General features: G+C 65.2%; 49 protein-coding genes and 1 pseudogene (1 of these 50 running past the window's edge). 24 read left to right on the top strand and 26 right to left on the bottom strand.

The genetic code is table 11. The features are described 5' to 3' along the window. Positions 1-581: 581 nt before the first annotated feature. The 3 genes from BAC01S_RS24835 to BAC01S_RS24825 are packed head-to-tail and all read right to left on the bottom strand — an operon-like array spanning position 582 to position 2443. Positions 582-1391, bottom strand: coding sequence for a glycosyltransferase family 2 protein (locus tag BAC01S_RS24835; protein WP_407667957.1), 810 nt, complete (start codon positions 1389-1391; stop codon positions 582-584). A gap of 34 nt (positions 1392-1425) precedes the next feature. Then, positions 1426-2142, bottom strand: a complete 717-nt coding sequence (fabG, locus tag BAC01S_RS24830; RefSeq protein ID WP_027797192.1) for a 3-oxoacyl-ACP reductase FabG — start codon at positions 2140-2142, stop codon at positions 1426-1428. Between the two features lie 40 nt (positions 2143-2182). Next, a complete protein-coding gene (locus BAC01S_RS24825) occupies positions 2183-2443 on the bottom strand; it encodes a phosphopantetheine-binding protein (protein ID WP_027797191.1) in 261 nt (86 codons plus the stop codon). Between the two features lie 501 nt (positions 2444-2944). On the opposite strand from BAC01S_RS24825, the gene BAC01S_RS24820 reads away from it, so the two are divergent. The 10 genes and pseudogenes from BAC01S_RS24820 (at position 2945) to BAC01S_RS24775 (ending at position 13703) form a co-directional block, all read left to right on the top strand. Continuing rightward, the gene (locus BAC01S_RS24820; protein ID WP_043203589.1) at positions 2945-3628 is read left to right on the top strand and encodes a COG4648 family protein; all 684 of its coding nucleotides are present in this window, start codon (positions 2945-2947) and stop codon (positions 3626-3628) included. A gap of 53 nt (positions 3629-3681) precedes the next feature. Next, the gene (locus tag BAC01S_RS32525; RefSeq protein WP_043203587.1) at positions 3682-5550 is read left to right on the top strand and encodes an AMP-binding protein; all 1869 of its coding nucleotides are present in this window, start codon (positions 3682-3684) and stop codon (positions 5548-5550) included. Further along, positions 5550-6482: pseudogene (locus BAC01S_RS32520) on the top strand (LpxL/LpxP family acyltransferase); the annotation flags it as partial. The gene BAC01S_RS32525 and the pseudogene BAC01S_RS32520, both read left to right, overlap by 1 nt. 113 nt (positions 6483-6595) lie before the next feature. Beyond that, entirely contained in the window at positions 6596-7279 is a 684-nt protein-coding gene (locus BAC01S_RS24805) for an outer membrane lipoprotein carrier protein LolA (RefSeq protein ID WP_027797189.1), read from the top strand. 24 nt (positions 7280-7303) lie between these two features. Then, positions 7304-9835, top strand: coding sequence for an MMPL family transporter (locus BAC01S_RS24800; RefSeq protein ID WP_027797188.1), 2532 nt, complete (start codon positions 7304-7306; stop codon positions 9833-9835). Beyond that, the gene (locus BAC01S_RS32515) at positions 9832-10749 is read left to right on the top strand and encodes a polysaccharide deacetylase family protein (protein ID WP_084168850.1); all 918 of its coding nucleotides are present in this window, start codon (positions 9832-9834) and stop codon (positions 10747-10749) included. The genes BAC01S_RS24800 and BAC01S_RS32515 overlap by 4 nt, the downstream gene beginning before the upstream one ends. A gap of 62 nt (positions 10750-10811) precedes the next feature. Continuing rightward, on the top strand, positions 10812-12035 hold the full coding sequence (locus BAC01S_RS24790) for a beta-ketoacyl-[acyl-carrier-protein] synthase family protein (protein WP_027797187.1): 1224 nt from the start codon (positions 10812-10814) through the stop codon (positions 12033-12035). Continuing rightward, positions 12032-12871 carry a beta-ketoacyl synthase chain length factor gene (locus tag BAC01S_RS24785; protein WP_027797186.1) on the top strand — a complete coding sequence of 280 codons (840 nt, stop codon included), beginning with the start codon at positions 12032-12034 and terminating at the stop codon, positions 12869-12871. Before BAC01S_RS24790 ends, BAC01S_RS24785 begins: the two co-directional genes overlap by 4 nt. Then, entirely contained in the window at positions 12868-13422 is a 555-nt protein-coding gene (locus BAC01S_RS24780; RefSeq protein WP_043203583.1) for a hotdog family protein, read from the top strand. Before BAC01S_RS24785 ends, BAC01S_RS24780 begins: the two co-directional genes overlap by 4 nt. Beyond that, positions 13419-13703 (top strand): hypothetical protein, encoded by a 285-nt coding sequence (locus BAC01S_RS24775; RefSeq protein ID WP_027797184.1) that lies wholly within the window; start codon positions 13419-13421, stop codon positions 13701-13703. The genes BAC01S_RS24780 and BAC01S_RS24775 overlap by 4 nt, the downstream gene beginning before the upstream one ends. Before the next feature lie 29 nt (positions 13704-13732). Here the strand turns inward: BAC01S_RS24775 and BAC01S_RS32510 are convergent, their stop codons facing one another. Continuing rightward, positions 13733-14011: an H-NS family nucleoid-associated regulatory protein gene (locus tag BAC01S_RS32510; RefSeq protein WP_052408839.1), complete on the bottom strand. Its 279-nt coding sequence runs from the start codon at positions 14009-14011 to the stop codon at positions 13733-13735. A 223-nt stretch (positions 14012-14234) separates the two neighbouring features. On the opposite strand from BAC01S_RS32510, the gene BAC01S_RS24765 reads away from it, so the two are divergent. From BAC01S_RS24765 to BAC01S_RS24755, 3 genes are all read left to right on the top strand, one after another. Further along, on the top strand, positions 14235-14927 hold the full coding sequence (locus BAC01S_RS24765) for a flavin reductase family protein (protein ID WP_027797183.1): 693 nt from the start codon (positions 14235-14237) through the stop codon (positions 14925-14927). Positions 14928-15028: 101 nt separating this feature from the next. Continuing rightward, positions 15029-15670, top strand: a complete 642-nt coding sequence (locus BAC01S_RS24760; RefSeq protein ID WP_027797182.1) for a DsbA family oxidoreductase — start codon at positions 15029-15031, stop codon at positions 15668-15670. 22 nt (positions 15671-15692) lie between these two features. Further along, entirely contained in the window at positions 15693-16373 is a 681-nt protein-coding gene (locus BAC01S_RS24755) for a cytochrome b/b6 domain-containing protein (protein WP_027797181.1), read from the top strand. 24 nt (positions 16374-16397) lie between these two features. Here the strand turns inward: BAC01S_RS24755 and BAC01S_RS24750 are convergent, their stop codons facing one another. Further along, positions 16398-17951 carry a methyl-accepting chemotaxis protein gene (locus BAC01S_RS24750; protein ID WP_043203606.1) on the bottom strand — a complete coding sequence of 518 codons (1554 nt, stop codon included), beginning with the start codon at positions 17949-17951 and terminating at the stop codon, positions 16398-16400. A 184-nt stretch (positions 17952-18135) separates the two neighbouring features. On the opposite strand from BAC01S_RS24750, the gene BAC01S_RS24745 reads away from it, so the two are divergent. Beyond that, positions 18136-18960, top strand: coding sequence for an isocitrate lyase/PEP mutase family protein (locus tag BAC01S_RS24745; protein ID WP_027797179.1), 825 nt, complete (start codon positions 18136-18138; stop codon positions 18958-18960). A 69-nt stretch (positions 18961-19029) separates the two neighbouring features. On the opposite strand, the gene BAC01S_RS24740 is transcribed toward BAC01S_RS24745, so the two are convergent. Next, positions 19030-19818 (bottom strand): FRG domain-containing protein, encoded by a 789-nt coding sequence (locus BAC01S_RS24740; RefSeq protein WP_027797178.1) that lies wholly within the window; start codon positions 19816-19818, stop codon positions 19030-19032. 159 nt (positions 19819-19977) lie between these two features. Here BAC01S_RS24740 and BAC01S_RS24735 point away from each other — a divergent pair, with 159 nt between their 5' ends. The 3 genes from BAC01S_RS24735 to BAC01S_RS24725 all read left to right on the top strand — a co-directional run bounded on the left by BAC01S_RS24735 (position 19978) and on the right by BAC01S_RS24725 (position 24310). Continuing rightward, positions 19978-20430: a MarR family winged helix-turn-helix transcriptional regulator gene (locus tag BAC01S_RS24735; RefSeq protein ID WP_027797177.1), complete on the top strand. Its 453-nt coding sequence runs from the start codon at positions 19978-19980 to the stop codon at positions 20428-20430. Further along, on the top strand, positions 20427-21656 hold the full coding sequence (locus BAC01S_RS24730; RefSeq protein ID WP_027797176.1) for an MFS transporter: 1230 nt from the start codon (positions 20427-20429) through the stop codon (positions 21654-21656). Before BAC01S_RS24735 ends, BAC01S_RS24730 begins: the two co-directional genes overlap by 4 nt. Before the next feature lie 542 nt (positions 21657-22198). Next, entirely contained in the window at positions 22199-24310 is a 2112-nt protein-coding gene (locus BAC01S_RS24725) for a phosphocholine-specific phospholipase C (RefSeq protein ID WP_027797175.1), read from the top strand. A 103-nt stretch (positions 24311-24413) separates the two neighbouring features. Here BAC01S_RS24725 and BAC01S_RS24720 read toward each other — a convergent pair whose 3' ends face one another. From BAC01S_RS24720 to BAC01S_RS24705, 4 genes are all read right to left on the bottom strand, one after another. Then, positions 24414-25352, bottom strand: a complete 939-nt coding sequence (locus BAC01S_RS24720) for an OmpA family protein (RefSeq protein ID WP_027797174.1) — start codon at positions 25350-25352, stop codon at positions 24414-24416. Between the two features lie 4 nt (positions 25353-25356). Then, entirely contained in the window at positions 25357-26346 is a 990-nt protein-coding gene (tagF, locus tag BAC01S_RS24715) for a type VI secretion system-associated protein TagF (RefSeq protein ID WP_027797173.1), read from the bottom strand. Next, a complete protein-coding gene (gene tssM / locus BAC01S_RS24710) occupies positions 26343-30227 on the bottom strand; it encodes a type VI secretion system membrane subunit TssM (protein ID WP_027797172.1) in 3885 nt (1294 codons plus the stop codon). Before tssM ends, tagF begins: the two co-directional genes overlap by 4 nt. A gap of 127 nt (positions 30228-30354) precedes the next feature. Further along, the gene (locus tag BAC01S_RS24705) at positions 30355-31218 is read right to left on the bottom strand and encodes a M15 family metallopeptidase (RefSeq protein WP_027797171.1); all 864 of its coding nucleotides are present in this window, start codon (positions 31216-31218) and stop codon (positions 30355-30357) included. A gap of 133 nt (positions 31219-31351) precedes the next feature. Here BAC01S_RS24705 and BAC01S_RS24700 point away from each other — a divergent pair, with 133 nt between their 5' ends. Then, positions 31352-32209, top strand: coding sequence for a hypothetical protein (locus tag BAC01S_RS24700; protein ID WP_027797170.1), 858 nt, complete (start codon positions 31352-31354; stop codon positions 32207-32209). Between the two features lie 58 nt (positions 32210-32267). On the opposite strand, the gene BAC01S_RS24695 is transcribed toward BAC01S_RS24700, so the two are convergent. From BAC01S_RS24695 to BAC01S_RS24640, 15 genes are all read right to left on the bottom strand, one after another. Next, the gene (locus BAC01S_RS24695) at positions 32268-33476 is read right to left on the bottom strand and encodes a lytic transglycosylase domain-containing protein (protein WP_027797169.1); all 1209 of its coding nucleotides are present in this window, start codon (positions 33474-33476) and stop codon (positions 32268-32270) included. 94 nt (positions 33477-33570) lie between these two features. Next, complete coding sequence (locus BAC01S_RS34095; protein ID WP_245616671.1) at positions 33571-34041, bottom strand: hypothetical protein; 471 nt, start codon at positions 34039-34041, stop codon at positions 33571-33573. Positions 34042-34355: 314 nt separating this feature from the next. Beyond that, the gene (locus tag BAC01S_RS34090) at positions 34356-34643 is read right to left on the bottom strand and encodes a PAAR domain-containing protein (RefSeq protein WP_084168846.1); all 288 of its coding nucleotides are present in this window, start codon (positions 34641-34643) and stop codon (positions 34356-34358) included. Between the two features lie 114 nt (positions 34644-34757). Further along, the gene (locus tag BAC01S_RS34850) at positions 34758-35420 is read right to left on the bottom strand and encodes a hypothetical protein (protein ID WP_156954535.1); all 663 of its coding nucleotides are present in this window, start codon (positions 35418-35420) and stop codon (positions 34758-34760) included. Then, positions 35417-36823 (bottom strand): LysM peptidoglycan-binding domain-containing protein, encoded by a 1407-nt coding sequence (locus BAC01S_RS34085; RefSeq protein WP_084168844.1) that lies wholly within the window; start codon positions 36821-36823, stop codon positions 35417-35419. Before BAC01S_RS34085 ends, BAC01S_RS34850 begins: the two co-directional genes overlap by 4 nt. Then, entirely contained in the window at positions 36820-39579 is a 2760-nt protein-coding gene (locus BAC01S_RS32495; protein ID WP_084168842.1) for a type VI secretion system Vgr family protein, read from the bottom strand. Before BAC01S_RS32495 ends, BAC01S_RS34085 begins: the two co-directional genes overlap by 4 nt. 71 nt (positions 39580-39650) lie before the next feature. Continuing rightward, a complete protein-coding gene (gene tssA / locus BAC01S_RS24680; RefSeq protein WP_027797168.1) occupies positions 39651-40754 on the bottom strand; it encodes a type VI secretion system protein TssA in 1104 nt (367 codons plus the stop codon). Between the two features lie 33 nt (positions 40755-40787). Beyond that, a complete protein-coding gene (gene tssH / locus BAC01S_RS24675; protein ID WP_027797167.1) occupies positions 40788-43454 on the bottom strand; it encodes a type VI secretion system ATPase TssH in 2667 nt (888 codons plus the stop codon). 40 nt (positions 43455-43494) lie between these two features. After that, positions 43495-44595: a type VI secretion system baseplate subunit TssG gene (tssG, locus tag BAC01S_RS24670; RefSeq protein WP_027797166.1), complete on the bottom strand. Its 1101-nt coding sequence runs from the start codon at positions 44593-44595 to the stop codon at positions 43495-43497. Then, positions 44559-46397 carry a type VI secretion system baseplate subunit TssF gene (gene tssF / locus BAC01S_RS24665; protein ID WP_027797165.1) on the bottom strand — a complete coding sequence of 613 codons (1839 nt, stop codon included), beginning with the start codon at positions 46395-46397 and terminating at the stop codon, positions 44559-44561. Before tssF ends, tssG begins: the two co-directional genes overlap by 37 nt. 78 nt (positions 46398-46475) lie before the next feature. After that, the gene (tssE, locus tag BAC01S_RS24660; protein ID WP_027797164.1) at positions 46476-46961 is read right to left on the bottom strand and encodes a type VI secretion system baseplate subunit TssE; all 486 of its coding nucleotides are present in this window, start codon (positions 46959-46961) and stop codon (positions 46476-46478) included. 73 nt (positions 46962-47034) lie between these two features. After that, positions 47035-47538 carry an Hcp family type VI secretion system effector gene (locus tag BAC01S_RS24655; RefSeq protein ID WP_027797163.1) on the bottom strand — a complete coding sequence of 168 codons (504 nt, stop codon included), beginning with the start codon at positions 47536-47538 and terminating at the stop codon, positions 47035-47037. 72 nt (positions 47539-47610) lie between these two features. Then, positions 47611-49101, bottom strand: coding sequence for a type VI secretion system contractile sheath large subunit (gene tssC, locus BAC01S_RS24650; RefSeq protein WP_027797162.1), 1491 nt, complete (start codon positions 49099-49101; stop codon positions 47611-47613). Positions 49102-49125: 24 nt separating this feature from the next. Next, positions 49126-49641, bottom strand: a complete 516-nt coding sequence (gene tssB / locus BAC01S_RS24645; RefSeq protein ID WP_027797161.1) for a type VI secretion system contractile sheath small subunit — start codon at positions 49639-49641, stop codon at positions 49126-49128. A gap of 39 nt (positions 49642-49680) precedes the next feature. Then, entirely contained in the window at positions 49681-50364 is a 684-nt protein-coding gene (locus BAC01S_RS24640) for a tetratricopeptide repeat protein (RefSeq protein ID WP_027797160.1), read from the bottom strand. 309 nt (positions 50365-50673) lie between these two features. Here BAC01S_RS24640 and tssJ point away from each other — a divergent pair, with 309 nt between their 5' ends. From tssJ to bfr, 6 genes are all read left to right on the top strand, one after another. Beyond that, entirely contained in the window at positions 50674-51297 is a 624-nt protein-coding gene (tssJ, locus tag BAC01S_RS24635; RefSeq protein WP_043203577.1) for a type VI secretion system lipoprotein TssJ, read from the top strand. Between the two features lie 109 nt (positions 51298-51406). Then, complete coding sequence (gene tssK / locus BAC01S_RS24630; protein WP_027797158.1) at positions 51407-52753, top strand: type VI secretion system baseplate subunit TssK; 1347 nt, start codon at positions 51407-51409, stop codon at positions 52751-52753. Beyond that, complete coding sequence (gene icmH / locus BAC01S_RS24625; RefSeq protein WP_027797157.1) at positions 52750-53535, top strand: type IVB secretion system protein IcmH/DotU; 786 nt, start codon at positions 52750-52752, stop codon at positions 53533-53535. Before tssK ends, icmH begins: the two co-directional genes overlap by 4 nt. A gap of 46 nt (positions 53536-53581) precedes the next feature. Beyond that, positions 53582-54025 carry a hypothetical protein gene (locus BAC01S_RS24620; protein ID WP_027797156.1) on the top strand — a complete coding sequence of 148 codons (444 nt, stop codon included), beginning with the start codon at positions 53582-53584 and terminating at the stop codon, positions 54023-54025. A gap of 111 nt (positions 54026-54136) precedes the next feature. Then, the gene (locus tag BAC01S_RS24615) at positions 54137-55435 is read left to right on the top strand and encodes an L-fuconate dehydratase (protein WP_027797155.1); all 1299 of its coding nucleotides are present in this window, start codon (positions 54137-54139) and stop codon (positions 55433-55435) included. Between the two features lie 159 nt (positions 55436-55594). Then, positions 55595-56071 (top strand): bacterioferritin, encoded by a 477-nt coding sequence (gene bfr / locus BAC01S_RS24610; protein WP_027797154.1) that lies wholly within the window; start codon positions 55595-55597, stop codon positions 56069-56071. 19 nt (positions 56072-56090) lie between these two features. Here bfr and BAC01S_RS24605 read toward each other — a convergent pair whose 3' ends face one another. Next, on the bottom strand, positions 56091-56168 hold the end of the coding sequence (locus tag BAC01S_RS24605) for a hypothetical protein (protein WP_027797153.1). The gene runs 324 nt beyond the window's last position; the window shows 78 of its 402 coding nt (coding positions 325-402); the start codon falls outside the window, past its right edge — the gene reads right to left on this strand; the stop codon is at positions 56091-56093.

Below are 56168 nucleotides of genomic sequence, written 5' to 3'. Positions count from 1 at the left end.
GGTATGAGTTGGGTAACTGCGGGTAACTGCGTCTTTTAATTAGCAATACTACTTATATGGATTACACCAGGCTGCCGCATGACGTTGCCCTGGCGATTGCCGTGCGAAGCGTGTTGTGTTGCCCGTTTGTGCTGCTTGCTGCGTCGAGAGGCCGGCAAACCGCGTGAACCGGCGTGCGTGATGGATCAGAGGGTGCCGAATCCGGTTCGAGATCCGTGGTTCGCGATTCGAACTCGATTTCGTTTTCCGAACCGTCCGGGCGATCTTAGGAAAAATCGCACGATCGTGTCAATGTAAAGTACCGCAGGAACAACAATCTGTTACCTACAGGTTTCCACTCATTTACCGGCGTGCCGGTTTCCTCTTGAAGCCCGCAGCGCGGCTTCGCCAGCGTCAGGCGCAAGGTGTTCGCTATGTGCTGGCGCAACGACTTCGGGAATTCACGAATGGGGTGTGCCCCAGGCTGCCCGGGTTTTCCCTTGTGGTGGAGTGGCGACGCTCTGGTGGAAGGTCGTGCGCAGTTCGCCGCAAAGCGCGTCGACTTCTTACGGAATGCTATGCAGTTTTCGGGTTAAACCGGATCAGAGAATACCGTCACGACCCAGCAGGCGCCGTGCGGCGAGCAGCGGCAAGCGCGCGCCGAAACCGGCGACGAGCCGCAAATGCATCCAGCTAAGCAGCAGGTTGTCGCGCGCGTAGTTGAAATGCGACACGCCGCCCTCCTGCGCACTGAAATAGCGCACCGGCGCCTCGATCTGGATCGGCCGCACCCCGGCCCAGCACAGGCGCACGGCGGCCTCGGGATCGAAGTCGAAACGGCGCATCCACGGCTGCCGCCGCATGATCGCCTTGAGAGGCGCGATGGGATAGACACGAAAGCCGTAGAGCGAATCGCCGATGCCTGCCCACAGCGTCTCGACGTCCGCAAAGAGGTTCGAAAGGCGCCGCCCTTGCACGCGCAGTTGCGGGGCGCTCGCGTCGAATTTCGGCATGCCCAGCACCATCGCGTCGGGCGACGCTTGCGAGGCCGCCATGAAGCGCGGAATCAATCCGGTCGGGTGTTGCCCGTCGGAGTCCATGGTCAGCACGTGCGTGAAACCCTGCGCGGCCGCCGCCTCGATTCCCGCGAGCACCGCCCCGCCCTTGCCGCGATTGACCGGCAGCACGATCACATGCAGCCCCGGATCCTGCGCGGCCATCGCCTGCAGACGTCCGGCGCTGCCGTCGGTGCTCCCGTCCACGACCACCCACACCGGGCTCCACTGAGCGCGCGCCGCGCGCACGGTTTCGTCGACCTTCACGCCCGGGTTGTAGCTCGGAATCAGGACGAGATGCGTGGTCGAGGGCGTAGGGGAAGCAGCGGGCGTGGACATGAGAACAGCCGGTTGCATGATGGAACAGGAACCCGAGGGCGCTGGCGCGCGCTCAGGCAAGTCCGCCGTTGATCGACAATACCTGCCCGGTTACGTAGGCGGCCGCATCGGAGACGAGGTACGCCACCATGGCGGCGACCTCCTCGGGCTGGCCCGCGCGCTGCGCCGGCACGAGCTGCTTGATGCGTTCGGCGGGGAACGCGTGCTCCACCATGGGCGAAGCGATGATGCCCGGCGCGATCGCGTTGACCGTGATGCCGCGCGAGGCCACTTCGAGCGAGAGCGCCTTCGTCGCGCCGATCAGCCCGGCCTTGGCTGCCGAGTAATTGACCTGCCCGCGATTGCCCATGACGCCCGCGAGCGACGCGATATTGACGATGCGGCCATGCCGCGTGCGGATCATCGGCAGCAGGAGCGGCTGCGTGACGTTGAAAAAGCCGTTGAGCGAAACGTCGATCACCTTGCGCCACTGGTTGCGCGTCATGCCGGCCAAGGGCGCGTCGTCGTGCGCGCCCGCGTTGTTGACGAGAATCTGCACCGGCGTGTGATCGATGAGCGGGGCGAGCGCGGCCTCGGCGGCGTCGGCGTCGGTCACGTCGAACGTGATGGCGTGCGCCGTGCCGCCCGCGTCGGCAATGCGTTGCGCGACCGCTTCGGCTTCGGCCGCGCGGCGATTGGCGTGAACCCACACCTCATGGCCGGCCTCGGCGAGCGCGAGGCAAATGGCCTGGCCAAGCGCTCCGCTGCCGCCTGTCACGAGTGCACGCATCGACTCTCTCCTCTCATTCGCGCTTGACGTTCGCGCACGTTCAGCGCACGCGATGCGCGGCGACATAGGCCGCCAGCGAGCCGAGCGTCGCGAAGATCTTTTCGTTATCCGGATTGTCGGAGCGCAGCTCGAAGCCGTACTTCTTCGAGATCAGCAGTGCGATTTCGAGAATGTCGATCGAGTCGAGCCCGAAGCCTTCGCCATAGAGCTGCGTTTCGGCGTTCACGTCGTCGAGCGAGACATCTTCGAGATTCAGTTCGCCGACGATCAGCGCGGCAAGCTCGTGTTCCAGTGCGTTCATCATGCGTGCGATCAAACGGTACGGGCCGTGCGCACAACCGGGGGCGGCGCCCCCGCGCAGGACAAGGACACCGCCGGCTTCCCGGCTCTTGCCCGCCGCCCCGCCCGCCTGGGTTTGGAGTCGATTTGGTAAAAGTTACGCGGATTTTAGACGATGGGTTCCGGTGCGTATACGGTACGCGCCGCCGAAAGGTTACAGACGTTAGGATGCGGGGCATCCGTATTTTGGGATACAACGGGGCCGCGACGCCTAAGCGGCCTGGGATGTAATCGGATTGTAGGGTGATGCGGCCGTCCGGCGAGCCATACAAACGGTTACAAACGATCCCCATGCCGTCTGAAAGATGCCCCGCCGCGGCCCTAAAATACGCCTGCCGCAATCCCACGAACCGTTATTCCTGTGATAAATACCGGGCGGCCACGGAGCAGGTGTACCGACGCACCGCGCCGACGCCGTCCGCAACCGACGAAGACCGCCACTCACTGCTAAAGCCTATTGATCATGCCGCGCCCGCCCACCCCACATCACCACGCACCGTACGGCGGTTTCGTCCGTGCCGCGCTGGCGATCGCCGCCGTGGCCGCGTATCAGCTGCTGGCGCACCACGCCGTCGCGACGCCCGGCGAGCACGGACTTGGGCTCGCCATGGCGCTGCTGCCGCCGCTGGCCATCGCTCTGGCCGCCGCCGTCCGCTCGCCGCAGCGCGCCGCGTGGCTACCGCTCTGGGCGCTCGCGGCCGCCGCGCTCTGGGCTGCGCGCACGCCGCTTGCTCGTCATTTCGAATGGGGCCTATACATCGAGCATGTGAGTTTCAACCTCGGGATGGCGCTGCTGTTCGGCCGCACGCTGGTCCTCGGGCGCGTTCCGCTCTGCACGCAGTTCGCGGCGATGATTCGTGGCGCGCTCTCGCCGGCGATCGCGCGCTACACGCGGCGGATCACGCTGGCGTGGACACTGTTCTTCGTGGCGACCGCGGCCGTTTCGACGCTGATGTTTGCCCTCGCGCCGATCGTTGCGTGGGCGACATTCGCCAACTATGTGGCGTTGCCGCTGGTCGGCGCGATGTTCGTTGCCGAGCATGCCTGCCGGCGCTTTGCACTGCCGCGCGAGCGGCACTCCGGCATGCTCGCGGCGATGCGCGCTTACCGGCAGTCCCGGCTAGAGCCGGTGCGGGCCACGAGGTGAGCGGCGCCGCCTCGCCGGTGTTTTTTGTTCCAGCCGAAGTTATGTCGACCGTTATGCCGACCCATCCGTTGATTTTTCACACTGCACCCCGCCAGGTGATTGCCTGGTGCGACGGTTCCCCGGTCACGGCGCGTGCGTTCCTCGCCGACGTGGCGCGGGTGGCGGCCGCGCTGCCGCCGGGCGCTCACGTGTTCAACGTCTGCCGCGACCGCTACCGTTTTGCCGTGAGCCTGTGCGCGGCACTCGTCTCCCACCGGATCAGCCTGCTGCCGTCCACCCACACACCGGAAACGGTGCGCCAGCTCGCCACGTTCGCCCCCGACGCGTTTTGCCTGCACGACACGCCCGACTGCGCGATCGACCTGCCGCGCTTTCGCTACCCCGAAGGCCGCGTCGAAGACGCGGCGGCGGCGAACGGCCGCGATGTCGGCGACGATGCGCCCTTCGACGTGCCCCAGATCGACGCGGCACGCATCATGGCCTACGTCTTCACCTCCGGCTCGACCGGCGCGCCGGTGCCGCACCGCAAGACCTGGGGCTTCCTCGTCGCCAATGTGCGCGCGGCGGCGCAGCGCCTCGGGCTGCTCGACGCGCATGGCGAAGCCCGCGCGCAAGCCGGAAACACGACGTCCACGCTGATCGGCACGGTGCCCGCGCAGCACATGTACGGCTTCGAATCGACGGTGCTGCTCGCGCTGATCGGCGGTCTCGCCTTCAGCAACCGCCAGCCGTTCTATCCGGTCGATATCCGTGCCGAACTCGAAACCGTGCCGCAGCCGCGCGTGCTCGTGACCTCGCCGATCCACCTGCGCGCGCTGCTCGCGACCGAAGCGCCGTTGCCCGACGCCGCGCTCGTGCTCAGCGCGACGGCGCCGCTTGCGGAAAAACTTGCGTGCGAAGCCGAGGCGCGTCTGAACGCCCCGTTGGTCGAGATTTACGGCAGCACGGAAACCGGCCAGATCGCGACCCGCCGTACCGCGCGGGGCGCGACGTGGGAACTGCTGCCGCAGATCCGCCTCGACGCGCGCGCCGCCTCGCCGGCCGGCGAGGATGCCGAAGGCGACGAAGGCCCCACGATCTGGGTCTCGGGCGGTCACGTGGAAACGCCGGTGCCGATGGGCGATGCGCTCGAAGTGCTCGATGCGCACCGCTTCCTGCTGCACGGACGCAAGGCGGATCTCATCAACATCGCGGGCAAGCGCACCTCGCTCGCCTATCTGAACCATCAACTCAACGCGATCCCGGGCGTGGTCGACGGCGTTTTCTTCATGCCCAATGAACGCGGCGACGCGAACGAAGACGCGCACCGCGAACCGGTAACGCGCTTGATCGCACTCGTGGTCGCGCCAACGCTGAGTGCCGCCGATCTGCTGCGGGCGCTGCGCGAGCGCATCGACGCCGCGTTCATGCCGCGCCCGCTCGTGTTCGTCGATGCGCTGCCACGCAACGAGACCGGCAAGCTGCCGCATCACGTCCTCGCGGCACTGGCCGCGCGCCACACGCGAGGCGTTCCGGCAGGGACCGCAACGGCCGAGGCCGGCGCAAGTGCGGCGAGCACGGCAGCCGCTACCGGCAAGGCGACCGGCGTCATCACCGTTTCCTTCACGATACCCGCCGACCACCCCGCCTTGCCGGGCCACTTCCCGGGCCGCCCCATCGTGCCCGGCGTCGTGCTGCTCGACCACGCCATCGAGGCCATCGGCTCGGCCCTGAACCGCCCAATGGACGCCTGGCGGCTCGGCGCCGCGAAGTTCCTGAGCCCGGCCGCGCCCGGCGAGCCGCTCGATCTCGCGTTCGACGCCACCGCAAACGGCGCGATTCGCTTTACCGTGCAGGCCGGCGAGCGCAATGTCGCGAGCGGCACCTTGTCGGTTCAGCAACCCCTCGCGTTACCCCTCACCCAGGAAGGCCCGCACCCATGATCAAGCGCACCGACTGGACCCAGCAAGAAGAGCGCGGCAACACGCTGTTGCTGCGCGCCATGACATGGCTGTCACTGCGCATGGGCCGCCGCGCCTCGCGCGTCCTCGTGCATCTGTGCACGGGCTATTACATGCTGTTCTCGCCGCAGGTGCGGGCTGCCTCGCGCGCGTATCTGAGCCGCGTGCTGGGGCGCCGCGCGCACTGGCGCGAGGTCTACCGGCACCTGTTCACCTTCGCGACGACGATCCACGACCGCCTCTACCTGATCAACGAACGCTTCGACCTCTTCGACATCCGTCCGCAGGGACACGAACTCGTCGACGAAGCGCTCGAGAGCGGACGCGGCGCGTTCCTGATGGGCGGCCATCTGGGCAGCTTCGAGGTCGTGCGCGCGCTCGGCCGCACGCGGCCGGGCTTGCGCGTGGTCGTCACGATGTACGAGGAGAACGCGCGCAAGATCAACGCGACGATCGCCGCCGTGAACCCGGCCGCCCAGCCGGAAGTGATCCCGCTCGGGCAGATCGATTCCATGCTGCGCGTGAACGAACGGCTCGACCAGAACTGCATGGTCGGCATGCTGGCCGACCGCACGCTGCTGGAAGACACCGCCTCGGCGCGCTGCATGCCTTTTCTCGGCAAGCCCGCGTCGTTCCCGCTCGGGCCGCTCTACATGGCGGCGATGCTCAAGCGCCCCGTGATCTTCATGACGGGCCTCTATCGCGGCGGCAACCGTTACGACGTGCGCTTCGAGACGCTCGCCGACTTCACGCACACGCCGCGCGAAGCGCGCGCCGCCGCCATCGAGGCCGCACTTGCGCGCTATGTGACGCTGCTCGACCGCCATTGCCGCACGGCGCCGTACAACTGGTTCAACTACTTCGACTTCTGGCAGACCGCGCAGGCAGCCGACACGGTCGAAGCGGCCGAGGCGCCGGCCACGGCGAAGCAGGGAGCCATTGCCGCGCGCGTGGCGAGAAACGCTTATGGCGTGCGCCGTGCCGACGTGCAGCACGCGCGCCTCGCCGCCCAGGAGACCTCCGACGCATGAGCGCCTCCCGCCGTCCCGCCCGTCATTTGGCTTCACGGTGCACCTTGCGCCGCGCCGTAGCGTGCGCCGGCCTTGCCGTCGCGCTCGGCGCCCTTACGCCGGCATTCGCCGGCGCGGCCTCCGCTACGCCGGCCGCTGCCGCCACGTCTTCCAGCTGGACGCTCGATCGACTCATGGCCGCGCTCGCCCAGCGCAAGTCGGGCCGCGCCTCGTTCAAGGAGACGAAGTACCTCGCGATCGCTGCGCAGCCTATCGAATCGTCCGGCGAGCTCGTGTTCGTCGCGCCCGACCATCTGGAAAAGAACACGCTGAGCCCGAAGCCGGAGCACCTGGTTGTTGACGGCGACATGCTCACCGTCGATCGCAACAACCACACCTATACGCTGCCGCTGGCGCGCTATCCGGAACTCGGCGCGTTCATCGAAAGCATCCGCGCGACGCTCACGGGCAACCGGCCCGCGCTCGAAGAGACGTATCAGATCGCGCTCGCCGGCAACGGCGAAGACTGGACCCTCACGCTCACGCCGCGCGACGCACGCATGCTGAAGGTGGTGAGCACGATCACGCTGGAAGGCACTGCCGACGTGCTGCGCAGCGTGGCGATCGAGCAACCGGGCGGCGACCATTCGCTAATGCGGCTGCAGCCGCTCGCGGCCGCGGCGAACGGGACGACGAACTAAGCGTTCGCGCCTGGTGACGAGCCGATGAACACCCCCACCCGGTCCACGCCGCCCACCCGAGGCCCGCACGCGCTGGCGCGGGCCCTGGAGCGGCGCGCGGTGCTGATCTGGCTGCTGCTCCTGCTCGCCTGCGCGGCGGCGATCGCGCGCGCCCACTTCAGCGCGGACCTCTCCGCCTTCCTGCCTCGCACGCCGGACGCGCGCCAGCGGGTGCTCGTGGATCAATTGCGCGAGGGCCCGGCCCTGCGGCTGATCCTCGTCTCGATCGAAGGCGGCGATGCGCCCGGGCGCGCACGGATCTCGCGGCAGGTGGCGGCGACGTTGCGTACCGCCCCGCAGTTCGCGGCCGTCAACAACGGCGAAACCGCGGACGATGCGCGCGACGAGCAGTTCGTGTTCGCGCATCGCTATCTGCTGAGCCCGGCAGTCACACCGCAGCGCTTCACGGCGGCCGGCCTGCATGACGCGCTGGGCCAGAGCCTCGATTTGCTGAGCTCGTCGGCGGGTCTTGTCGCCAAGGACCTGTTGCCGCGCGACCCGACCGGTGAAATCCCCGCGCTGATCGGCCAGCTCGACAGCACCGCGCAACCCGCGAGCCGCGACGGCGCATGGGCCTCGCGCGACGGCACGCGCGCCGTGCTGGTCGCGCAGATCGCCGCGGCGGGCTCCGATACCGACGCGCAGGCGCGCGCCATCGACGCCGTTCATCGTGCGTTCGACACGGCCACGCATGCGCTGCCGGCCGCGTCGTCATACCGGATCGAGCTGAGCGGCCCCGGCGTGTTTTCCGTCGAAACGCGCGACCTGATCCGCCACGACGTGGAGCGCATCTCGACCCTGAGTCTCGTGCTGATCGTCGCGCTCCTGCTGACGATCTACCGTTCGCCGCGCACGCTCGGACTCGGCTTGTTGCCCGTGCTTTCCGGCGTGGCGGCGGGCATCGCGGCGGTGAGCCTCGCATTCGGCACGGTTCAAGGACTGACACTGGGTTTCGGCACGACGCTGATCGGCGAGGCGGTCGACTACTCGATCTATCTCTTCGTGCAGTCCGCCCAGGGGGGTGCGACGGCGCAGACGCCTCACCCGTTGCGCGCATGGATCGCCGCATACTGGCCGACGATCCGCCTTGGCGTGCTCACGTCGGTGTGCGGTTTCGCCTCGCTGGTGTTCTCCAGCTTTCCGGGTCTCGTGCAGCTCGGCGTCTACTCGATCGCGGGATTGACGGCGGCGGCGCTCGTCACGCGCTATGTGCTGCCGCGTTTGCAGGGCGGCCCAGTGGCGATACGCGACGTCTCGGGCATCGGCGCACGGCTCGCGCGCATCGCGCAGGCCGCGCCGCGCCTGCGCTGGCCGCTCGCGGCGCTCACGCTCGGCGCACTCGCCGTGCTCGCATTGCATCGCGGCAGTCTCTGGAGCCACGAGCTCGAAGCGCTGAGCCCGGTGCCGGAGGCGAGCCGCACGCTGGACGAGCGGCTGCGCGCCGACCTTGGCGCCCCCGACGTGCGCTACCTGGTGGCCATTCCCGCCGCCAGCGAACAGGCCGCGCTCGAAGACGCCGAGAAGATCGGCGCGCAACTGCAGCCGCTCGTGGACCAGGGGGTGCTCGCGGGCTTCGAAAGTCCGGCTCGCTATCTGCCGAGCGACGCGACGCAACGCGCACGCCGCGCGAGCCTACCCGACGCCGCCACGCTGACGGCCCGCATGCGCGAAGCCGCAGCCGATCAGCCGGTCGACATCAAACCGGAAGCGTTCGCGCCATTCATCGCCGACGTTCAAGCGGCACGCGAGGCGCCGCTGATCACGCGCGCCGATCTGCGCGGCACTTCGATGGCACTCGCCGTCGATTCGCTGCTGACCCGGCACGCGAACGGCTGGAATGCCATGCTCGCGCTGCGGGCGCGCGACAACAACGGATCGCCGGTACAGGCCGCCCCGGTCCAGGCCGCCGTCTCGCGTGCAGGCGTGCCCGGCGCGCTGTTCGTCGACCTCAAAACCGAGGCCGACCATCTCTACGTGAACTACGAGCGCGAGGCCATACGCCTCTCGCTCGCGGGATTCGCGGGTATCGCCGTGCTGCTGGCCGTCGCACTGCGTTCGCCGCTGCGGGCCGCGCGCGCGCTCGCTCCGCTCGTCGCCGCGGTACTGGCCGTCGCCGCGGGCTTTGCGCTGGCAGGCGTGCCGCTGACGATCCTGCACCTCATCGGCATGCTGCTGATCGTCGCCGTGGGCTCGAACTACGCGCTGTTCTTCTGCAAGCCCGGCACCGATGGCGCGGGCCGGCCGGAAAATGCGCCGCATACCGGGCCCCGGATCGCACCGCCTACGCTCGTCTCGCTGCTGGTCGCGAATCTCGCGACAGTCGCGGGTTTCGGCCTGCTCGCGCTTTCGCGCGTGCCGCTGCTCGAAACGTTCGGCCTCACGGTCGGACCCGGCGCGATGCTGGCTCTCGCATTTGCCGCGATCCTTGCGCCGCAGACGGCCCACACCGGGCGCACCGCGTCGTCGATGTCGGCCTCGACTGCCGTTCCGGCCGGCCGCGAAGGAGGACGCGCATGAACGCGCCCTCGCCGCACACAAACGCCGCTGAAGGCGTGCGCCGATGGAAACCGTCCCCGCTGATCCTGGGCACGGCGGCGTTGCACGGCGGCGCGGCAGCGGCAGTGCTGGCCCAACCGGCAACCTGGCCGTGGGCGGCGAGCGGCGTGGTCGCCTCGCATCTCGTGCTGACGGCTGCGGGGCTCTGGCCGAAGAGCGCCCTGCTCGGCCCGAACTGGACGCGCCTGCCCGATACGTCCGGCGGCGCCGACCGCCGCATCGCCCTGACCATCGACGACGGCCCCGACCCCGAAGTCACGCCGCGCGTGCTCGACCTGCTCGACCGGCATGGTGCGCGCGCAACCTTCTTCTGCATCGGCGATCTGGCGCGCCGGCACCCGCAGTGGATCGAGGCCATGGTCGCGCGCGGCCACGCCGTCGAAAACCATAGCCAGCGGCACCGGCACACCTTCTCGCTCTCGGGCCCCGGCGCCCTGCGGCAAGAGATCGAGGTCGCCCAGGAGACGCTCGCCGAAATCAGCGGCACGCGTCCGCTCTTTTTCCGCGCCCCCGCGGGACTGCGCAACCCGTTCCTCGAACCGGTGCTGTGCGGGCTTGGCCTGCGCCTCGCGAGCTGGACCCGGCGCGGCTTCGACACGCGCGAGCGCGACGCCGGCAAAGTCGCGCGCCGCCTGCTGCAGGGTCTCGCGCCGCGCGACATCCTGCTCGTTCACGACGGCCATGCGGCGCGCAGCGCCGATGGCCGGCCCGTGGTGCTCGAGGTACTGCCCAAGGTGCTGCGCGCGGCCGCGGCGGCGCAACTGCAGTGGACGACCCTACGCGGCGCGCTTGCCGCCCAGGCGGTTTGGCACGAAGGCGAACGCGAACGCCCCGTGCCGGGCGGGGGACGCCACCCCCCGTTTGATAAAATTTGATGTCTATCGACGCGCCGGCATCTGCTTCACCGCCAGCGCGGCCCTCACCGGATACGACCTTCGTGAAACCTCTCCTGCTCTCGCACTTCACCGCCGCCAGTTGCATAGGACGCGGGCTCGACGCGACACTCGACGCGCTGCGCGGCCAGAAGAGCGGCCTCGCGCCATGCCGTTTCGAGCGCGCGGCGCTCGACACCTGGACCGGCGAGGCGGAAGGCGTCGACGCTGAAGCGCTGCGCGCCGACCTCGCCGACTACAACTGCCGCAATAATCGCCTCGCGCAGATCGGGCTGATGCAGGACGGCTTCGCCGCGCACGTCGAAGCAGCCGTCGCCCGCTACGGGGCCGAACGCGTGGGCGTCTTCGTCGGTACGAGCACGAGCGGAATTCTCGAAACGGAAGCGGCCTACCGGCAGCGCGCGCCGGAAAGCGGTGCGCTGCCCCCGGGCTTTCGTTACGCGCAGACACACAATTCCTATTCGGTCGCGGCTTTCGTGCGCGCGTACTTCGCGCTGCGCGGCCCCGCAACGGCGATTTCCTCGGCCTGCTCTTCGGGTGCGAAGGTGTTCGGGTCGGCGCGGCGCATGATCGAGGCGGGACTTATCGACGCCGCCGTGGTGGGCGGCGTCGATTCTCTGTGCCTCACCACGCTCTATGGCTTCAATTCGCTCGAATTGCTGTCGCGCCAGCCCTGCCGGCCGTTCGACGTGGCGCGCGACGGTATCTCGATTGGCGAAGCGGCAGCATTCGCGCTTCTCGAACGTTTGCCCGGGTCGCGCGGCACGCTCGACGACGAGGCGATCCTGCTGCTCGGCGTGGGCGAGTCGAGCGACGCACACCATATGTCGGCGCCGCATCCGGAAGGACTGGGCGCGCGAACGGCGATCGAGCAGGCGCTCGCAATGGCAGGCCTCACGCCGCGCGAAATCGGCTATATCAACCTGCACGGCACGGCCACACCGAGCAACGACGCTGCGGAAAGCCGCGCGATCACCGCGCTGTTCGAAGGCACGCCATGCAGTTCGAGCAAGGGAGCGACGGGCCATACGCTGGGCGCGGCCGGCGCACTGGAGGCCGTGATCGCGGCGCTCGCGCTGCGCCACCGCTTCATGCCCGCAGGCGTGAACACCACGCAACCGGACGCGGCGCTCGGCCTCGACTACATTCTGCAAAACCGCGACGCCGACCTGCACACGGTCCTCAGCAATTCGTTCGGCTTCGGCGGGACGAACTGCAGCCTGATTTTTGGCCGCGCGTCCCATGCGCTGCGCGAGCATCGATCATGAAACTGAACGCCTGTATCGAAAGCATCGGCCTCATCGGGCCTGGCTTTGCCGATTGGCCGCAAGCCGCCGAGGTACTGGCGGGCCGCAGCCCTTACGCGAGCGCACGCACCGCGCTGCCACCGCCCGCGGGCCTGCCGTCCGCCGAGCGACGCCGCACCGGCCCGATCGTGAAGACCGCACTGGCCGTGGGCCACGAGGCCGTGGCCGCCAGCGGACGCGACGGCACGACACTGGCCGCCGTCTTCGCCGCATCGGGCGGCGACGGACAGAATTGCCACGCGATCTGCGAAACGCTGGCCGGCGACGACCGCCAGCTCTCGCCCACGCGCTTTCATAACTCCGTGCACAACGCCGCGGCCGGCTACTGGAGCATTGCCGCGCGCTCGCGGGCCGCTTCGAACGTGCTCTGCGCCTATGACGCCAGCTTCGCGGCGGGCCTTATCGAGAGCCTTTGCCAGGTCGCGGTGGACGGCGTGCCGACCTTGCTGGTCGCATACGACGCCGAGTACCCCGAGCCGCTGCACGCGGTGCGCCCGATCGCGGATGCCTTCGGCGTGGCGCTCGTGCTTGCACCGCTTGCCTCCACGGCGCACGACGTCGCCATGCAACGCGCGCTCGCGCACGTCACCCTGACGCTCACCGGCGCGCCGGCGACGACACTCGCCTCGCCCGACCTGGAGGCCCTGCGCGCGTCCAATCCGGCGGCGCGCGTCCTGCCGCTGCTCGAAGCCGTCGCAGCGCGCCGCGCTTCGAGCGTGGTGCTCGACTATCTGCCCGAGATGCGCGTGCGGATCGACGTGACCCTCCCGGACGCTGCATCGGAGCACGTGCGATGACGCAAGAGATCTTTCGAGCCGCTCCGCCTGCCGCGTCGCCCCTCGCCGCACCGCTCGACCGCAACTGGATCGCGGCGCACATTCCGCACGCCGGCGCGATGTGCCTGCTCGACAGCGTCGACGCCTGGGACGAAAGCCGCATCCGCTGCACCGCGACCAGCCACCGCGATACGCACAACCCGCTGCGCTCGCACGGACGACTCGCCTCGGTCTGCGGCATCGAATACGCGGCGCAGGCGATGGCCGTGCATGGCGCGCTCGCCACTGGCGCAAACGCAGCAACGGACGACGCCGCACCGCCGCGTCCGCGTGTGGGCTATCTCGCGAGCGTGCGCGGGGTCGAAGCGCATGTTGCGCGTCTCGACACCTTCGCGGCGCCCCTCACGGTGGAGGCCGAACGCCTGAGCGGCGACGGCAACACCATTCTCTACGGCTTTACGGTTCGCTGCGGCGAAGCGCTGCTGCTGTCCGGCCGCGCTGCCGTGATGCTGGACGCGTCCGCCGCGCAGGCACGCGCGGCCAACTCAACCCCGAAAGGAGATTCGACGTGAAAACTCATCGATTCATTGTGATCGCGCTGCTGCTCGGCATGTTCAGCGCCGCGGCCCATGCCGACATCCACGAAGCGAAAGAGGACATCAAGCACGACGCCAAGTCGGCCGCCACGGCGACCGGGCATGCCGCGCGCAACTTCGGCCATGCTACGGCGAACGCCGCGAGGTCGATTGGCCACGGCATCGCCCACGCGTCGCGCGAGGGCTATGACGCCACCAAGCGCGCGACGAAGCGCGTGTTCCACAAAGACGACAGCGACGACAAGCACGAGACGTGACGGCCTGAGATCGCCTCGTCAGGCACGCCCTAACCGGCTTCGTTCAGGATGCCCGGTGCGAACAGATCGAGCGTCCCGCTGTCTGCGTCGTTGCCGCCGTGCGGCTTGCGAGCCTCCTTGCCGGCGCGTTTCTTCACCGCTTTCGCGGCTTTCGCCGCCTTGCCGAAGAGATCTTCGGGCGTGAAGCCGAATTCGGCAATCGCGGCGCGCGCCGCGGCAAGCGCCTCGGCGGCGGCTTGTGCGCGGGCTGCTTCAATCTGGGCGTCGAGTTCCCGCTTGCGGGCGATCAGTTCGAGATACGTGGACATGGGACTATCGTGAAACAGGAACAACAGGCCTCGTATTCTATCCGCCCATTCCGCATTAGCAGTAGACCGCAGCAGCCCCGCGCGCGCGAAGTTCGATAAAGCGGCCCAACAAGCGGTCCAACAAGCGACCCAACGACAGGGGACGAGAGAGCAAGAACTGGAGTGCGCCGTCGAGCCTGCAAGCCGACACTGGTCTCATGTCAACTCACCGTGAGATCCGAGCATGTCCTCTTCCCATGTCCTGAGCGAACCGGCAATCCTCTATTTCGGCACGCCGGTCGTGCTGGTCGGCACGTCCAACGAGGATGGAACCGCGAACCTCGCCCCCATCTCGTCGGCGTTCTGGCTCGGCTGGCGTTGCGTGATCGGCATCAGCGCGAGTTCGAAAACGACCGCGAACCTGCGGCGCACCGGCGAGTGCACGCTGAACCTGCCGTCGGCCGCCGAAGCGGCCGCCGTGGACCGCATCGCGCGCACCACCGGCTCGAATCCCGTGCCGCCGCGCAAGCTCGCGCGCGGCTATGCCTTCGAGCCCGACAAGTTCGCGCGCGCGGGCCTCACGCCGCTCGATTCGCAGACGGTGGCCGCGCCGCGTGCGCAGGAATGCCCGATCCATCTGGAAGCCGCGGTGACCGCGCGCCACGGTCTCGCCGACGATACCCCCGCGCTGCGCGGTCAGATCGAAGTGGTCGAACTGCGCGTGACGCGCGTGCATGTGCGTCCCGATCTGCTGATGGACGGCCAGCCCAACCGCATCGACCCGGACCGGTGGAATCCGCTCATCATGAGCTTCCAGAAGTTCTACGGTCTTTCGTCGGGCCAGGTTCACGCGTCGCGGCTCGCGGACATTCCCGAATCCGCGTACCGCAGCCCCGATGTCGACCGTGCGCGGGACGACGCGCCGTGCGAAACATGAGTCGTGGCGCCCTCTGCAGCGATCGACGTTCCAGGCTACCCTGTGCGCAGCGGCTGCGCGGCCCCAAGGGCGTGAGCAGCCGGCCATTGACAAGGAATGCCATGACACAGCCACTCAAGATCGATTTTGTTTCGGATGTCGCCTGCCCCTGGTGCGCGATCGGCCTCGCCTCGCTGCAGCGTGCCCTGGAGCGCCTCGGCGACAAGGTCGACGCGCAGATCGTCCTGCATCCGTTCGAGCTGAATCCGCAGATGGGGCCGGCCGGGGAGTCGATCGTCGACTATCTCGGCAAGAAATACGGCCGCACGCCGGCGCAGATTGCCGAAACCCAGGCCATGATCCGCGAGCGCGGCGCCGAGGTCGGCTTCGCATTCGGCACGCGCGAGCATGTGTACAACACCTTCGACGCCCATCGCCTGCTGCACTGGGCGGGCCTCGAAGGCAAACAGGTGCCGCTGAAGCTCGCGCTTTTGCGCGCCTACCACGGCGAGGGCAAGGACACGGGCAATCACGACGTACTGGTCGAAGCCGCGCAATCGGCGGGGCTCGATGCCGCGCAGGCACGCGAAGTGCTGCAAAGCGGCGCCTACGCCGACGAGGTTCGCGCCGAGGAGCAGCAGTATCAGGAGATGGGCATTCATTCGGTGCCGTCGATCATCTTCAACGACCGCTATCTGCTCTCCGGCGGCCAGCCGGTGGAAGCCTTCGAGCAAGCCATCGGACAGATTCTCTCGAAGACCTGATCCCCCTTTGCCGCGCAAGCCCATGGAATCCGGACTCCCCGAAGCCGCCGGCGCACGCTCGGTGCGCGTCTGGGACTTTCCCACCCGGCTCTTCCACTGGCTCGCCGTCGCGCTCGTGGCGGCCTGCTGGGCAACGCAGTGCCTGAACTGGATGGCGTGGCACGTGCGGCTCGGCGAAGCGCTGCTCGTGCTCGTGCTGTTCCGGCTGATGTGGGGCGTGGCGGGCGGCGAGACCGCGCGCTTTCGCAGCTTCGTGGCGTCGCCGGCCGCGGCCTGGCGCCACCTGAGGCACCTGCTGCGGCGCGAACCCGACCATCAGGTCGGTCACAATCCGGCGGGCGGCTGGATGGTCGTGCTCCTGCTCGTGCTGCTCCTGGCCGAAACGCTGAGCGGCCTCTACGACAACAACGACATTGCCGACGAAGGGCCGCTGAGCGAGCTTGTCCCAGCCGCGATAGCGAACGCCATTGCGAAGCTGCATGCCTGGGGCTGGGACGTGCTGCTGGCGGCCGTGGTGCTGCATGTCTGCGCAATCGCCGTCTACGCGCTTGCGAAGGGCCATAACCTGCTCGGCCCCATGCTCACGGGCAAGAAACGCCTGCCCGCCGCGATACGCGCACCCGCGCGCGCCTCCCTCTGGCTCGCGGCGCTGCTGATGGCGCTCGCCGCGACGATCGTCGCCCTGCTCGCCGCTTATCTCTGAACGGCCGCCCTGAGCGTTAGACCCTCAGTGCAGCCGGAACGCCGAAACGCTCCGCCTGAGCGAGCCGGCCTGCTCGCTCATGCTCTGCGCCGCGGCGGCGGCCTGCTCGACGAGCGCCGCGTTCTGCTGCGTAACCGAATCCATCTGCCGCATCGCCTGGTTGATCTGCGCGATACCCGTGCTTTGATGGTCCGACGCCGAGGTCACATCGCGCATCAGCGCGGCCACGCGCTCGACGGCGCTCTTCACGGCGGTCATCGATTCGGCGGTGCGCTCGGTCACCTGCGAGCCGTTGCGGATGTCGTTCGTGGTCGTGTCGATCAACTGCTTGATCTCCTTGGCCGCCACCGCGCTCTTCTGCGCGAGACTGCGCACTTCGCTGGCCACGACCGAGAAACCCTTGCCCTGTTCGCCCGCGCGCGCCGCCTCGACGGCGGCATTCAGCGCGAGGATATTGGTTTGGAAAGCGATGCCGTCGATGGTCGCGATGATCTCGGTAATCTTGCTCGCGTGGCTCACGAGCGACCCCATGCTGCCCGAGAGCTCCTGCATGGCCGTTCCGCTGTCCGTGGCGGCCTGCGACGAATGTTCGGCAAGCCGCAGCGCGTCGGCGGCGAAGGCGCTGTTCGCGCTGACCGTGGAGGTGAGCTCGTCCATGCTCGCCGCCGTCTCTTCGAGCGAAGCGGCCTGCTCTTCGGTGCGCTGCGAGAGATCGAGGTTGCCGCGGGCGATTTCGCCCGAAGCCGTCACGATCGAATCGCTCGACACCTGGATCGTGCCGATGATTTCGCGCAGGCGATCCTGCATCGAGGCGAGCGCGGCCATCAGGCTCGTCGTGTCCTTGTCGCGCAGCGGCACCGGCGAGGCGAGATTGCCGTCGGCGATGGCGCGCGCGACGTCCCGGGCCTGCACCGGCTCGCCGCCCAGTTGCCGCTGAAGCTGGCGCGCGATGAACACGCCGAACGCCATGCTGGCGATAAAACCTGCCACGACGAGCGTAGACAGCAGGATGCCCATGCTCGCGTACAGGCTGGCGGCGTTCGCGGCCGCTTCGTCCGCGCGCTTCTTGCGGTACGCCGCGAGTGCCGCAATGGCCGTCTTCATCTTGTCGCTTGCCGCAATCGCGTCGCGCACGAGCAAGTCGTGGTCGGCATATTGCGGCTGCAGCGGCGAGAAGCCGGCCTCCTGCCTGACGATAGGCTCCCAGACGTCGTTGGTGCGCTGCAGGTCGGCGAAGAGCGTCTGCCCTTCCTCCGTTTGCCCCGCGAGTTCGCCATACTCGTGCATCGACTGCTCCATGGCGCCCAGCTTCACGCGGATGTCTTCGATGAGGCCCTGCTTGTCGGCGTCCGAGTGCGCATAACCGAGGTTGGCCGCGTCGAGGTCGGTGGACAGCTTGTTGCGCGCGATTTCGCTGAGCAGGTAAATGCCCTGCACGTGGTTTTGCGCAACGTCGCGCGTGAGACCGTACATGCGTGACAGCGTGGCGATGCCCACGCCCCCGCAGGCGGCACCGATAACGGCCACGGCACCGAAGGTGGTCAGCAGTTTTTGCAATACAGTCAGTTTTCTCAGCATGATGTCCTGAATGGAGGCGTCGTTTTCCAATCAGCTAACGGCGCATGCTGCACTGCCCTTTAAAGGTTTTTCCGTGCTTTTCCCGTATACACGTCATTAGTCTGGGTAATCTCGTGCCAAGGTACTTTACGTTTACCTTCACGCCTATCGTTGCGACCTCCCTACCCTGAAAAGGAGACGTTCCATGCCCCGCACCGCCGCAGAAAAACGTGCCGCCTTTCGCGCCCTGCATGAATCCGGCTGTTTCATGCTGCCCAATCCTTGGGATGCCGGCAGCGCCCGCTATTTGCAGAGCCTCGGCTTCAAGGCGCTCGCCACCACCAGTTCCGGCTTCGCGTGGTCCACGGGCCACGCCGACAACACCGTCAGCCGCGAGGCCGTGCTCGCCCATCTGCGCGCGATCGTGGATGCGACGGACCTGCCCGTGAACGCCGACTTCGAAAGCGGCTTCGGCAAGGATCCCGCGGGCGTGGCCGAAAGCGTGAGCCTCGCGGTGCAGGCTGGCGTAGCGGGTCTCTCCATCGAGGACTCGACCGGCGACACGGCGGCGCCGCTCTTTGCGCTCGACGCGGCCGTAGAGCGGATCGCGGCCGCGCGCCGCGCCATCGACGCCCAGGGCGGCGACACGCTGCTCGTCGGCCGGGCGGAGAATTTTCTCGTGGGTCTGTCCGATCTCGACGAAACGATCCGCCGGCTCACCGCTTACGCACAGGCCGGCGCCGACTGTCTCTACGCGCCGGGCATCAAGACCCGCGAACAGATCGAAGCCGTGGTGGCCGCCGTTGCGCCGAAACCCGTCAACGTGCTCGTGGGCGGCGTTTCGCCCTTCACGCTGCAGGATCTCGCCGCGATGGGCGTGCGGCGCGTGAGCGTGGGGGGCGCGCTCGCCCGCGCGGCGTGGGGCGGCTTCACGCGCGCCGCGCAAGCGCTCGCCGAGGGGCGCTTCGACGGCTTCGAAGGCGCGGCGGCCGGCGCCGAGCTCAATGCGCTTTTCAAGCCGGGGCGCTGAGTCCCCGACGAGTCATCGACAAGCGACAGCCGGACGCTTCGCGCCGAAAACGCCGCAAACCCCCAATTCTCAGGACGACGACATCAGCCCCGACCAGACGATCTCCAGCTCCACGGCGATCGAACGCGCGAGGCCGTCCAGCCCGGGAAAGAGCGAAGCGTTCGTGATGTTCATCCGGTAGAGCCATTTCATCGCGTCCATGCGCATGGCCTTGGGCAACACGATCTTGTGCAGCAGTTCCTCGTCGCTCTCGTAGCCGTCCAGGATCGCCTGCAGCGACTTGTCGATGACGCCCGGCACGACGAAGGTGCCCGACTGGGCAACGAGCCGGTCGTCCATTTCCGTGGGCTCGCCCGACCAGAGGATCTCGTTCGCGTTCGAAAAGAAATACTGCTGAAAATTGTCGTGCGCGCGCGGATCGATCACGTCGCGCGTGAGCGCCGGATTGGCGAGCGGCAGCGCGCGGTTGTTCCAGAGCGCGGGCGTGTTCAGCGCGAAGACGGCCGCATCGCCCGTAGCGCGTTCGAGCGCGAAAAACGCGGCCACGAACGGGCTCTTCGTGAAGTCGAGCAGACGCGTGGGGGCGCCGTGGTGCTGCATCAGTGCCAGGCAGCGCAGATCGTCCGCGAGCAGCACGGGATGCGCGAGAAAGTTGTGCGCCTTGCGCCGGAACACGCGGATCGCCCGCTCCTCGCGCGAGCGCCACTGGCTGCGGTCCTGCACGTAATCGCGCATATAGCGCGAAAGCGAGCTTTCCAGCTGCCAGGCCGCGCTCTGCTGGCCGCGAAACGCCCAGCCGTCGAGCTGCGTCGTGAGTGCCATGAACTGCTGCCAGTCGGTGAGTACGGTGGTCTGCATCGCGTCTCCCATTCATGTAAAGCCGTGCGTCGCCCTGCCGTCGCGCCGATCTTAACGCCGTCGCGCGACGGCGCCATGAAGACTGTCGCGAGTTTCTACGTCCACGCGGATATGAAGGTCGACTTTGAAGCTTACCTTCATATCTCGTAAAATGGGTTCATGACCCGTCAAAACGCTCCATCCAGGGCCGAACTCCCGGCCCAGCTCGCGAGCGAGATTCGCGCCCTGATGGCCAAGCTTCGCCGCCGCCTGCGCGAGCAGGCGAGCCCCGGCGAATTCACGCCCTCCCAGGTGGCCGTGCTCGTGCGACTCGAGCGCGAGGGCGCCGGCACGGTGTCGAGCCTCGCGCGCGCGGAAGGCATGCGCCCCCAGTCGATGGGGGCCGTGATCGCGCAACTGGAGGCCATGGGCCTCTTGAGCGCGGCCCCCGATCCCGAGGACGGCCGCCAGACCCTCTGGTCGCTCACCGATGCCTGCGCGGCGTGGCTGCGCGAAGGCCGCGCCGCTCGCCAGGACTGGCTCACGCGTGCAATCGAGGCTCGCCTCTCGGCCGACGAGCAGCGCGAGCTGGCCGCCGCACTCGATCTGCTGCAACGGCTCGCGCAAGCATGAGCGTTTCGCCCGACGGCATGTTCCGTTCTCTGCGCAGCTTCAATTACCGCGTATGGTCGGCGGGCGCGCTTGTCTCCAACGTCGGCACCTGGATGCAGCGCACGGCGCAGGACTGGCTCGTCCTCACGGGCCTCACGCATCACAGCGCCGCCGCCGTGGGCATCGTCATGGGGCTGCAGTTCGGCCCGCAGCTCCTCCTGTTGCCGTGGTCCGGCTACGCCGCCGACCATTTCAATCAACGCCGGCTGCTGATGATCACGCAAGCTACGCTCGGCACGCTCGCGCTCCTGCTCGGCGTACTCACCGTTGCAGGCGTCGTGCGGCTCTGGCAGGTCTACACGTTCGCGTTCCTGTTCGGCTGCACGACGGCGCTCGATTCGCCGGTGCGGCAAACCTTCGTCTCGGAGCTGGTCGGCGACGGCGACCTCTCCAATGCCGTCGCGCTGAACTCCACCTCGTTCAATGCCGCGCGCATGATCGGGCCGGCGGTGGCGGGGCTCGTTATCGCATCGGTGGGCGTGGGCTGGGCGTTCGTGCTCAACGGCCTCTCGTTCGCCGCCGTGCTGGTTTCGCTCACGCGCCTGCGCACGCAGGACCTGCGCGTGCGCGAGCGCGCCCATCCCGCACGCGGCAGCATGACGGCCGGATTCCGCTATGTGTGGGCGAGGCCCGATCTCCGGTCGATCCTCTTCATGCTGGCGCTGATCGGCACGTTCGGCCTCAACTTCCCGATCTTCATCTCCACGATGGCCGTAAGCGTCTTTCACGCCAACGCCGGCGGCTACGGCCTGCTGTCCTCGCTGATGGCCGTGGGCACCGTGACCGGCGCACTCATCGGCGCGCGCCGCAGCAAGCCGCGCTTCGATTCGCTGCTCATGGCCTCCGCGCTCTTCGGGCTCGGCTGCACGCTCGCTGCGATCGCACCCGCCTACGGCTGGTTCGGGGCCGCGCTCGTGCTGATCGGCATCGCCGCGCTCACCGTCACGACCACCACCAACAGCCTCATGCAGCTCTCCACCGAGCCCGCCATGCGCGGCCGCGTGCTGGCGATCCGCCTCGCCGTCGCGCTGGGCGGTACGCCCATAGGCGCACCGATCGTCGGTTGGGTGGCGGACCATTGCGGACCGCGCTGGGCGCTGATGGTGGGCGCGGCGTCGGGCTTCGCCTCGGCGCTCGTCGCGTGGCGCGCGATGCGGGCGAATTCGCGCCCCCGTCATAAATCTTAAAAGCAGCTCCGCTATCCTCCTGCGTGCCTGGGTGTTCCTTACCAATTATTACCGTGCTTTGCATGGGGGCATCGATGACATCCGGATTCATGCGGGCATGCGCCGCGTTGCGAAGGCTGCCGCGCAAACGTTTGCGAAAGGCTTTCACGGCTGGGCCGTTGCGTGCGCAAGCGCTTTGGCCGGCCTGCGCGCTGGCCCTCTGCGCGATAGCCGCATGCAGCGGGCATGACGACGACCGCGCGACCCTGACCCAATCCGCCGCCCGCGAACTGGCGGGCACGCCGACACCCCAGGTCGCCACGGCAATCACGCCGGACAGCACAACAGCACGGAGCGTGGGAAGCGCAACGGAAGTCGCGCTCCCGCCGCTCGCCGTAAGAACACCCGCGAAGCCGCCCGCAGACGGCGGCCCCGCGATCGATCCGCTCGTTACACCCGTGATTCACACCGCAGACTGAAGTACCCGTCCGCACAGGGCCGTTCCATGCAGGACTCACGCGCCGTGTGCGTTTGCCCAACCTCGATGATGACTGGAACAACGAATGGCTTCGAGAACCCGCCGTGACTTTCTGCGTGCCGCCGCGATGACCGCCGGCTCCGCCACCGCACTGACGATGCTGCCACCCGGCATCCGCAACGCGCTCGCGATTCCCGCCAACAACAGCACCCGCAGCATCCGCGATGTCGAGCACATCGTCATCCTGATGCAGGAGAACCGCTCCTTCGACCACTATTTCGGCACGCTGCGCGGCGTGCGCGGATTCGGCGACACGCGCGCCATCACGCTGCCCGGCGGCCAGCCGGTGTGGAACCAGCCGGGCGTGGGCGGCGTAGGCCAGGTGCTGCCGTTCCATCCGACTGCGCCCAACCTCGGCCTGCAGTTCATTCAGGATCTGGCGCACGACTGGACCACCACGCACGAGGCCTGGAACGGCGGCCTTTACAACCAGTGGGTGCCGGCCAAGGGCCCCACGACGATGGCGTATCTCACGCGCGACGACATCCCGTTCCACTATCAGCTTGCCGACTCGTTCACGATCTGCGACGCCTACCATTGCTCGACGATGGCGCCGACCGACCCGAACCGCTACTACATGTGGACCGGCTGGGTGGGCAACGACGGCAGCGGCGGCGGCCCGGTGATCGACAACGCCGAGCTGGGCTACGGCTGGTCGACGTTCCCCGAAGTGCTGCAGGGCGCGGGCATCTCGTGGAAGATCTACCAGGACATGGGCACGGGTCTGAACGCACAGGGCTCGTGGGGCTGGACCGAAGACGCGTACATCGGCAACTACGGCGACAACTCGCTGCTCTACTTCAACCAGTACCGCAACGCGCAGCCCGGCAATCCGCTGTATGACCGCGCACGCACGGGCACGAATGTCGCAAACGGCGGCACTTACTTCGATGTCCTCAAGACCGACGTGCAGAACAACACGCTGCCGCAGGTCTCGTGGATCGTCGCGCCCGAAGCCTACTCCGAGCACCCGAACTGGCCGGCGAACTACGGCGCGTGGTACGTGGACCAGGTACTGCAGGTTCTCACGTCGAACCCCGAGGTCTGGAGCAAGACCGTGCTGCTCGTCAACTACGACGAGAACGACGGCTTCTTCGATCACGTCGCGGCGCCGTTCGCCCCGGCTTCGAGCGCCAACGGACTTTCGACTGTCGCGCTCACCAACGAGATCTTCGCGGGCAACAGCGAGTACCCGGCGGGCCCCTACGGACTCGGCCCGCGCGTGCCCATGATCGTGGTTTCGCCATGGTCGCGCGGCGGCTGGGTCTGCTCGGAGACTTTCGATCACACCTCGGTGATCCGCTTCATCGAGAAGCGCTTCGGCGAGCAGCACAGCCTGCCCGAGCCGAACATCACGCCGTGGCGCCGCGCGATCTGCGGCGATCTGCTGTCCGCGTTCAACTTCCTGACGCCGAACGAAAGCCTGCCCGCGCTGCCTTCCACGAGCGGCTACGTGCCGCCGGATCAAAACCGGCACCCGGATTACGTGCCGACGCCGCCCGCCGTGGGCAGCGTGCCGACGCAAGAGCCTGGCGTGCGCCCGGCCCGCGCGTTGCCCTATGAGTTCTTCGTGCGCTTCGAAGCCGGCGCGGCGACGGGCAAGGCCGGGATCCGCTTCATCAACACCGGTCGCGCGGGCGCGGCCTTCCTCGTGTACGAGACCGGCAGCACGGTCGCCCCGCTCAGCTACACGGTGGAAGCCGGCAAGCGCCTGGAGGATCGGTTGACGGTTGCCGCCGCGGGCACGTACGACTTCGGCGTGTTCGGGCCGAACGGATTTTTGCGCCGCTATGCGGGCACGCAGCCGCAAAGCAGCGGATTCTTCGGCAGCGCGACGGCGCAGCCCGAAGTGGCCGACGGCTACGACGTGGCAAACGGCAATCTGGAGTTGCGGCTCGAAAACAAGGGCCGCGCGGCGTGCGAGTTCACGATCGTCAACGCCTACGATCCGTCGTCGAAGATCCAGCGCACGGTGCGCGGCGGCGACGAGGAACTCCTCTATCTCGACCTGCGCAACGCATACGGCTGGTATGACCTGACGATCACGGTCAGTACCGACGCGACCTTCGTGCGGCGCCTGGGCGGGCACGTGGAAACGGGACGGCCGAGCTATAGCGATCCGGCGCTGGGAGGCTGAGCGCAGCGGGTATGAAAAAGCCATGGTTCCGCCTTGCGGCGGGCCATGGCTTGCCGAATGTCCGGCGAGGCGCGCTGTTGTCAGTCCACGCGCGCCGCTTCCCTCATTGCCCCACCCGGAACTCGATCCGCCGGTTCTTCGCCCTGCCGTCGTTCGTATCGTTCGACGCAATCGGCTGATCCGGCCCGACGCCCGTGGTCGTCATCTGCTGCGGCGAAATCCCCTTGGTGACGAGATATCCCTTCACCGCATCGGCGCGCGCCTGGCTCAGCGCGATATTCGACGCCCGGCTGCCCGAATTGTCGGTATGGCCGATGATGTCGACGGTGCGAGTCGGCATCCTGGCGAGCGCGGCTGCCATCTGGTCGAGGATCTGCCTGCCTTCCGGCGCGAGCGTAGCGCTGCCGGTTTCGAACTCGATCGTCCGGTTCGCCAGGGTCTGGTCGAGCAGCCCCTGCTCGGATGCGGACACGCGCAAGCCGTTGCGGATCGTGTAGGTGGGATTGAGCGCAGTGGCCATGTCGCTCGCGATCTGCTGACGCTGCGCTTCGTTGCCCACCTCGCCCTTCATCTCGATCTGCGTGCCGTCAATCTTCAGTTGTCCTTTGCTGATCTGCTTCAGCGACGGCCCGATCAGTTTCTGCACGTTCGCGCTCCAGTTCGGCGGCGTCGCGACGTCGCCCACTTCGATCTGGTCGACAACGTTCATCGCGCCGTACGTATCGCGCAGCTTTTGCAGCACGGCGGCCTTGGTCGCCTCGTCCGGCACCTTGCCGCCCACGACGACCTGCCCGGGCGCCGCATTCGCGGGCGCCGGAACATCCGTCGCCGCGGCACGCGCCACGCCCGGTCCTGCCGCGGCGCCAACCGATGCCCCGGTCGAGGGCGGCAGTGCCGTCACCTGCACCGACGCACTGCCATTGGTGACCGGCGTGACGGTGGCCGGCCCGCCCTCGTCGGCCAAGCTCGCGCCGCACGCCACGACGCTGGCGGCGAAAAGCGCCGCCGCCATGGCACGGCGCACGTAATTCGAATCGCGCATTGCCTCAGCCTCCGATGAACGCTTCGCGGAACGCGTCGATCGCGACGCGCAGCGACAGTTGCGGTTGATCGAGGTAGCTGATGAGCTTGCTGGTCCGATGATCGTTTTGCGCATGGGCGTCGATCCACTCCGGATCGTCGATGTCGATGTTGTGGGCGGCGTAGGTTTGCGGGTCGACGACGCTCAGCAGCGTCTTCGCGGAAGCGCCGTTGAAGCCGATGACGAGCCGCTCGCGCTCGGCAATCGAGCCGATGAAGATCGCAATCTCGAAGTCGGCCTGCGACACGAACGGCGCGATCAGCTCGAGCCAGAATGCGGCGACGAGGCTGCGGTAGAACGGATCGACCGGCAGCGGCAGCGTGAGACCGCGCTCGATGTGCGACGAGCCGCTCTGCATCACCGGGCGCAGCAGCGACCCGAGCGCGAGCATCGCCCCCTTGAGCCGCACGGGATGACCGCTCGCGAGCAGCATTTGCTCCAGGCCGAACAGCGTCTGGTGCTCGACGAAATCGGCAAACGTGCCGTCGTGCGAATTGCCTGGGCCGCCGATGTCGATCGGCGCCTGTGTCTCGCCTAGCGCCTGCAGCGCGCCGGGCGGCTCGGTCTCGCCGAGGAGCGGCGGCATCTGCGCGGCCACGCGCGCCCACAGCCGCGCGAACGCGAGCGGGCTGCGCGCGAGGAAGGCGAGCGGCGACTCGACCTCCAGCGCGGTCGCGGCGACGAACGGAAAGCGCCGCTTCGACTGGTCGTGGCTCGCCACCATATGACCCGCAATCGCGAGCCGGCTGCGCGGGCCGAGGAACGCGAAGTGCATGGGCTGCGCGCTTTCGTAGACGATCTTCCAGCGCGGGTCTTCGGCCAGCAGTTCGAGCGCCTGGGCGATCCAGCGGTCGAGCGTTTGCAGCAGCTGCGGATTGTGCAGGCTTTTGACGAAGTCGCCGCGCGACGGAATCTTGCCGAAATAGGCGATTTGCACCTGTACCGTTTGCGTCATTGCGCCCCCTGTGCGTTCGTTGCGTTGGCGGCCGCCGGATCGGAAACGGCGGCGGCGACGGCAGCGGCCGAGCCTGGCTGGGCGGCGGCCGTCGTGCTTCCTGCCGCGGCCGCGCTCACGTCCGCGATCGACGACGGCAGCGTCATGCCGAGCAGGCCTTGCTGCTGCGGCGCGTTGGCGGTGCCGCTCGTCGGCTGGGACGTGCTGACGATGCGCATCGTCACGGCCACGCTCACGCTGCCCTGCGTCCACACCAGGTCGAACGTGCCGTCCGGGCGCCGCTTGCGCTGCGCCGAATCGATCAGCTTCTCGAGACCGTAGCGGCCCGGCTCGTTGACGAGCTGGATCGTGCGGCCGTCGAACGTCGTCGCGGAAAGCGTCGCCCCCGGCGCGCCCTGCGGGTTCGGCCAGACGAAGTTGGTCCACTGCGGCGGCGTATTGCGGTAGCGCAGTTGCTGGCCGTCGATCGCGATCGTGTACTCGGTCGTGCCGGGGCTAGGCTGCGGCAGGATCTGGAACACCGTCTGCGGCTCGGACGCACCGCCGCTCGCGCCTCCCGCCGCCGCACCGCCCGACAAAGGCGCGATCCAGTGGCCAAAGCCGCCCGTGAAGTCCGGCGTCAGCGCGAGACCCATATCGCCCCACGTGCGGGCGGAAAGCGTGTCGCCGCGGCGCACCGCGAGCGGCCCGAGCGTCGTGCCGACGAACTTCGCGATCGAGCCGTCCGGACCGAACGTCTGCGCGATCTCGCTTGCGCCGGCCTCGACCTTCGCGTTCGGCGCGAACGGATACTTGTTCGCCAGCGACGCCTGGAATGGTTGGTACACCTGCGCGTTCCACACCTTGTTCACCTCGACGCTCGCCGGCTGGATCACAACCGCGAACGCCTGCATCAGCGGCCGCACGAGCAACGGACGCAGCCCGCTGCGCTGCGCGTCGGTGAGACCCGTCAGCATCTGCTCGTCGACGAACTTCAGCGAATCGGCCAGTTCCGAGCCGTTGCCGTCGAGCGTCTGCTGCATGAGCTGGCGCGCGCCGGGGCCCGGGTCGCCCTGGTTCTTGATCGTGTTGAAGCGCGTGCGGACCTTCGAGAGCGAATCCATGTAGCCGTTGAGCATCGACGTGCCGTCCTGCTTCGAGACGATCCGCGCGAGGCCGACGAACTGCTGGCCGATCGGCCCCATCGGCGTATCGGGCGCCGGATTGCCGTTGATGTCGATATTCGCTGCCTGGGTGTCCTGCGTATGCGAGAACAACCCCTTGACCCAGTTCACGATGCCCGACTGCGCCTTCTTGAGCGTTGCGGCCGCGAGCGAGGGGTTATCCCACGAGGTCTGGTCGTAGGCGGTCTGGAGCACCTTGCGGATCGGCGAATCCTGCGGATCGCCCAGGCGGTTCATGCCGTCCACAGCCTGACCGAAACTCGTGAAGCCCTGCACGGTGATCCCCTGCATGAACTTCTGCCAATGCTGCGCGTACTCGGTCTTGTACATGCCGACGAGCGCCTTCTGGATCTGCTCGGGGCTGCCTTCGAGCGTCAGGTCGTCCTGCGTGGCCGTGTTCAGCACCCAGTCCTTCGCCTGCAGCTCCTTCGTCGCCGCTTCGCGGATGGCGGGCTGCACGTACTGGAACCACGCGTCGCGCGTGAACGTGCCCGGAATCGCGTAGCTTCCGCCGATCAGGCTCGCATTGCCGTCGCCGACGATGCGCGCCACCGTCATCGGCGCGAAGCGCGTCGACGCGCGCGCCTTGATCTCTTCATACACGCGCTGGCGTGCCGGCATGCCGCGCACGACGTGGCGCAGGTTCTCGCGCGTCTGGTCGACGAGCGCGAGGTTCGCGTCGATCATCGGCCAGTCGTTATCGTTCACGCGCGAAAGGTAGAACGTGATCATTCGTTCTGCACTGCGGATCATCTCGTCGCGAGGCATGTTGCCGCGATTCGTCTCCAGCCAGCCGCGCCAGAAGCGCGCGATCTGGTCGGTCAGGTGCGCCTGCTCGACGTGACGCTTGTCCGAGAGCATCAGGTAGGTCTTCAGCGCGTTGTACGCGTCTTCGACGTTGGTCGGCGACGCGTCGCGATAGAGCCCGCCCTGCTGCGATGCGTCCGTGGCCCCCGGCGCGGAGGCCATCGAGACCTGCACCGCGCCGGATTCCGGCGCATGCGTCATCGGTGAGAGCTGGTCCGGGTGCTCGTTGACTTCCTGGAGGAACGCCACGAGGTTGTTCGCCACCGGGTCCAGCATGATCTGCCGCACGCCGTTGTAGTACTCGGTCAGCAGATGCGCTTCGAGCCGGTCGCCCTGGTAGAGCCCGAGCGAGACGGAGAGCGGCTTGTCGTGACGGAACTGTTCGAGCTGCTCGATACGGTCTTCGAGTATGTCCATCGCCTGCAGACGCGACTGCAGATCGGTGCGGTTCTGCTCGAGCCGCGTGATGTTGTCGAGGTCGGCCTGCACATTCGAAACGAGCTGCTCGTTGCTGATCGTCGACCACGTCCAGCCGCCGAGCGCGAGCGCCAGCACGGCGACGAAGCCGAAGAACGTGGCGTAACGAAAGCGCGTTTTCGTGGGGCTTGCGAACTGGCGCACGGTCTGCCGGTCCGCGAAAATCACCTTCGAGAACAGATCGCGCAGGAAGAAACCGTTCTTCGAGAACGTCGTGGCGGGCTTCGGCAGCGACTCCGCATTCAGGCCGAAACGGTGCGCAATGCGCTCGGCCGCCGCACTGTTGGTCTCGCCTTCCTGCAGCGCGCTCGTGAAATAGAAGCCGCGGAATACCGGCTTGTACTGGAACGGGTTGTTCTCGAACAGCGTCGCGAGGAACGCGCGCAACGCGGGCTTGATCGTCGAGAATTCGAGCGGGAAACTGAGCTGCCCCGGAGAAAGCTGGTCGCCGCGCGACAGCGACAACTGCGCGACGCTGATCTCCTTCAGCCCCTCGTAAAGTTCCTCGAAGCGCTCGTCGAACAATGCGACGACATCGCGCTTCTCGTCGGGCTCATACGGCAAGGTCGCGCCCCAGACGCGATCGTATTCGCGCTGGTCGCTGCCGCTGAAGAACTCGGTGAAACCGGTAATGAGGTCGGCCTTCGTGAACACCACGTAGACGGGCGCGAACACTTCGAGCTTCTCGGTGAGTTCCTGCACGCGCTGGCGCAGGTTTTTCGCGAGGTTGATCGCGACCTCGGGCTTGCTGCCCGTAAGTTCCGCGATGCTCGCGATCACGACGATGCCGTTGATCGGCGCCTTGGGACGATGGCGCTTCAGGAGGCCAAGAAAACCGAGCCATTCGGAGCGGTCCTCCTCGTGCACCGAATAGCGGCCGGCCGTATCGAGCAGAATCCCTTCGGTCGTGAAGAACCAGTCGCAGTTACGCGTGCCGCCGATGCCGTGCACGACCGCGCTGTTCTTGTCGGCGAACGGAAACTGCAGGCCCGAGTTCAGCACCGCGCTGCTCTTGCCGGCGGCCGGGTTGCCGATCACGATGTACCACGGCAGCTCGTACAGCGCGGAACCGCCGGAGACCTGACCGATCTTCGAGGTCTTGATGGTCTTCACCGCCTCGGTGAGCCGGGAGCGGAGCTGGTCCAGATCGGCGGACTTCGTCGAGCCCTGCGACACCGCGGCGGGCGCGACCTTGCCGGTCTCCGCCTGCTCCTCCAGCACCTCGCCCAGCTTGCGGTTCGCGCGCTTCACGCGCGCGCGCCGCCATAGCGTGACGGCGAGCCACAGCACGACGATCGCGGCCAGCGCCAGCGCGGGCCAGATGAACGGGATCTGCAGCGCGTCGGCCGCGACGAAAAGGATCGCTGCAAGCGCAACGATCCCGATGATCGAAAGCGTGCGCGGTTGGGTCAGCACGTTGAAGAGGCGTTGCATAGGGCGTTCAGGTTCCGGTGCGATTCGATAGGACGACGCGCGCGCGTCGGGCGGCGAGCGCTATGGCGCGCCGGGTCGTCGGGAATTCGAGCGGACAGGGAGAGACCGGCATCGATCGGGGCGTTATTCACGGTTCGGCCGTCTGGCTTGCGCTGCCCCCCAATGTGAAGCCGGGCTTGTGATATTCGACGTGGCCGAGATCCATCATCTTCCAGCGGCCGCCCCAGGTCAGCCCGACCTGCTCGGCAACCTGCCCGTAAAGCTGATAGCCCCGCATCGCCCAAGGGTCTTTTTCGCTGATGACGAGCTTGCCGTCGCGCAGAAAGGCGTTGTCGGCCGCCAGCCCGTACTGGTGATAGCTCTGGAACGCCCCCGCATTGGTGACGTTGCCGCCCAGTTGCGCAAGGCGGCTTTGCCGTTCCGGGCTCCGATACCCTTCCAGCAGCGCCATGTCATAGCCGTATTGGTCGTGCATGATCTTGTAGACGAGCAAGAGACGCGTGCGGAAGTCCGCGTCGAGCAGATTCCAGTCGCGGCTCGCGTCCTTCAGTTCGGGCCGAATCTGCTCGACTTCCCGGGTGGTAAAGACTTCCGGCGGCAACGGCGCAGGCGGCACGAGCTGCTCGCCTTGCAATAACGCGGCGATTTTCTCGTCCGGTACACGAGCCGTGTCGTCGTATTGAAATAATTGCCTGCCGCGCAATGCAATCGCGATCAATGGAGGCGTCGCAAGAATACCCGCGGAGGCGCTAATCAGCAAGCGCCTTTTGACCAGTATATTTTGCACGTCTTCAAGCGCGTTTCTGGAAATAGTTGCCGATTTAACAATCTCGCCGCGCGTTCGAATGGCATGCTCGGATGCACGGCGCATAAAACGCCCATGTAATTGGGCAGCGGATTCCAGAACCGTTGCACGCACACCGGGTAACAACAGCATTGCCGCTGCCATGACGGCAAGGATGAAATAGGCGACGAGTGCAAAGGCGATCAAAGAAAACCCCGGTATATGGAAGCGATTGTGTTTTGCATTGCTTGCTCTTAGAATCAGGCCTGCTCGGAGGCCGGCCTTCATTATCGCGGCGAAATTAACCAGGATTCAATAAGCAGGATTCAATGAGAGCTGAATGAGTGCTCCGGAAAACTCCAATTCGAAAACTCCGCCGAGCCTGTTGTCGGAGGCTCAGCAATCGGCTGGCAACACGCAGTCCGCGCGGATTCTCGCCAATCTCGAAGGACGCGTAGCGCCTGCCGCCGAAGCGCCGCGCCGTTCGAAGGCCCCGCTTGCGGCCGCGATCGCGCTCGCCGTGGTTGCCGTTGGCGGCTGGGGTGCCTGGCATTGGCAGAAAGCGGGCGAACACCCAACGGTCGTGGCCGCTGCCGCGCCGGCGCCGCAAAGCGCGAGCAGCGTCGTGGCGCAGAGCGCGAGCTCGGCCGTCCCCGCGCCGCAAGCGGCAACGATCGTCAACGACGAGAGCGCCGCGAAGGCTGCCAGTGCACCGGCAGCGGACGCGGACCGCTTGTCACGCGCGCTGGCTAACGGCGCGGTCGACGAAGGGGCTTCGGCACCGGCTGTGGCGAACGCAAAGGCCGATGCGGCGAAGGTAGCAACCCAGCCCGCCCCCACCTCCGGCAAAGCGCAGACACAAGCCGAAGCGGCCCGCAAACATCGCACGCAGCAGACCGAACTCGCCCAGGCGCACAAGCGTCATGGCGCAGCGACGCGGCAGGCGGGCACGAACGACGATTCGGATGCGGATCTGATCGAGGCGCTCGTTTCGCGCACCCGGCCAGGCGAATCGAAGAAATCGGATGAGATGCCCGTTTCCGCGAAGGCTGGAAGCAACGCAACGCTTGCCGCACGCGTGAAGGATTGCTCGACGCGCGGATTCTTCGAGGACCAGCTTTGCCGCTGGCGCGTGTGCGATGGCCACTGGGGCACCGACCCGGCGTGCCCGACCGCGCAGAGGCAGGCGCAGCAGTAGTGCCGCCGGCCCTTGTAGCGAGAACGATGGCGGGCTCCGTTAAGGGCCCGCTGTACGGCTATTTCGTGATGTACCAGAGCGCGTCGGTGCCCGGATTGGATTTCGTCGCTGCCTTTTCCTGTGCCGGCGGCAACGCAACCGGCTGAACAGATGTTGCGGCCGCCGGTGCTGCCTGCGGCGCTGGCGGGGCCGACTTCGATGCCGACTGGGTCGCGTACCAGAGCGCGTCGGTCGACGACGATACGCGCTCCTTCGACACGGCTACCGGGCTTGCGGTGTTCGCTGGCGTCGCCGCCGTTGCGTTCGCCGTTACGTTGTTAGCCGTCGGGCCGCTTGCCGGCGCGCCGCCCGATTGCCCACTCCCCTGCGCGACGCTGCCCGGCGTGCGCTGCGCCCGCGCCTCGAACGTCCCCATCTGAAACACCAGCGTCTTTTCGGGCCGCGCGATCACGGCATACGGAAACTGCAGATCCCAGCGCAGCAGCACGCGCGCACCCGTTGGCGTCTCGCCGAAGATCGCGGGGACATGCTTCATGTCCGTGAACTGCACGAACACCTTCGAACCGTCGTCGAAAACCTGGATGGGCTTCGCCTGATCCGCACCCGTGACGGTCCAGCCGAAGTTGTACGTGGCCGAAGAAGCGACGGCGGAACCCGATGCGCCGCCCGGCGCGGGAATGCCCGGCGGCATGCCGCTGCTCGCACCGCTGCGCGTGATCTGGACGGAATTGACCTCGAGGCTCGCGAACGGGTTGTACGCCTGCGGCGGTGTGAACGAAGGCGGGAGGATAGGCATGGACGAGTCCGACGAGCCGGAGATGGATTGAACCGCATCATAGACCTTGCGCGCATAGGCGAGGCGCTTGTCCGGCGATGCCGCATTGTATGCGCCGACCGCATTCCAGGTGGGGCCGAACTGGCGGATATTCTCCGAAAGGATCCACGCACCGACATAGGCGTTCGTGCAGGGATCGAAGAGGCTCTGCTCGCTGATGCCCTCGCGTGCCAGCACGGGCAGCCACGAGCTGTTGATCTGCATGAGGCCGATGTCGGTGGTGCCGTTGCTGTTCGTGTTGATACGGTCCGGTTTCATCCCCGATTCGACCTGTGCGATGCCGCGCATCAGGTTGACGTTGATGTGCTGGAATGCGGCCGCGTCGTCGATGCAATCAGCATGGGCCGCGCCTTGCATGGTGAGCAGGATGGCGGCGAATGCGATTGGCGGGAATGAAGAGCGGCTGCCCGGTTTATGTTTCTGCAACTGCATGGTGGTGAAAGCTGGAATCGTGCCGATCTGCTACTTTCGACGACTAAGTCTCATAACCAAGATCGATGACGCTGTCCTACCGAAACGAATAAAATCAATCGCTTTCATGTTGTGCCCTGTAAGCTTCGGGAGAATAGAAGCCAATTCCAACCCCTTTTGCAGGCACGCAGCCTCCAGCGACCACGGCGGCACCAGTCACTGAAAAATAGACATAGCGAGGCGGCCTGGATTCTATGTCGACGAACATTTCTACATTACCGCCGGCGGTGCTGTCCTTGAAGGTATTGATTTGTACCGTATATCCGTTTGGCAAATAGGCTGAATCGTCGCCAGAGTCGTCGGTACTGGAAAAAAGGCGGCGGTACCCGAAAAAACCGAGTGGCAAGTCTTGGAGTTCAATACCACGCGATAGACGAAGGCCCTCTTTCCAGATGCAGTCTTGCTGGCTTCGGAGAGCGTGATCATAGCCGCAAATTGCTTTTCCGTTGCGGTCATCGTGGTGCTGTGCTGCGCGTGCGCACTTGACGACAGGGCGGCCGTCGCGGTCAACGAAGCCAAAAGACACAGGATTCTTGCTTTCATTGTCATTCGAGTTTCCGGCATTGGTCGCGATGCCCCCTTATTGTGTGAATCCGGTCATAACTGCATTATTGGTTGTCGTCAACTGAAGCTATGGGATCTCCTCGGTCTCGCTCAGTGTCCCGTTGGCCCGCATCGTCGCCAACGCCGGACAGTCGCCCAACGAGATCGAACCCGAATGTTGCGGCCCATACCAATCGTCGTCCTTTTTTCGGCGGCCCTTAGTGGCCCTACCTGAACCGTCGAGCATCAACCCTCGACGTATACCGCATCTGGTCGGCTCGTCATGCAATGCGACGATTACGCGTCAACCGACATCGACTGTTGCGACGCCACCAGCTTCGGCGGCGGGTCACACTTACAGATGCAAAGATCGTCGTTCAATGCCGCATGCCGGCCGTCGGGTGCGGTCATTACCTGACGCGGACCATCGCATTTGATTTTGCCGGTCGTATTACATGCAGGGCATTGCACTTCATCGCCCTCGTGAGCGACATCACGACTTTCCAACTGGATCGTCGTGGGTTTGGCGACTACCGTTCCGTTCGCGGTGGTCTTGTCGCCGTTGAGTATTAAATAACGCTGCATAGTTCGCTCTACCTCAAAGGCCCATCGAAAGGCATGCCGGACAGACTCAGGATGGGGTCGTGAGAATACCTCAACCGGCAGCTACGGTTCCGGATATCTCGAAGCCCCCCAAAGCTACTGTTTCATCGGCGCGGAAAGATCGGACGATTTGACCCACCGTACCAGGTCTCCGTCTTTGCCGAAGTAGTCTATTTTTGACCAATTGGAATGCGTATCAAGCATGCCTACGGGATCAAACCGAACGAGATAAGCCCTCGTCTTGCTGCTATCTGTAGGTGCAGAATAGAGAACGCTCTTCACGACAGTGACGTAGTTGATCGATCGCCACGTATGTGACGCTTCGAGTTTCAAAAAATCACCCGTCTCGATTGTAGGAACGTCGCAATTCGGTAGCGAGCCTGACAAACCAACAGTCCATTTGCCATCATCTCCTCTCTTCAAGACGATGGGAGCGCCAGTCTCATCAGGTTTGCCGGGTTGAGAGGGATACCAGGTATCGAGTTTCACCTCACCAGCAGACGACAGCCTGCCAGTGAGAAAAAAACGACAGGTAGGATTTGCATCGGAGTCGTTGGACGCAGGCTGAGTGAATGGATTGTCGAAAAATCCGGAAACCTGGTCACCATCGAAGGATAGAAAAACCTTTCTGTAGTCGAGTTGCGTTCCTGCCACTGACCTGAGTGCATAGACCCCGGATAGCTCTTCACATCTGGCGACATTGAATGACGACAGTATGATCAACACCGTCCCGATTATCTTCATACCGATATTCTTCATTTGCCTTCCTGTGCGCCGCTCTTCGCGTCCGCCTTCTCGAGCACGTCAAAATTGCGCTTCATTTTCCCATCGTAGTCATTTTCGGCATACGAGGGGCCGTTGTACCGCGACGCGAACGTGGTGAATTCTTCCTTCTGCATGGCTTTCAACAATACGGCATCTGCCTTGACAAAACTAACAAATCCCTCGAGATGAGCCTTTTCGGATCTGGAAAGCGCTCTCACCATTGCCTGTACTGAGTCGTAACCGAGCGTTTTATAGTTAGAACCCATAATTTGGAAGGCCCCCCAAGAACATGATTCCAGTGCAGCAGTTGCATCAAGCCGGAACGCTTTCCTTAGCCGACGATAGCTATCCTTGTAGAAATCACGGTCGTCGTCGAGCACCCCTTCATCCAGGAGTTGCTTGCCAGTCTCAGCGCCTGCAGCATGCGCCTTGTCCTTATCGCTGTATCGTACCCAAACGTCGACATCAGCGGTCGTACCATCCGTTTTGGTCAACTTCTCTGTCTTCTTGTAGTACTTTTTTTTCAATCGATAGTAGCCCACCGGATATGAAAGATCAGGATTTGTGTCCCAGTATTTCTTGCCGGATAGTCGATAGAAGTAGTGTCGCTCATAGAGGATCTTCGGAACGGTACGATCGTCCACAACAGTGAAGCTCCCTGCACCAACTTCCGTTTCATGAACTGCTTTCACGGCATTGACTTTACAGTTCAACGATTTAGCAGCTGCTTTGTAATCGTCCTCAGTGATAGGATCGCCTGTGTACTTGTCAAGAAATTCGTCAAGAGACGCATCATCGCTTGTTACCTTCAAAACGGACGCACCGCCGCTGTCCATCGCCTGTTTGGTCTTGACACCTTTATCAGGTGCGAACTTAGAGGTAGTCTGCGTTCCTGACGGCGCCGCTTTGGGACCTGTTTTCGCGCCATGCTCAGAAGTATCCGTATTTTGGGGGTGGAGCGTTGTCTGCGTACTTAACTTTAGACGTGGGCTGATGAGTGTAACCAGCTTGTCGATCGAGGACGACGTCGTTTCATGAACTTTCTTCCACTCCCCATTCAGCTTCTGAATAAAAAATTCGATTGCTTCACCTTGAGTCAATGGCAAATAATCGTCTGTTTGTCCTCCCGTTCCTGTCTTGCCAGACACCTCACGATCAGCGCTCTTGATGCTATAGGAGACATTGCTGAGGGGATTATGATCAGCATCCAGCACATGGGCATGCACCTTGCCCGCTTTTGACGCCGGTATCTTGAGCTTCTGTCCGACGCGTAACGTGCGGGGGTCCTCAATACTATTCGCTTGCGCTATGTTTTGCCACGTAACCCCCTTCTGCTGGGCTATCCCGCTCAACGTGTCACCGGGTTGAACGACGTAACTGCCATTTTCATCAGTCATGTTTCGTCTCGCAATTGCCGATTATCGGGCAAGCGCTCCTCCTCGGAGACATGCCAATTTTCGCCTTCTACCCAAACGTCTACTTGCTGTGGCTCTCGCGTGAAAAATCGGTCGCCTACTCCAAACCGATCGGTTACGCCACTTGCTATAACCGTCCCTTGCTGGTCCGCGACGTAATAAGCGGAGTGTGCCCACGTATGTACGTAGTCTTCGGAAACGGTATCAAGCCCAGAAAGATCGAGCAAATCGCTATACCGCTGTACGTCAACTGGTATCGGCAGCGTTGCGAGTGGGTAGCTCATCTGGGCCGGCCCAGCAAACGAATGCTGCGCCCCCTTGATATCAATCTTCCCCGGCGCATGAATCTCGATGTTGCCATCCTTGATGCGGATATACGCACCCCCAGACGTCAGCAGAATTTCCTGCTTCGCTGCTGCTTCGATATTTTCCGTCGCCGACAGCACCTTCACCGTCTTCTGCGCAGTCAGTTCAATGTTGTCCGACTGCGCCTGCACCTCCACCTTCCCCTTCGCCGCAAACAGCTTCATCCCCGCGTTCTGCACGAAAAGACTGATCTTCTCCGTGACACCCGCCACCAGCGACTTCCCGCTCGCAATGAACGTGCTCTGGCCACTGACAAGATTGGTCTGCTGAGCGCTCGATATATGCACCGACTGCTGCGTGGACAGCGCAATACCAGACGGACTCGCAAGCAGCATGACCGGCTCCTTGAATGCATTCGCACTGCCGGTACCGCCGCCCCCCGTCCTGCCGACCGACTGCGAGCCCTGCACACTGTTCTGCGTCGCATCGGTAAAAGTCTTCAATGCATCGTGACCGGCGTCGAGACTTTCTGCCTGATGCGCCTGGCTCGCCTGCGACATCGACTCAATCGTGCTTTCCGCACCAACAAGCTGCTGCTGCGCCTCACACACATCGAGATGCTGACTATTCGCCGCTTTCGGATGCGTCGTGACATACATCCCTTGCGCAGCGCTCACCGCGCCAAACGAATCCGTCTTCAAATCGAAGCCGGACCCGAGATATGACCCGCGCGTATTGCCGCTCTGGTTGATCAGGTATCCCAGATGCAGCATGCTGTTTCCGGTGCTGCTCATCAACTGCATGCGGTTCTGCCCGGTGGCGTCGTCGATGACCATCTGGTTATAACCGGAACCCGAATACTCCTTCGACCGAAACCCCGACAGAATGCCGTCGCTGTGCCACTGCGGTTTGACATCGCCGTTATAGACGCGATGCAAAACGATAGGCCTGTCGCAATCGCCGCCCACATAGCCTACGATGACCTCTTCACCCACGCGCGGCACGTGCACGCCGCCATAGCCGCCGCCCGTATCCGACTGCGCCACGCGAACCCAGCACGACGCGGTTTCATCGCCCGGGTTTTGCCGGTCCCAGACGAACATGACCTTCACCCGGTTCAGTTCGTCTGTGTACACCTCTTCACCCTGCGGCCCCACAACAATGGCCGTCTCCAGGTGCATCTCCGGCTTCCTGTGCTCGAACGGGCTGCGGTACGGAACCGTCACCCGCTGCGCTTCGACTTCGACCAGATAGAAGCCGGCTGAGCCGTCCGCGTGGGTAACGGTCTCCCCTGTATATCCGGCCCTTGCCTGCGCCAGTTCGTTCTGCAGACTATGCGGAAAGCTCGCCTCCTGCCCCGACTGCGGCAGGTTGTTCTCGATGTAACGGCGCACCTTGATCGCCGCGAACTCCCGCTGACTGGCCGCATCGCGGTCATGCTCCGGATGATCGGCCAGCTCGAAGCGTCGTCCCGCATCGACACCCCGAACCCCACCCACTCCGAAGAATCGCTTGGCGCGAGACTCCCACTCCTCCAGATGAACCTTCGAAAGCTGCTCGCCACGACTCTGGTCCAGGTACGTGTACGCGCCGGTGTATTCGTAGACCTCTGCCTGCTCCGGCAAATTGCCCTGGCCGGACTTCGTCGGCAACGATGTTCCCTTGGGACTGGCCGACGACGACGGCGCCTTGTAGTCGAACGTGCGCGTCGTATGCGCGGTACTTTGTAACGTGCGCGAACCCGACCACTGCGTAAACGCATCCGTTTCGCTGCCCGTACCGGAGCGGTAGAAATTGACGCGTTCCGGCGACATCTTGTCGAGCGAATAGATGTCGTCGGTCACGATCAACGCATGCGACTTGCCATCCTGACTGTAGCGCCAGAAACCGAACAGCCCTTCCTCCTCCATCAGCCGCTGCACAAAATTCCAGTCGGTCTCGCTCTGACGGCAATAGGAGCGCTGGGGCAGCGCCTTGCGCAGCACGAACTGGAACTGCCCCTGGGCCTGCGGATGCGTGTTGAAGACGTCTGTGATGATGGCGTCCGCGCTCTTGTCCTGCCAGTACCGCATGTCGCTGCGGAACTTCAGGAAGTGCATCCACGAGGCGAAAGTCAGCTGGTAGCTCGACAGGCTGCCGTCCGCGCCAAGCCGGCGTGCAGTGTGAATGTAGCCGTTGACGGGAAGGTACGACTTGTCCGCCCGCTGGATCCACAGCGTCATCGGCTGGGCAATCAGCGTCTTCAGTTCGATGCCGCCCGCGGTGGACACCATGTCGAGCGTCACGCTGAAATCGCGCCCCAGTTCGGAACTCGTCACCACCCGGCGCGGCACGAGCGCATGGTTCGGCAGCGACGGAATATCCGTCTTGAGCAGCCGGTCCTGCTGGACCAGCCCGCCTCGAATCGCCTGAGCCAGTTCGGTCGTGTTCATGTGTTGTCCGTCGTTCTGTCTATCGCCTGTGCTTAGTGGGCCTATCTATCCATCCGCCCCCTCAAGGCCGATCACTCCGGCTTCACCCCCAGCAACTCCCGCAAATGCGCCAGCGACCCATCGTCCTTCACAACACTTGCGAGCCAGAGATGCAGCGGCATATCGGCCCACTCCGCAGCCTTGTCCGCGAGATAGGCAACCGGACTATGCGGCTCCGTCTGCCGGAAATACTTCGCGACCGCACGCAACTGATCGACCGCCTGGGCGCGGCTCTGAATTCCGTCGACCATCGCAGGACGCGGAGCGATTCTTGTCTGCACGGGCATCTCCTCCCCATGAAGCGGTGTCTTGAAGCCAGGTTCGACCCTGTCGGGCACAGGCTCCGGCGCAGGCCGCGCCTTCGGCGGCGCGTCGCTATATCCCTGCTCGCGCGCGAATCGCTCGGCCAGCCCATACACGCTCGCGTACGCATCGTGTGCTTGCCGAAGACTCGGCGCCGCATCGCCCGCGCGCCGCTCGAGTTCTTTTTCGAACGCATCAAGCGCCGCGTCAAACGCCTTCAGATCGGCCAGCAGTGCCGCATAGAACGCCACCGGGGTCATCCGCTTCGACGCTTCGATCTGCTCGACCGAAGGCTTGCCGCGCGTAATATCGTCCGCATGCTCGGGATTGCGTCGCACAGCCTGCGCCACGTGTTGCGCGACGTCCCAGTCCACCATGCTGAACGCGTTCGAAGCGCCCTCGGTCAACGGCACCGCGCGCAACAACTCTGCGGTACGTCCCGCGAGCCAGGCTATATTGCCGAGCCGATATTCGGCGTCGTCGCCCTCCGAAAGCGGGTGCACGTTTTCCCAGAAGCCGTGGAACAGCCCTTCGAGCAGCGCATAACCCTGCGTCAATCCCTTTACGCCGTCTTCGATCCCAAGCGCTTCGGTGAGCCACACGGCAAGCCGCAAATCCTTCGTCCGCGTATGCAGCAGCTCGGTCGATCGCTCGACAACGAAGCTCCAGTCGGCCTCCTTGATCTCCGTGATCCATTCGCCCTGATCGAGCGACGGGTCGTCGTAGCGGCGCGCGTGCTGGATCGCGTCGAAGTCGGATGAAAACAGCAGGTCGTCGCCACACGGCGACGCGTCGCTGATCGGGGTCAGCAATTCCGTCAAGTTGATCGGCATGATTCAGGTAGTCCAGAAGTCTTCATGGCGTCGTCACGCGAGCGTGTAATCGAACTCGCCAGCTTCGTCGGCGCGCACGGCAATCCGCGCGATCGCGCCGCCTTCGGCGAGCCGTCCCAGCACGTGCGTCGCGATCTCGGGCAGCAGCGTGCCGTTCAGAATGTGGTCCACGTTACGCGCGCCGGAGTCGACTTCCGTGCAACGCGCGAGCACCGCCTCGACAAGCGACTCGTCCCATTCAAACGCCGCGCGATGATTCGTCTCGATCCGGCGGCGAATCCGTTCGAGCTTCAGTTCGATGATTTCCGCGAGCACGTCGTCGGAAATCGGGTAATACGGCACGACCTTCATCCGGCCCAGAAATGCCGGCTTGAACGCCTTGTACAGTTGCGGTCGCAACGTTTCAGCCAATGCATCCGGCTCGGGCAATTCGTCGGTGGTTTTATTGAGGCACGCCTGCATCACCGCGGCCGATCCGACATTCGAAGTCAGGACGATCAGCGTGTTACGGAAGTCGATCTCGCGGCCCTCCGCGTCGTCCATCATGCCCTTGTCGAACACCTGGAAGAACATTTCGAGCACGTCCGGGTGTGCCTTTTCGACCTCGTCGAGCAGCACCACCGAATAAGGATTGCGGCGCACCGCTTCGGTCAGCACGCCACCCTCGCCATAGCCCACATAGCCGGGCGGCGAGCCCTTCAGTCCCGATACGCTATGCGCCTCCTGATACTCGCTCATGTTGATCGTGACCATCTTGCGTTCGCCGCCGTACAGGATGTCGGCGAGCGCGAGCGCGGTCTCGGTTTTGCCGACGCCCGAGGGTCCGACGAACATGAACACGCCGCGCGGCTTGTTGGGGTCCTCGAGATTGGCCGTAGCGGTGCGAACGCGCTGCGCGATGGCTTCGAGCGCATGGTCCTGTCCGATCACGCGAGCGGCGAGCAGTTCCTGCAGATTCATCACCGTGGCGATCTCGTCCTTGATCATGCGGCCGAGCGGGATGCCGGTCCACGATGCGACGATTTCCGCTACGGCGTGTCCATCGACTTGCGCCGGCACCATGGGTTCGCCGCCTTGCAGCGCGTGCAGGGCGCTCACGCGCTCAGTGAGCCGCTCGCGCGTTGCCGGCACGTCGACGGGCTCTCCGTCCGCCGAAGGCGAACGCGCCGCATCCAGCGCGGCGCGCAACTGCGCGATCTCCGCGACGATCGCGCACTCGCCTTCGTAGCGCGCCTCGTCGTCGGCAAGCTGCACACTCGCCGCTTCGCGCTCCGCGCGCAATTCGCCAAGCCGTTCGTCATGCGAAGCACCGCTCGCCGCCTCGCGTTCGAGCGAGGCGATTTCCGCGTCGATCCGTTCGATGCGCTTCTTCGTGTCGTCGATGGCGGCGGGCGTCGTGCTCTGCGCGAGCGCGACCTTCGCACATGCCGTGTCGAGCACGCTGATCGCCTTGTCGGGCAACTGGCGGCCGCTGATATAGCGATGCGACAGGCGCACCGCCTCCGTGATCGCGTCGTCGAGTATCCGCACGTTGAAGTGCGCTTCCATCAGCCCGACCATGCCGCGCAGCATCGCCGCCGCGAGCGGCTCGCTCGGCTCTTCGACCTTCACCACCTGAAAACGCCGCGCGAGCGCCACGTCCTTTTCGAAGTACTTCTTGTATTCGCTCCACGTGGTCGCTGCGATCGTGCGCAGCTCGCCGCGCGCCAGCGCCGGTTTCAACAGGTTCGCCGCGTCGTTCTGGCCGGCCTGGCCCCCCGCGCCGATGATCGTATGCGCTTCGTCGATGAAGAGGATGATCGGATGCGGGCTCTTCTTCACCTCGTCGATCACGCTCTTGAGCCGGTTCTCGAACTCGCCCTTCACGCTCGCACCGGCCTGCAGGAGGCCCATGTCGAGCGCGTGGAGCGCGGCGCCGCGCAGCGGCGGCGGCACGTCGTCCGCGGCGATGCGCAGCGCGAGACCTTCGACCACCGCCGTTTTGCCCACACCCGCCTCGCCCGTCATGATGGGATTGTTCTGGCGACGGCGCATCAGGATATCGATCGCCTGGCGAATCTCCGCCTCGCGGCCGATCACCGGATCGATCTTGCCCTCGCGCGCACGCTGCGTGAGATTCGTGGTGTACGTATCGAGCGCCGGCGTCTTCGACGGACCCGCAGGCTGCGTCTCGTCGGCGGGCAACGCGCCGGATGCCGCGCCTGCAGCGTCCGCCGCCGTTTCGGCCTCGGCGGAGCCTTCGGTCAGTTCGTCGAACTTATGTTTCAGGTCGGCCACGCGCACGTCCGCAAACTGCGCGGACATTCGCTGCGCGAGCTGCACGAGATCGGGCGCGGTCAGCAGCGCGAGCAACAGGTGCCCGGACCGGATCCGCCCCGGCTGCGTATCGAGAGAGGCAATCAACCACGCCTGCTCGAACAAGGCGATCAGGTGTACGGAGAAAACCGGCGTGCGCGTATTGCCGGTCTTCAGCCGCGGCAGCTCGCGCTCGATGTCGGCGCGCAGCGCATGCACGTCGACACGGCTGGCGCGCAGCGCGAGCTTCAGGTCGGATGCGGGCTCGTCGAGCAGCGCCAGCAACAGATGCTCCAGATCGACCTCATAGTGGCCGCGCGACAGGCACGCGCTCGCCGCGCGCTCGGTCGCCTGCCGGCACAGCGGATTCAGTTTGGTGATCAAGGTCTTCAGGGGCGTGCTCATGGAAACGGTCTCGCGTTGGTTCGTTGCCTGTTCGTTGTTGTCATTCGATCACGTGCAGTTCGTAGCGCGCGTCGTCGCGATCCTGCCCGGCGTCGCGCGTGCACAGGAACGCATCCCAGCCCAGACGCGAGCCCGCGCCCAGCTTGCACACGCCAACTTCCTCGTGGCGCAGCACCAGCGTGACTTCGTATTCGAGCGTCACGCCGGCGAGCAGCGCCAGCATTCGTTCAAGCGCAATCGCCTCGTCGCCGCCGGGCAGGAATGCCTGATAGTCGTGCTTCGACAGCGGCCCGACCACGAGCCGCACGCGCATGTCGCGCTGCCAGACGCGCCCGCCCACCAGCGCGGTCGCGCCGAGTGTCACGTTCACGTCGCCGAGCACGCTGAGCTGGTCGGGCGGCACGTCGTACCATTTGCCGATGAACTGGTCGACGCGCACCGGCACGCGAAAGTAGTCGGACAGCACGCGCTGCAGGTAGGCGGCCGACATCGGACGATGGCGCGCGGCCAGCGCATAACCTGCAATGGCTTCGTCGAGCAGCCCGCCTGGCCCTGCCTGCAGACTCTCGCGCACGGCGTCGCCCGCCACGCCCCCCAGCGCCAGCAGCAGCGGCAGATAGCGCTCGTCGCGATCGGTCTCGTAGTGGTACGGCAGCCGGTACTTCTTCCACGCCGCATAGAACAGCGCCGTCGCGCGGTTCGAAAAAACATCGAAGAACGCGCGCGCCGCGCGATCGCGATTCAGATACTCGCGTGCGGCGATCTGCTCGGTATAAGGAAGCGGCAGCGCACCCTGCGCACCGAGCAGCCCGAAGAACGCCGGCGTGAGCTCGACGCGTCCCACCTCGCCGGCCGCCAGCGCCGCGTCGCGCGCCTCGGCGGTCTTCAGCGCGTCGCCGGCCGTGTCGAACGAGTCCGCGCCTTCGATCTCGCTCGCGGGAAAGCTGAACGACAGCGTGTTCCGAAAGCCGATCCGCTGCGCGACGACGTCGCCCGGCCGCCGCGTTTCCGGCGCATCGGCGGTCTGCCGCGCGAACAGGCCCTCGAGCACCCGGACCGCCTGAAAGAATTCGAAGCGGTGCGGCTCTTCGAGCAGCTGGCCCGTTACGCCAGGATCGATTCGCCGGTACGGGGCTTGCATCGAATGATCTCCTCGCCGGTCCGCTTCGACAGGACGACAAGCTGGACAAAACTGTTCAGGTGGACATACAACCCGAAGAAATGATCGAGCACGCGCACGAATGCCGCGAGACTCGAACCGACGAAATGCTCTTCGTCGAGAGTCAGCCGCACTTCGATGCCGCGCACGAAAGTGGCGAACGGCTTGCCGGGCAACCACTGCACGGCGCCGCGCTGCTCGATGCCGGCCACCCCGTCGATCTGGCGCATCGACACCGGCGTGCGGCGCAAATCGTAGAGCGTCAGCAACTCCTTGAGCGGCGCGAGGCCGTGGGCGACAAGCGACACGTGGTTGAGCGCGAGATGCGACACCAGCTTCCAGTGCGCCGAGCTGCCGCGCGCCATGCGCACACTCGCGGTCGGCCTGCGCAGCATGGAAATCGCGCCGCCCGCTTTCGCGCCGCCCGCCAGAAACAGATCGCCGCCCGCCAGGCCAAACGCGAGCTGAGCGGGCAGATCGCGGTTCGTGCAGGTGAGGTCGAGGCTCAGCGTGTCCGTTTGCGGTACGTTCGGTTCGAAGTCGATGTCGACGATCGAGATCTCGGTTTCGTAACCGGGACTTTTCTCCGCCACCTGCTCGTTGCGGCGCGCAAACCAGTAGTGGCCCATGCGCGCGGCTTCGCCATGGTGCAGCGAGTAGAACGGCCGGAATTCGACCACCTTCTCCTCGTGCGCCTGCTGCCGGACGAGTTTCACCGAATCGATCGAATAGACCTCGTGGGCGAACGCACGCCGCGCTTCGGCAATCACCGGATACGACACGGCGCGATGCGTGACGCGGATCGGCTCGCCGTGCTGGCGAAACAGATTCACGACCGGGGTGCAAAACAGCTTGAAGTGATTGGCGCTCAGCATTTCGAGCAGGCGCGCGACAGGCGAATCGGCGCGCACGTCCTGCAGCACGAGATGCAGCGTCGCGCGCCGGCAGGGGCCGGCCGCCTTCGTGATCGCCGCGAGATCGAAATCGGCGAAGTCGAATTTGTCGGGGAATGCGAAATATTCGGTTAGCAGACGGTAGGCCGGATGCGATTTGGCCGGATAGTCGATCAGGGCGTCGGACGCTTCGTAGCCGGCCTGCGCAACCGGCAGCTTGCGCAGCGCGGTCCAGCGGCCATTGCGCTCGGGCTCGACGTACGCACTCCGCGCATTGACGAACAGGCAGTCGGTCAGCGCGGCGACGAATGATTGCTCGCCCTGCACATGCACGCGCAACGGCGAGGTTTGCAGTGCACCAAGATCGCTCTGCGGCGCGAGCGATTCGAACGTGATGGAGATCACGCCGGTCGCGTCGGGCGGCAGCACGACGGCGCCCGGCGCGAACGCCACGGGCGTGTAGCGCGCTTCGGAGATACGGATCGGCGCGAGCGTCACGTCGTACGCAGTGCGAAACTGACACTCGGCCCCGCGAACCGGGCGGCTCTTCAAGCCGGTGCCGCGCGGCACCACAACGGCGCTCGTCTGCTGCCCCGGCGCGGCGGGCGTGAACTGCGCAATCGAGCACGACGGAAAGGGCCGCAGGAAGTGCGGATACAACACTTCGAGCAAAGCCTCGGTGAATTCCGGGTAGTCGTCGTCGAGCTTCTTGTTGATCCGCGCGCCAAGCAGTGCGAACGACTCGATCAGGCGCTCGACATGAGGATCCTCGCTATGCTCGCCCGAAAGCGCGAGGCGCGCGGCGATCTTCGGATAGCGTTCGGCAAAGTCCCGCGAATAGCGCCGCAGGAACGACAACTCCCGCTCGTAGTACGGCAGCAGCTCTTCCATCGATAAACCCCGAACTTCTTCCTTCGTTGCCGGATCCGGAACCGCCGCCAGGCGGCCCGGTCCGCACGGCGTCGCACGTTATAGCGCCTTGGCGGCGCGCGCGCGCGTAACCGAATACTGCAGCGTGGAAGGCTGCAGCATCGCGTCGAAACTGACCGGCTCCTCGGCCGGATGCACGATCAGCAGTGCCTGGATCGCGAAGTAAAGCGCGTTGGTCGACTGCCGGTGCAGTTCGAGCTTGACTTCCACGTCCCGCAGGCGCCGCTCGTGCCGCTCGATGGCACGCCTGATCGAATCGCAAATGAACGTGCGATCGTAATGACTCGCGAGGCTCAGCCCCGCGAAGTCGTTGAGCCCGTAGGTCAGCACCGACTGCTGGCACTCCGGAAACGCTTCGAGAGCGAGCTCCGTGAACGCAATGCGCGCGTTGAGAATCGCCTCGACGTCGCGCGCCACCGTGTTCTTCAGCTCGTCGAGCGAGAGCTGCCGCATGGCGGCCGAAGCGGGCTGGTGAGGTTCGTCGTCGTACAGCTTGTCGAGAAAGCTCGGTTCGAAACGTTTCATCGGGCAGCGCGCAAAATGCAGGCGGCAACGGGGGCGCGGCGGTCCTCCGCGCACTCCGCTGCCGCGAGCGACATCAGACCGCGTAGGTCTTGTCGTTCTTCGTGAGGCTCCAGGCGCCCTGCGTGTTGCCGCCCTGGTTGCCGCCAATCTTCTGCTGCGTCTGCTTCCACTGCACGGCCGCGTACTTGAGCGAGAACGTCTCGGTCGGCAGGCCTTCCTGCTGCACGCTCGGCGTGACGCTCGAAATGATCACGTACTTGAGCTTGACCTCGAGGTACTTCACGCGATTGCCTTCGCCGTCCGCGCGCATGAAGTCGATCGTCACTTCGTCGAAGGTCGTGCCGCCCGAAGCGTGCTGGTACAGCAGCGGGCTCGACGAGTCGATCTCCTTCGTGAAGACCATGTCGCCGTGCTCGCAGCGCTCCGACGTATGGCCGCCGGCCGTCGAAGCCGTCGCCGAGCGCGGCTGGACGATCGAGTGATCCCAGGATTTCAGTTCGATCCATCCGGAGTGGTCCTTGTCCGCGGACTCGCCCTTGATGGCGGGATTACCGAACTTCAGATACATGTCTAGCATGGCGCATCGCTCCCCAGAGAGGTGGTTTTAACGTCCTGCCCGGGGTTACGCACCCGGGCATACCCGTTTCGCTTATGAATTTGCCGGCTTGGGCAGGTCGGCGACCAGACGCAGAGAAATCGAGAGTTCGTCGAGCTGGAAGTGCGGCCGCAGGAACGCGACCGAACGATACGAACCCGGCTTGCCCGGAATCTCCGCAACCTGAACGGAAGCCTCGCGCAGCGGAAATTGCGCCTTCTGTTCCTGCGTCGCGTTGTCGTCGAGCAGCACGTATTGCGAAATCCACCGGTTGAGGAACGACTCGACATTCTGCGCGGAGGCGAAACTGCCGATCTTGTCGCGCATCATCGCCTTCAGGTAGTGCGCCACGCGCGATACCGAGAAGATGTACTGCAGCTGAGCGGACAGAACGGCATTCGCGTTGGCGCTGTCGGTGTTGTATTTCTTGGGCTTCTGCACCGACTGCGCAGCGAAGAACGCGGCATAGTCGGAATTCTTGCAATGCACGAGCGGGATGAAGCCGAGGTCGCTCAGCTCCTTCTCGCGGCGGTCCGTGATCGCGATTTCGGTCGGGCACTTGAGCGCGATTTCGCCGTCGTCGGTCTTGAAGGTATGCGTCGGCAGATCCTCCACCAGACCGCCGCCCTCCACGCCGCGAATCGCCGCGCACCAGCCGAAGTCGTCGAACGCGGCCGTGAGGCGCGCGGCGAACGCCCACGAGGCGTTGCACCACAGGTACTTGTTGTGATCGGTGCCGTCCACGTCCTCGACGAAGTTGAAGCGCTCGGCAATCTGGCCGTCCTTCGGATTGAACGGCAGGCGGCCGAGGAAGCGCGGCAGCGTGAGGCCGACGTAGCGCGAGTCCTCGGAATCGCGAAACGACTTCCACTTCGCGTACTCGACCGTGTCGAACACCTTGCCCAGATCGCGAGGTTTGCCGAGGTCTGCGAACGATTCGAGCCCGAGCAGCTCCGGCGAGGCCGATGCGATGAACGGCGCATGCGCGGCCGCCGCGACGTGCGACATCTGGTCGACGAAATACAGGTCTTCGGGCTGGCGCGAGATTTCGTAATCGCCGATCAGCGTGCCGAACGGCGCGCCGCCGAAGGTGCCAAACTCTTCTTCATAGACCTTCTTGAAGAGCGCGCTCTGGTCGAACTCGGTCGCCGCCTTGAAGTCGCGCACGAGCTCGCGCTTGGGCGCATGCAGCGCACGGATCTTGATCTGGCTCCCCGTGTTGCTTTCCTTGACCAGGTAGTCGAGGCCGCGCCAGGTGCTCTCCAGGCGCTGGAATTCGGGGGCGTGCATCACCGCGGAAAGCTGCGTCGAAATCAGCCGGTCGAGCTCCGCGACACGCGCGTCGATCGTGGCCGAAAGGTTGTCCGACACGACCACGGTGCCGTCCATCACCTGATGCACGAGCTCGCCGATCAGATCTTTCGCGCGCGCATGCTCGGACTCGGACTTCGCCACCTTGCTCTTCTCGACGATCTCGTCGAGCAGCGTCGTCCCGGCAGCATAATCCGCTTCGCCCGTCTGGACCGCCGCCCCTTGCTGATTCAGCTGGTTCATCTCGGCACCCCGTCCTTATTCGTCCTGTGAGTCGCTGCCCGCATCTTTCGCGAGCGCCTGCAACTGCTGCGTGTTCTTCAGCACTTCGCTCAGCAGATCCTCGAGCCGGTCATTGCCGGCGAGCTTGTTGCGCAGATCGGCCAGCTTCGAGCGCGCCTCGAGCAGGCGCCGCAGCGGCTCGATCTGCTCGACCACCTCGTCGGGGCTGAAATCTTCCAGCGCGCGGAACTTGAGGTCGACGGCAAACTTGCCGCCTTCCTGGCTCAGGCGGTTCTCCACCTGAAACGCGGCGCGCGGCTCGATCGCCTTCATGACGTCGTCGAAGTTGTCGCGGTCGATACTGACGAACTTACGGTCGCGCAGCTTGGGCTGCTCGATTTCGGACTGCCCCGCGAGATCGCCCACCACGCCGACGACGAACGGCAGCTCCTTGACCTCGATCGCGTCGCCCTTCTCGACCTCATAGGTCAGCTGCACGCGCGGCGGCCGCACCTTCTGCAAGCGCTTCTGAATGCTTTCTTTCTTCGCCATCTGCGGCTCCCGTAGCTAGTCTGGTCGTACCACGCGCGCTCAGCGCAATGCGCTGAACGGATCTCCGGCCTTCGCAGGCGCCGGCGCCTGTGCCGCTGCCGTCGGCGCTGCGGCGGCCGGCGCCGGATTCGCGGGCGCCGCGGCGGACGTCGCTGCATCGGCGCCCGACACGGCGGCCGGCGCCTTCGCATGACGGACCACGCGACGGCGCTTCACGGGCTGCTTGGGCTGCTGGTCGGGCGGGAACAGCTCCGATTCGCCGAGCGTGTCCCGCAACTGGACCGCCAGCGCCTGGGCATCCGACTTCGCATCGCCCTGGAGCGCAGCGTCGTCGCGCAGTTCGCCAAGCGACTGGGTGGCGATGCGCAGGCCCGAAACGGCCAGCACGCTCTTCGCCGTGCGGTCCGTCTGATCGCGCTGCAGCGCTTCCTGCGCGGCGACGATGGCCTGCCCGTAGTGGTTCTGCGAGAACTGGATCTGCGCAATGCGCGACCACGGCTCTTCGCGAGTCGGATCGGCCTTCGCCAGGTCCTGGTAAAGACCGATTGCCTTATCCTGGTCGCCCGCCTTCGCCACGGCGTCCGCATCGGCAAGCTGCTTGTTGAACTGGTCCGCGGTGGGCGGGACATTCTGTTGCGTGGACGCGCAACCGGCCATCACGGCGCAAGCCATCCCACACGCCGCCATTACCCCGGAAAATCTTGTAAACAAACGGTTTTTCATCGTTCTTTCACCGATGCGCACGGATGAAGTTTAAAGTTGGATATCGGTTCTTTTGCTTTTTGAGATGCGCCGGTATAGTACCGGTGATTTTTTCATAATTCAATCTTCGCGATCGAGTAAACCTTTATAAATAGTGCGGACGTCCGGCAAAGGCGGTCCCCAATATACTGGGCGATGCATTACGCATTAGATGGCCCCGCAATATTTACTTGGCAAGCAAACTACGCCCGATTAATCGGGAAAAATTTTCCTGAACCGCTACCCGTTAGTTGTATGCGCAATCGAGACCAGGACCGAGACCAGTACAAAATGGCGGCACGCCGAACCATCCTCAACGCCCATCTGCGCCGCCATGCGCTGCCGCTCGCCGCCTGTGCGTTGCTGGCGGGCTGCGCGGCCGCCCCGCTCCTCGGCACGGCCGCAAGCGCGGTCATGCAGGTGGCCGGCGTCGGCAAGAGCGACGCGCCGAAGCCGCCCCGCAACGTCGGCATCACGCTGTATGCCGCGCAGAACCTCAATGCGGCGACCGACAACAAGCCGCTCGCGCTCGTCGTGCGGCTCTATGTGTTGAAGGATCCGACTTCGTTCCAGCAGGCGCCTTTCGACAGCTTTACCGATCCCGACAAGGAAAAGAGCGTGCTGGGCGCCGACCTGCTAAGCGTGCGCGAAGTTACGCTGATTCCCGGCCAGCGCTATACGGCGACGGAGAAAGTTTCACGCGACGCCCAGGCTTTTGGGATAGTCGCACTCTTTAGGGACCCTGCTGTCCAGCGCTGGAAATTGACCTTCGATCCGGCAAAATCGGAGAAATCCGGCATAATCATCGGCCTGCATAATTGCGCGATGACGGTCACGGACGGCAGTGTGATCGCCCCCGTCCAGGGAATGCCGTCGCAGCCGCTCAATATGCTTTCGTCGGTTAGCTGTGGTTAGCCCACGACCGAGTAAAATCAATGTCGATTTACAAAATTTAACAACTGAGCATGCAATTCGGGGGGCTCGACTGCCGATCGCCCTGCTTCATTCATAAACCAGGTGTGACATGAGTTATTCGGCCAAGGTGCTGTGGGGAGAAGGACTGTTCCTGCGGCCGCAGCACTTCCAGCGACAGGACGCTTACCACGAAGCGCGCCTGTTCGAATCGATCCAGGCCATCCAGCCTTACAACTGGGGCGTGCGCTCGGTGGAGTTCGAGCGCGACTCGCTCGCGAGCAACGTGCTGCGCGTGCGCGAGCTTTCGCTCGTGTTCCAGGACGGCACGCTGTATTCCGCGCCGCAGGCCGACAGCCTGCCGCCGCCTGTCGCGCTCGACACGCTGCCGGACGGCATCAACGACTTCGTGTTCTATCTGGCGCTGCACCCGCTGCGCGAGAACGCCACCAACTACAGCGACGACCCGGACGGCGGCTTCCGGACACGCTTCGTCAGCGAGCGCTCTAGCGTCGGCGACAACTTTACCGATGCGGCCTCCGCCGACATCGACTTCCTGAAAACGCAGGTCAAGCTGATCGCCGAAGGCGAGCCGCGCGATCAACTGCTCTCGGTGCCGCTCGTGCGGGTGCGCCGCACGGCCACCTCGGGCTTCGAGATCGACGACAACTTCGTGCCGCCCAGTCTCGCCATCAACGCCTCGCCGCTCCTGACCCAGCGGCTGCGCCAGCTGATCGACGCGCTGCAGGCGAAGGTCAACGCGCTCTACGGTTTCCATCGCGAACCGTCGAAGAACATCATCGAGTTCCGCTCGGGCGACATCGCCTCGTTCTGGCTGCTGCACACGGCGAACGCCGCCTTCGCCGCGCTCGCGCATCTGCATCAGCATGCGTCGCTGCATCCCGAACGGCTCTTCCAGGAACTGCTGCGTCTCGCGGGCCAGCTCATGACGTTCTCGAAGGGCTACGCGCTCGCCGACCTTCCCGTCTACCGCCACGAGGATCCGGGCCCCGGCTTCGCGCTGCTCGACACGATGCTGCGAGAACTGCTCGAAACGGTGATCTCGACGCGCTACTTCGCGATCACGCTCGACGAAGTGCGGCCGTCGTTCCACGTCGGCCGGCTCGACTCCGGCAAGATCGACGACAAGACCGCGTTCTATCTCGCGGTCTCGGCGGACATGCCGAGCGTCGAGCTCATCGACGCCGTGCCGGGGCGCTTCAAAGTGGGCGCGCCCGACGACGTCGACAAGCTCGTGCTCTCGGCCATGCCCGGCGTGCGGCTCACGTACACGCCGCAGGTGCCGCCCGCCATTCCCGTGCGGCCGGGCGCGTGCTACTTCGCCCTCGATTCGCGCGGCGCGCTCTATGAACGCATGCTGCAGGCCCAGTCCGCGATGATCTACGCGCCGTCTGGCATCAACGACCTGAAATTCGAACTGATCGCCGTCACCTCATGAACTACGCTCCTTCCCTGCTTGGCGGCAGCACGCCGCCGCCCATGCGGCCGACGGCCTCGTCGACCGACAACGCCTTTCAGGCGCGCTCGCTGCTCGACTTGCTGTACGACGGGTTTTTCATGCTGTTCCTGCTGAAGAACGGCCGCGAACCCGAAAGCGCACAGGCCTTCAGCACGCGAATCCAGGAGTTCCTCACCGAGTTCGAGCGCGGCGCGAAGCGGCTCAATATCGCAGCCGACGACGTGTACGCCGCCAAGTTCGCGTTCTGCGCGGCCATCGACGAGCTCGTGCTGTCGTCGCAGCTCAGGATCCGCGCGGACTGGGAGCGCCGCCCCCTGCAACTCGTGCTGTTCGGCGAGCAACTGGCCGGCGAGAAGTTCTTCGAGTATCTCGAGGAGTGCCGTTCGCGCGGCGCCTTGCGGCTGCAGTCGCTCGAAGTGTTCCACATGTGCCTGCTGCTGGGTTTTCGCGGCAAATATCTGCTCGAAGGCCCGGAGAAGCTGGCCTATCTGACCGCGCGCATCGGCGACGAAATCGCCCACCTGAAGGGCAAACGCGCCCCGTTCGCGCCGCACTGGCCGCTGCCGGACCAGATCTCGCACCGGTTGAAGCGCGAGGTGCCGCTGTGGAGCATCGGCGCCGTGTTCGGGCTCGTCGCGCTGCTCGCGTTTCTCGGGCTCAACTCGTATCTGAAAGACCAGACGCTCAAGGCGCTGGCGCCCTACTCGCAGATCATCAAGGTCGGGCCCGAATCGGCAAATCTGACGATCTCGCTGCCTTGAGCGCAAGCCAGGGACTACTACCTTTTTATACGGCGGCACGTGAGCGATGACGGCGCGCTTCGACTCGTTCCCGCGTAGCACGCGGAGCGTCGTTTTGTGCGCCTCTATCGCGCTCTACGCCGTTTCGCTGTTTTTGCCCGCGATGTATTTCGAAAGGGAATCGCCCCTGCCCGGCGTCACGCTTCTCGCTCAGGGCTGGTTCGGTCTTGCGGACCTGAACCCCGCGTGGCTCGCCAATCCGTTTTACGCCATCGCCTTCGTGCTAGGCCTGCGCAGACGCTATGGCTACGCAAGCATTTTCTGCGGCGCGAGTATCGCCTGCGCCTTGTACTCGCCGCTGACACCGAAATGGTACTTCAGCGAGGCCGAGGGAACGCCCATCACGGGCTTCGGCATTGCCTTTTACGCCTGGCTCGCGGCACAAGCCGTGCTGCTCATCGGCAGCTTGCGCCTGCGCCGGGAAAGCGCCAATCCGCCCGCGAATCCCTAAGCCAGGCGAACTCTCGCCGCGAGTCGTAGAATCATTGGGCTGATCCATCCGCTTCGCCCGATCCCGACGGGCGAAACCGGGGCAAAACCCGCGTGCCGGCAGGAGGTTCCCATGACCACCATCACCGCGCTGTCCGTCAAGGACATCCGCTTTCCCACTTCGCGCTCGCTCGACGGTTCCGACGCGATGAACGCCGCGCCCGACTATTCGGCGACCTATGTGACGCTCGAAACCGACTCGCCCGCGGGGCTGACCGGGCACGGCCTGACGTTCACCATCGGGCGAGGCAACGAAATCTGCGTGGCGGCGGCGAAGGCGCTGGCGCCGCTCGTGATCGGCAAAACGCTCGAAGGGATCGCCGCCCATATGGGCGCGTTCTGGCGCGCGCTGACCTCGGACAGCCAGTTGCGCTGGATCGGCCCCGACAAGGGCGCCATCCATCTTGCGACAGCGGCCGTCGCGAACGCGGTCTGGGATCTGTGGGCGAAAGCGGAAGGCAAGCCGGTGTGGAAGCTGCTTGCCGATATGAGCCCCGAAGAACTGGTGCGCTGCCTCGACTTCCGCTACGTCACCGACGCCATCACGCCGGAAGAAGCCGTCGCGCTGCTCCATCGCCACGCCAGGACGAAGGGCGAGCGCGAGGCGCAAATGCTCGCGCAAGGCTATCCGGCCTACACGACGTCGGCAGGCTGGCTGGGCTACGACGACGCCAAGATCCGCCGGCTCGCCCGCGAAGGCGTGGCGAACGGCTGGACGCACTTCAAGCAGAAGGTGGGCGGCAACATCGAGGAAGACATGCGGCGCGCGCGCATCCTGCGTGAAGAGATCGGCGAGGACCGCAAGCTGATGATGGACGCCAACCAGGTGTGGGACGTCGACGAAGCCGTCGCGAACATGCGGCGACTCGCGGCGTTCGACCCGTGGTGGATCGAGGAGCCCACGAGCCCCGACGACGTGCTCGGCCACGCTGCGATCCGCCAACGCCTCCACCCGATCGGCGTGGCGACGGGCGAGCATTGCCAGAATCGCGTGATGTTCAAGCAATTGCTGCAGGCGCACGCCATCGACTTTTGCCAGGTCGATGCCTGCCGCCTGGGCGGGCTCAACGAGGTGATCGTCGTCCTGCTGATGGCGGCGAAGTACGGCGTGCCGGTATGCCCGCACGCGGGCGGCGTCGGCTTGTGCGAATACGTGCAGCACATCTCGCTCTTCGACTACATCTGCGTCTCGGCATCACTGGAAAACCGCGTGCTCGAATACGTGGATCATCTGCACGAGCATTTCATCGACCCCGTCGTGATCCGCAATGGCCGCTACATGCCGCCCCAGCAGCCCGGCTACAGCATCGAAATGCGTGCTGCGTCGCTCGCCGAGCACGCCTTTCCGGACGGGCCGGCGTGGCGGTCCTGAACCGGACGGCCGCGCGCAGGATCACGAGGGTCAGATGTTATGGACCACCTGAACCGGAACGGTTCGCTTTCCCGCCATCATTCGCGCCGTTTTCTTGCCTGGCGCCTATCCTGCAAGGAGACGATCGATCCGGACATGGGGCGGGAACGAGGAGAAAACATGAAAGCCGATCCAAAGGTTATCGAATATCTGAACGCCGAACTGAAACATGAACTCACGGCGATCAATCAGTACTTTCTCCATGCGCGGCTCTACGAGCACTGGGGGCTCGAGGCGCTCGGCAAACACGAGTACGAAGAATCGATCGAAGAAATGAAGCACGCGGACAAGCTGATCGAGCGCATTCTCATGCTCGACGGGCTGCCCAACCTGCAGGACCTCGGCAAGCTCCTGATCGGCGAAGACACCCTGGAGGCGCTGCAAGGCGACCTCAAGCTCGAGCAGACCGCGCAGGCCACGTTGAAGGAGGCGATTGCCTACTGCGAAACGGTGAAGGATTACGTTTCGAGAGAGATCTTCGTCGAAATCCTCGACGACACCGAAGACCACATCGACTGGCTGGAAATCCAGATCGAGCTCATCGACAAGGTCGGCATCCAGAACTACCAGCAGTCGGCCATGGGCAAGCCAGGCTGAGCGGCCGCGGCAAACGCGCTTACGGGTCGCAGCGCAAATCCTTCTTCTGCACCGCGATGATCGCGGGATAAGTGCCGTGGTCGAGTTCCACGTGGGC

Origin of the sequence: Paraburkholderia acidipaludis NBRC 101816 (assembly GCF_000684975.1) — a bacterium.
Taxonomy (GTDB): Bacteria; Pseudomonadota; Gammaproteobacteria; order Burkholderiales; family Burkholderiaceae; genus Paraburkholderia; species Paraburkholderia acidipaludis.
This window is presented reverse-complemented; position numbering and strand designations above follow the sequence as displayed.

What these genes read in the sequence shown, in the direction of transcription:
- BAC01S_RS24835 (WP_407667957.1), bottom strand. Translation starts at nt 1,391, where the DNA reads ATGCAACCGGCTGTTCTCATGTCCACGCCCGCTGCTTCCCCTACGCCC.
- fabG (WP_027797192.1), bottom strand. Translation starts at nt 2,142, where the DNA reads ATGCGTGCACTCGTGACAGGCGGCAGCGGAGCGCTTGGCCAGGCCATT.
- BAC01S_RS24825 (WP_027797191.1), bottom strand. Translation starts at nt 2,443, where the DNA reads ATGAACGCACTGGAACACGAGCTTGCCGCGCTGATCGTCGGCGAACTG.
- BAC01S_RS24820 (WP_043203589.1), top strand. Translation starts at nt 2,945, where the DNA reads ATGCCGCGCCCGCCCACCCCACATCACCACGCACCGTACGGCGGTTTC.
- BAC01S_RS32525 (WP_043203587.1), top strand. Translation starts at nt 3,682, where the DNA reads ATGCCGACCCATCCGTTGATTTTTCACACTGCACCCCGCCAGGTGATT.
- BAC01S_RS24805 (WP_027797189.1), top strand. Translation starts at nt 6,596, where the DNA reads ATGAGCGCCTCCCGCCGTCCCGCCCGTCATTTGGCTTCACGGTGCACC.
- BAC01S_RS24800 (WP_027797188.1), top strand. Translation starts at nt 7,304, where the DNA reads ATGAACACCCCCACCCGGTCCACGCCGCCCACCCGAGGCCCGCACGCG.
- BAC01S_RS32515 (WP_084168850.1), top strand. Translation starts at nt 9,832, where the DNA reads ATGAACGCGCCCTCGCCGCACACAAACGCCGCTGAAGGCGTGCGCCGA.
- BAC01S_RS24785 (WP_027797186.1), top strand. Translation starts at nt 12,032, where the DNA reads ATGAAACTGAACGCCTGTATCGAAAGCATCGGCCTCATCGGGCCTGGC.
- BAC01S_RS24780 (WP_043203583.1), top strand. Translation starts at nt 12,868, where the DNA reads ATGACGCAAGAGATCTTTCGAGCCGCTCCGCCTGCCGCGTCGCCCCTC.
- BAC01S_RS32510 (WP_052408839.1), bottom strand. Translation starts at nt 14,011, where the DNA reads ATGTCCACGTATCTCGAACTGATCGCCCGCAAGCGGGAACTCGACGCC.
- BAC01S_RS24765 (WP_027797183.1), top strand. Translation starts at nt 14,235, where the DNA reads ATGTCCTCTTCCCATGTCCTGAGCGAACCGGCAATCCTCTATTTCGGC.
- BAC01S_RS24760 (WP_027797182.1), top strand. Translation starts at nt 15,029, where the DNA reads ATGACACAGCCACTCAAGATCGATTTTGTTTCGGATGTCGCCTGCCCC.
- BAC01S_RS24755 (WP_027797181.1), top strand. Translation starts at nt 15,693, where the DNA reads ATGGAATCCGGACTCCCCGAAGCCGCCGGCGCACGCTCGGTGCGCGTC.
- BAC01S_RS24750 (WP_043203606.1), bottom strand. Translation starts at nt 17,951, where the DNA reads ATGCTGAGAAAACTGACTGTATTGCAAAAACTGCTGACCACCTTCGGT.
- BAC01S_RS24745 (WP_027797179.1), top strand. Translation starts at nt 18,136, where the DNA reads ATGCCCCGCACCGCCGCAGAAAAACGTGCCGCCTTTCGCGCCCTGCAT.
- BAC01S_RS24740 (WP_027797178.1), bottom strand. Translation starts at nt 19,818, where the DNA reads ATGCAGACCACCGTACTCACCGACTGGCAGCAGTTCATGGCACTCACG.
- BAC01S_RS24735 (WP_027797177.1), top strand. Translation starts at nt 19,978, where the DNA reads ATGACCCGTCAAAACGCTCCATCCAGGGCCGAACTCCCGGCCCAGCTC.
- BAC01S_RS24730 (WP_027797176.1), top strand. Translation starts at nt 20,427, where the DNA reads ATGAGCGTTTCGCCCGACGGCATGTTCCGTTCTCTGCGCAGCTTCAAT.
- BAC01S_RS24725 (WP_027797175.1), top strand. Translation starts at nt 22,199, where the DNA reads ATGGCTTCGAGAACCCGCCGTGACTTTCTGCGTGCCGCCGCGATGACC.
- BAC01S_RS24720 (WP_027797174.1), bottom strand. Translation starts at nt 25,352, where the DNA reads ATGCGCGATTCGAATTACGTGCGCCGTGCCATGGCGGCGGCGCTTTTC.
- tagF (WP_027797173.1), bottom strand. Translation starts at nt 26,346, where the DNA reads ATGACGCAAACGGTACAGGTGCAAATCGCCTATTTCGGCAAGATTCCG.
- tssM (WP_027797172.1), bottom strand. Translation starts at nt 30,227, where the DNA reads ATGCAACGCCTCTTCAACGTGCTGACCCAACCGCGCACGCTTTCGATC.
- BAC01S_RS24700 (WP_027797170.1), top strand. Translation starts at nt 31,352, where the DNA reads ATGAGTGCTCCGGAAAACTCCAATTCGAAAACTCCGCCGAGCCTGTTG.
- BAC01S_RS24695 (WP_027797169.1), bottom strand. Translation starts at nt 33,476, where the DNA reads ATGCAGTTGCAGAAACATAAACCGGGCAGCCGCTCTTCATTCCCGCCA.
- BAC01S_RS34090 (WP_084168846.1), bottom strand. Translation starts at nt 34,643, where the DNA reads ATGCAGCGTTATTTAATACTCAACGGCGACAAGACCACCGCGAACGGA.
- BAC01S_RS34850 (WP_156954535.1), bottom strand. Translation starts at nt 35,420, where the DNA reads ATGAAGAATATCGGTATGAAGATAATCGGGACGGTGTTGATCATACTG.
- BAC01S_RS34085 (WP_084168844.1), bottom strand. Translation starts at nt 36,823, where the DNA reads ATGACTGATGAAAATGGCAGTTACGTCGTTCAACCCGGTGACACGTTG.
- BAC01S_RS32495 (WP_084168842.1), bottom strand. Translation starts at nt 39,579, where the DNA reads ATGAACACGACCGAACTGGCTCAGGCGATTCGAGGCGGGCTGGTCCAG.
- tssA (WP_027797168.1), bottom strand. Translation starts at nt 40,754, where the DNA reads ATGCCGATCAACTTGACGGAATTGCTGACCCCGATCAGCGACGCGTCG.
- tssH (WP_027797167.1), bottom strand. Translation starts at nt 43,454, where the DNA reads ATGAGCACGCCCCTGAAGACCTTGATCACCAAACTGAATCCGCTGTGC.
- tssG (WP_027797166.1), bottom strand. Translation starts at nt 44,595, where the DNA reads ATGCAAGCCCCGTACCGGCGAATCGATCCTGGCGTAACGGGCCAGCTG.
- tssF (WP_027797165.1), bottom strand. Translation starts at nt 46,397, where the DNA reads ATGGAAGAGCTGCTGCCGTACTACGAGCGGGAGTTGTCGTTCCTGCGG.
- tssE (WP_027797164.1), bottom strand. Translation starts at nt 46,961, where the DNA reads ATGAAACGTTTCGAACCGAGCTTTCTCGACAAGCTGTACGACGACGAA.
- BAC01S_RS24655 (WP_027797163.1), bottom strand. Translation starts at nt 47,538, where the DNA reads ATGCTAGACATGTATCTGAAGTTCGGTAATCCCGCCATCAAGGGCGAG.
- tssB (WP_027797161.1), bottom strand. Translation starts at nt 49,641, where the DNA reads ATGGCGAAGAAAGAAAGCATTCAGAAGCGCTTGCAGAAGGTGCGGCCG.
- BAC01S_RS24640 (WP_027797160.1), bottom strand. Translation starts at nt 50,364, where the DNA reads ATGAAAAACCGTTTGTTTACAAGATTTTCCGGGGTAATGGCGGCGTGT.
- tssJ (WP_043203577.1), top strand. Translation starts at nt 50,674, where the DNA reads ATGGCGGCACGCCGAACCATCCTCAACGCCCATCTGCGCCGCCATGCG.
- tssK (WP_027797158.1), top strand. Translation starts at nt 51,407, where the DNA reads ATGAGTTATTCGGCCAAGGTGCTGTGGGGAGAAGGACTGTTCCTGCGG.
- icmH (WP_027797157.1), top strand. Translation starts at nt 52,750, where the DNA reads ATGAACTACGCTCCTTCCCTGCTTGGCGGCAGCACGCCGCCGCCCATG.
- BAC01S_RS24620 (WP_027797156.1), top strand. Translation starts at nt 53,582, where the DNA reads ATGACGGCGCGCTTCGACTCGTTCCCGCGTAGCACGCGGAGCGTCGTT.
- BAC01S_RS24615 (WP_027797155.1), top strand. Translation starts at nt 54,137, where the DNA reads ATGACCACCATCACCGCGCTGTCCGTCAAGGACATCCGCTTTCCCACT.
- bfr (WP_027797154.1), top strand. Translation starts at nt 55,595, where the DNA reads ATGAAAGCCGATCCAAAGGTTATCGAATATCTGAACGCCGAACTGAAA.